General features: G+C 56.9%; 50 protein-coding genes, 3 pseudogenes and 1 CRISPR repeat array. Of the genes and pseudogenes, 24 read left to right on the top strand and 29 right to left on the bottom strand.

The genetic code is table 11. From position 1 onward, the window contains the following. The 15 genes and pseudogenes from EGH23_RS22170 to EGH23_RS22095 form a co-directional block, all read right to left on the bottom strand. The coding region (locus tag EGH23_RS22170; RefSeq protein WP_220582173.1) for a heavy metal translocating P-type ATPase at positions 1 to 1,975 on the bottom strand (1,975 nt) is incomplete at its 3' end. 528 nt (positions 1,976 to 2,503) lie between these two features. Then, positions 2,504 to 3,058 (bottom strand): YbhB/YbcL family Raf kinase inhibitor-like protein, encoded by a 555-nt coding sequence (locus EGH23_RS22165; RefSeq protein ID WP_236045009.1) that lies wholly within the window; start codon positions 3,056 to 3,058, stop codon positions 2,504 to 2,506. A 362-nt stretch (positions 3,059 to 3,420) separates the two neighbouring features. Further along, the gene (locus EGH23_RS22160; protein WP_220582171.1) at positions 3,421 to 3,888 is read right to left on the bottom strand and encodes a PIN domain-containing protein; all 468 of its coding nucleotides are present in this window, start codon (positions 3,886 to 3,888) and stop codon (positions 3,421 to 3,423) included. After that, the gene (locus EGH23_RS22155; protein ID WP_220582170.1) at positions 3,885 to 4,136 is read right to left on the bottom strand and encodes a ribbon-helix-helix protein, CopG family; all 252 of its coding nucleotides are present in this window, start codon (positions 4,134 to 4,136) and stop codon (positions 3,885 to 3,887) included. Before EGH23_RS22155 ends, EGH23_RS22160 begins: the two co-directional genes overlap by 4 nt. Before the next feature lie 352 nt (positions 4,137 to 4,488). After that, positions 4,489 to 5,031, bottom strand: a pseudogene (locus tag EGH23_RS22150) (hypothetical protein); the annotation flags it as partial. A 75-nt stretch (positions 5,032 to 5,106) separates the two neighbouring features. After that, positions 5,107 to 6,021, bottom strand: a complete 915-nt coding sequence (locus EGH23_RS22145) for a DMT family transporter (protein ID WP_220582169.1) — start codon at positions 6,019 to 6,021, stop codon at positions 5,107 to 5,109. Positions 6,022 to 6,236: 215 nt separating this feature from the next. Next, positions 6,237 to 7,151: an alpha/beta hydrolase gene (locus EGH23_RS22140; RefSeq protein WP_220582168.1), complete on the bottom strand. Its 915-nt coding sequence runs from the start codon at positions 7,149 to 7,151 to the stop codon at positions 6,237 to 6,239. Beyond that, the gene (locus tag EGH23_RS22135) at positions 7,148 to 7,630 is read right to left on the bottom strand and encodes an ester cyclase (protein ID WP_220582167.1); all 483 of its coding nucleotides are present in this window, start codon (positions 7,628 to 7,630) and stop codon (positions 7,148 to 7,150) included. Before EGH23_RS22135 ends, EGH23_RS22140 begins: the two co-directional genes overlap by 4 nt. Before the next feature lie 306 nt (positions 7,631 to 7,936). Beyond that, positions 7,937 to 8,392 (bottom strand): hypothetical protein, encoded by a 456-nt coding sequence (locus tag EGH23_RS22130; RefSeq protein ID WP_220582166.1) that lies wholly within the window; start codon positions 8,390 to 8,392, stop codon positions 7,937 to 7,939. A 404-nt stretch (positions 8,393 to 8,796) separates the two neighbouring features. Further along, positions 8,797 to 9,189, bottom strand: coding sequence for a cupin domain-containing protein (locus EGH23_RS22125; RefSeq protein WP_220582165.1), 393 nt, complete (start codon positions 9,187 to 9,189; stop codon positions 8,797 to 8,799). Between the two features lie 686 nt (positions 9,190 to 9,875). Next, positions 9,876 to 10,385 carry a hypothetical protein gene (locus EGH23_RS22120; protein WP_220582164.1) on the bottom strand — a complete coding sequence of 170 codons (510 nt, stop codon included), beginning with the start codon at positions 10,383 to 10,385 and terminating at the stop codon, positions 9,876 to 9,878. Beyond that, the gene (locus EGH23_RS22115; protein WP_220582163.1) at positions 10,385 to 10,888 is read right to left on the bottom strand and encodes a winged helix-turn-helix domain-containing protein; all 504 of its coding nucleotides are present in this window, start codon (positions 10,886 to 10,888) and stop codon (positions 10,385 to 10,387) included. Before EGH23_RS22115 ends, EGH23_RS22120 begins: the two co-directional genes overlap by 1 nt. Positions 10,889 to 11,563: 675 nt before the next feature. Next, positions 11,564 to 12,448, bottom strand: a complete 885-nt coding sequence (locus EGH23_RS22105) for a hypothetical protein (protein ID WP_220582161.1) — start codon at positions 12,446 to 12,448, stop codon at positions 11,564 to 11,566. 141 nt (positions 12,449 to 12,589) lie between these two features. Then, entirely contained in the window at positions 12,590 to 12,799 is a 210-nt protein-coding gene (locus EGH23_RS22100) for a hypothetical protein (protein ID WP_425433264.1), read from the bottom strand. Between the two features lie 364 nt (positions 12,800 to 13,163). Next, positions 13,164 to 13,472 carry a hypothetical protein gene (locus tag EGH23_RS22095; protein WP_220582160.1) on the bottom strand — a complete coding sequence of 103 codons (309 nt, stop codon included), beginning with the start codon at positions 13,470 to 13,472 and terminating at the stop codon, positions 13,164 to 13,166. 578 nt (positions 13,473 to 14,050) lie between these two features. On the opposite strand from EGH23_RS22095, the gene EGH23_RS22090 reads away from it, so the two are divergent. The 4 genes from EGH23_RS22090 (at position 14,051) to EGH23_RS22075 (ending at position 15,633) form a co-directional block, all read left to right on the top strand. Beyond that, entirely contained in the window at positions 14,051 to 14,320 is a 270-nt protein-coding gene (locus tag EGH23_RS22090; protein WP_220582159.1) for a hypothetical protein, read from the top strand. A gap of 295 nt (positions 14,321 to 14,615) precedes the next feature. Beyond that, the gene (locus EGH23_RS22085) at positions 14,616 to 14,942 is read left to right on the top strand and encodes a hypothetical protein (protein WP_220582158.1); all 327 of its coding nucleotides are present in this window, start codon (positions 14,616 to 14,618) and stop codon (positions 14,940 to 14,942) included. A 149-nt stretch (positions 14,943 to 15,091) separates the two neighbouring features. Beyond that, positions 15,092 to 15,385, top strand: a complete 294-nt coding sequence (locus tag EGH23_RS22080) for a hypothetical protein (RefSeq protein ID WP_220582157.1) — start codon at positions 15,092 to 15,094, stop codon at positions 15,383 to 15,385. Continuing rightward, positions 15,382 to 15,633 (top strand): acyl-CoA dehydrogenase N-terminal domain-containing protein, encoded by a 252-nt coding sequence (locus tag EGH23_RS22075; RefSeq protein WP_220582156.1) that lies wholly within the window; start codon positions 15,382 to 15,384, stop codon positions 15,631 to 15,633. Before EGH23_RS22080 ends, EGH23_RS22075 begins: the two co-directional genes overlap by 4 nt. Before the next feature lie 114 nt (positions 15,634 to 15,747). Further along, a CRISPR array of direct repeats spans positions 15,748 to 16,102; the repeat unit is 30 nt; unit sequence GTTACAGACGGACCCTTGGGCGGTTGAAGC. 88 nt (positions 16,103 to 16,190) lie between these two features. Here EGH23_RS22075 and EGH23_RS22070 read toward each other — a convergent pair. Continuing rightward, positions 16,191 to 16,715: a hypothetical protein gene (locus tag EGH23_RS22070; protein WP_220582155.1), complete on the bottom strand. Its 525-nt coding sequence runs from the start codon at positions 16,713 to 16,715 to the stop codon at positions 16,191 to 16,193. Between the two features lie 345 nt (positions 16,716 to 17,060). Next, positions 17,061 to 18,362, bottom strand: coding sequence for a dicarboxylate/amino acid:cation symporter (locus EGH23_RS22065; protein ID WP_220582154.1), 1,302 nt, complete (start codon positions 18,360 to 18,362; stop codon positions 17,061 to 17,063). Positions 18,363 to 18,913: 551 nt separating this feature from the next. Between EGH23_RS22065 and EGH23_RS26600 the strand changes: the two are divergent. After that, positions 18,914 to 19,180 (top strand): annotated as a pseudogene (locus tag EGH23_RS26600) (restriction endonuclease); the annotation flags it as partial. Positions 19,181 to 19,888: 708 nt separating this feature from the next. Here EGH23_RS26600 and EGH23_RS27530 read toward each other — a convergent pair. Further along, entirely contained in the window at positions 19,889 to 20,245 is a 357-nt protein-coding gene (locus EGH23_RS27530) for a DUF7961 domain-containing protein (RefSeq protein ID WP_483867128.1), read from the bottom strand. Positions 20,246 to 20,383: 138 nt separating this feature from the next. Here EGH23_RS27530 and EGH23_RS22060 point away from each other — a divergent pair, with 138 nt between their 5' ends. Further along, positions 20,384 to 20,671 (top strand): amphi-Trp domain-containing protein, encoded by a 288-nt coding sequence (locus tag EGH23_RS22060; protein WP_220582153.1) that lies wholly within the window; start codon positions 20,384 to 20,386, stop codon positions 20,669 to 20,671. Positions 20,672 to 21,400: 729 nt separating this feature from the next. On the opposite strand, the gene EGH23_RS22055 is transcribed toward EGH23_RS22060, so the two are convergent. The 6 genes from EGH23_RS22055 to EGH23_RS22030 form a co-directional block, all read right to left on the bottom strand. Next, positions 21,401 to 22,414, bottom strand: coding sequence for an Acg family FMN-binding oxidoreductase (locus tag EGH23_RS22055; RefSeq protein ID WP_220582152.1), 1,014 nt, complete (start codon positions 22,412 to 22,414; stop codon positions 21,401 to 21,403). A gap of 91 nt (positions 22,415 to 22,505) precedes the next feature. After that, complete coding sequence (locus tag EGH23_RS22050; protein ID WP_220582151.1) at positions 22,506 to 23,375, bottom strand: CPBP family intramembrane glutamic endopeptidase; 870 nt, start codon at positions 23,373 to 23,375, stop codon at positions 22,506 to 22,508. A 58-nt stretch (positions 23,376 to 23,433) separates the two neighbouring features. After that, entirely contained in the window at positions 23,434 to 25,398 is a 1,965-nt protein-coding gene (locus tag EGH23_RS22045) for a serine hydrolase domain-containing protein (RefSeq protein ID WP_220582150.1), read from the bottom strand. Between the two features lie 379 nt (positions 25,399 to 25,777). Continuing rightward, the gene (locus tag EGH23_RS22040) at positions 25,778 to 26,665 is read right to left on the bottom strand and encodes a type II CAAX endopeptidase family protein (RefSeq protein ID WP_220582149.1); all 888 of its coding nucleotides are present in this window, start codon (positions 26,663 to 26,665) and stop codon (positions 25,778 to 25,780) included. A 248-nt stretch (positions 26,666 to 26,913) separates the two neighbouring features. Further along, positions 26,914 to 27,633, bottom strand: coding sequence for a hypothetical protein (locus EGH23_RS22035; protein WP_220582148.1), 720 nt, complete (start codon positions 27,631 to 27,633; stop codon positions 26,914 to 26,916). A 162-nt stretch (positions 27,634 to 27,795) separates the two neighbouring features. Next, entirely contained in the window at positions 27,796 to 27,966 is a 171-nt protein-coding gene (locus EGH23_RS22030) for a hypothetical protein (protein WP_220582147.1), read from the bottom strand. A 72-nt stretch (positions 27,967 to 28,038) separates the two neighbouring features. Between EGH23_RS22030 and EGH23_RS27310 the strand changes: the two genes are divergently transcribed. The 12 genes from EGH23_RS27310 (at position 28,039) to EGH23_RS21970 (ending at position 40,785) form a co-directional block, all read left to right on the top strand. After that, complete coding sequence (locus EGH23_RS27310; protein WP_425433263.1) at positions 28,039 to 28,938, top strand: ArsR/SmtB family transcription factor; 900 nt, start codon at positions 28,039 to 28,041, stop codon at positions 28,936 to 28,938. 211 nt (positions 28,939 to 29,149) lie between these two features. Further along, on the top strand, positions 29,150 to 30,070 hold the full coding sequence (locus EGH23_RS22020) for an ABC transporter ATP-binding protein (protein ID WP_220582145.1): 921 nt from the start codon (positions 29,150 to 29,152) through the stop codon (positions 30,068 to 30,070). Next, entirely contained in the window at positions 30,067 to 30,939 is an 873-nt protein-coding gene (locus EGH23_RS22015) for an ABC transporter permease subunit (RefSeq protein WP_220582144.1), read from the top strand. Before EGH23_RS22020 ends, EGH23_RS22015 begins: the two co-directional genes overlap by 4 nt. A 97-nt stretch (positions 30,940 to 31,036) precedes the next feature. Then, entirely contained in the window at positions 31,037 to 31,906 is an 870-nt protein-coding gene (locus tag EGH23_RS22010) for a CPBP family intramembrane glutamic endopeptidase (protein WP_220582143.1), read from the top strand. A gap of 666 nt (positions 31,907 to 32,572) precedes the next feature. After that, on the top strand, positions 32,573 to 33,487 hold the full coding sequence (locus tag EGH23_RS22005; protein ID WP_220582142.1) for a CPBP family intramembrane glutamic endopeptidase: 915 nt from the start codon (positions 32,573 to 32,575) through the stop codon (positions 33,485 to 33,487). A gap of 684 nt (positions 33,488 to 34,171) precedes the next feature. Next, complete coding sequence (locus EGH23_RS22000; RefSeq protein WP_220582141.1) at positions 34,172 to 35,044, top strand: SDR family NAD(P)-dependent oxidoreductase; 873 nt, start codon at positions 34,172 to 34,174, stop codon at positions 35,042 to 35,044. 90 nt (positions 35,045 to 35,134) lie between these two features. Next, positions 35,135 to 35,638 carry a hypothetical protein gene (locus EGH23_RS21995; RefSeq protein WP_220582140.1) on the top strand — a complete coding sequence of 168 codons (504 nt, stop codon included), beginning with the start codon at positions 35,135 to 35,137 and terminating at the stop codon, positions 35,636 to 35,638. Continuing rightward, positions 35,635 to 37,149 carry a sodium:solute symporter family transporter gene (locus EGH23_RS21990; protein WP_220582139.1) on the top strand — a complete coding sequence of 505 codons (1,515 nt, stop codon included), beginning with the start codon at positions 35,635 to 35,637 and terminating at the stop codon, positions 37,147 to 37,149. Before EGH23_RS21995 ends, EGH23_RS21990 begins: the two co-directional genes overlap by 4 nt. Before the next feature lie 300 nt (positions 37,150 to 37,449). Then, complete coding sequence (locus tag EGH23_RS21985; protein ID WP_220582138.1) at positions 37,450 to 38,619, top strand: thiolase domain-containing protein; 1,170 nt, start codon at positions 37,450 to 37,452, stop codon at positions 38,617 to 38,619. Further along, the gene (locus EGH23_RS21980) at positions 38,616 to 39,011 is read left to right on the top strand and encodes a Zn-ribbon domain-containing OB-fold protein (protein ID WP_220582137.1); all 396 of its coding nucleotides are present in this window, start codon (positions 38,616 to 38,618) and stop codon (positions 39,009 to 39,011) included. The genes EGH23_RS21985 and EGH23_RS21980 overlap by 4 nt, the downstream gene beginning before the upstream one ends. Then, entirely contained in the window at positions 39,008 to 40,030 is a 1,023-nt protein-coding gene (locus EGH23_RS21975; protein WP_220582136.1) for a CoA transferase subunit A, read from the top strand. Before EGH23_RS21980 ends, EGH23_RS21975 begins: the two co-directional genes overlap by 4 nt. Then, entirely contained in the window at positions 40,027 to 40,785 is a 759-nt protein-coding gene (locus EGH23_RS21970; RefSeq protein ID WP_220582135.1) for a CoA-transferase subunit beta, read from the top strand. Before EGH23_RS21975 ends, EGH23_RS21970 begins: the two co-directional genes overlap by 4 nt. On the opposite strand, the gene EGH23_RS21965 is transcribed toward EGH23_RS21970, so the two are convergent. Then, positions 40,786 to 41,559 (bottom strand): helix-turn-helix domain-containing protein, encoded by a 774-nt coding sequence (locus tag EGH23_RS21965; protein WP_220582134.1) that lies wholly within the window; start codon positions 41,557 to 41,559, stop codon positions 40,786 to 40,788. 221 nt (positions 41,560 to 41,780) lie between these two features. Between EGH23_RS21965 and EGH23_RS21960 the strand changes: the two are divergent. Then, positions 41,781 to 41,900 (top strand): annotated as a pseudogene (locus EGH23_RS21960) (IS5/IS1182 family transposase); the annotation flags it as partial. Positions 41,901 to 42,800: 900 nt separating this feature from the next. Then, positions 42,801 to 43,088, top strand: a complete 288-nt coding sequence (locus tag EGH23_RS21955; RefSeq protein WP_220582133.1) for a hypothetical protein — start codon at positions 42,801 to 42,803, stop codon at positions 43,086 to 43,088. 82 nt (positions 43,089 to 43,170) lie between these two features. Here EGH23_RS21955 and EGH23_RS21950 read toward each other — a convergent pair whose 3' ends face one another. After that, positions 43,171 to 43,527 carry a group I truncated hemoglobin gene (locus EGH23_RS21950; RefSeq protein WP_220582132.1) on the bottom strand — a complete coding sequence of 119 codons (357 nt, stop codon included), beginning with the start codon at positions 43,525 to 43,527 and terminating at the stop codon, positions 43,171 to 43,173. A 590-nt stretch (positions 43,528 to 44,117) separates the two neighbouring features. Here EGH23_RS21950 and EGH23_RS21945 point away from each other — a divergent pair. Further along, positions 44,118 to 44,324 (top strand): hypothetical protein, encoded by a 207-nt coding sequence (locus tag EGH23_RS21945; protein ID WP_220582131.1) that lies wholly within the window; start codon positions 44,118 to 44,120, stop codon positions 44,322 to 44,324. Between the two features lie 149 nt (positions 44,325 to 44,473). On the opposite strand, the gene EGH23_RS27305 is transcribed toward EGH23_RS21945, so the two are convergent. The 3 genes from EGH23_RS27305 to EGH23_RS21935 form a co-directional block, all read right to left on the bottom strand. Further along, positions 44,474 to 44,740 carry a DUF7344 domain-containing protein gene (locus EGH23_RS27305; RefSeq protein ID WP_425433265.1) on the bottom strand — a complete coding sequence of 89 codons (267 nt, stop codon included), beginning with the start codon at positions 44,738 to 44,740 and terminating at the stop codon, positions 44,474 to 44,476. 374 nt (positions 44,741 to 45,114) lie between these two features. After that, complete coding sequence (locus EGH23_RS21940) at positions 45,115 to 45,408, bottom strand: helix-turn-helix domain-containing protein (RefSeq protein ID WP_220582130.1); 294 nt, start codon at positions 45,406 to 45,408, stop codon at positions 45,115 to 45,117. Positions 45,409 to 45,642: 234 nt separating this feature from the next. Beyond that, positions 45,643 to 46,155 carry an Lrp/AsnC family transcriptional regulator gene (locus EGH23_RS21935; protein WP_220582129.1) on the bottom strand — a complete coding sequence of 171 codons (513 nt, stop codon included), beginning with the start codon at positions 46,153 to 46,155 and terminating at the stop codon, positions 45,643 to 45,645. Between the two features lie 872 nt (positions 46,156 to 47,027). Between EGH23_RS21935 and EGH23_RS21930 the strand changes: the two genes are divergently transcribed. From EGH23_RS21930 to EGH23_RS21920, 3 genes are all read left to right on the top strand, one after another. Further along, positions 47,028 to 49,274 carry an MEDS domain-containing protein gene (locus tag EGH23_RS21930; protein WP_220582128.1) on the top strand — a complete coding sequence of 749 codons (2,247 nt, stop codon included), beginning with the start codon at positions 47,028 to 47,030 and terminating at the stop codon, positions 49,272 to 49,274. Positions 49,275 to 49,590: 316 nt separating this feature from the next. Beyond that, the gene (locus tag EGH23_RS21925) at positions 49,591 to 49,887 is read left to right on the top strand and encodes a ribbon-helix-helix domain-containing protein (RefSeq protein ID WP_220582127.1); all 297 of its coding nucleotides are present in this window, start codon (positions 49,591 to 49,593) and stop codon (positions 49,885 to 49,887) included. Further along, positions 49,877 to 50,161, top strand: coding sequence for a type II toxin-antitoxin system RelE family toxin (locus tag EGH23_RS21920; protein ID WP_220582126.1), 285 nt, complete (start codon positions 49,877 to 49,879; stop codon positions 50,159 to 50,161). Before EGH23_RS21925 ends, EGH23_RS21920 begins: the two co-directional genes overlap by 11 nt. Positions 50,162 to 51,724: the final 1,563 nt, after the last annotated feature.

Genomic DNA, 51,724 nt, shown 5'->3' with positions numbered 1-51,724 from the left:
CTTCGAGGAGGTCGAGACAGTTGTTGCGTTCACACAGCTGCTCTGCGGTTCGGGTGACAACCCCACCGTCGGTCGTCGCGTGGACGTGTGAAAGGTCGAAGCCGAGATCCTCGAACAGCCCGGGCTTCCCGGCGAAGTGGGGCGTCCCGTCAAGATTCGCCCGGACACCCTTCCCAGTAATGCTCTCGAACTCGTCAATCTCACGTTCGACGACACTGGCTGCGCCCGCCTCTGAGACGATAGCTTCGCCGATGGGGTGCTCGCTGCGCTGTTCGAGTCCGCGGGCACACCGAAGGACATCGTCATCAGTGTTGCCGTTCAGCGGCACGACGTCGGTGACGGTGAGTTCGCCCTTCGTGAGCGTCCCTGTCTTGTCGAAGGCGACGACGTCGACCGCGCCCATCGCTTCGAGGTGGTTCCCGCCTTTGATGAGGACCCCGTTCTTCGCGGCGCTAGTGATGCCCGACACAACTGAAACAGGCGTCGAGATGACGAACGCACACGGACACGCGAGTACGAGCAGCGTTAGTCCGTAGACGACGGCTGTCGACCACGTCGTCCCAAGGATGTATGGACTGCCCACGGTGACGAGGACGGCGAATATGACGACGACCGGCGTGTAGTATGCAGAGAAGCGCTCGACGAACTGCTCGCGCTCGGTCTTGTTGGCTTGGGCGTCCTCGACCATCTCGACGATCCGGGAGAGTGTGTTGTCGCCTGCATTCGAGGTGACCTCCACTTCGAGGTAGCCCTCCTCGTTGATGGTGCCGGCGTACACCTCGTCGCCGTCGGTCTTATCGACGGGCACGCTCTCACCAGTGATCGGTGCTTGGTTTACTGCGCTCTCGCCGTCAACGACCGCACCATCCATCGGAACCTTCTCTCCAGGTTTGACGACCACGATATCACCGACCGCAACCTCGTCGACTGGGATCGTCTCCTCGGTTCCGTTCCGTTTGACGGTCGCCTCGTCCGGAGAGAGATCCATCAGCTCTTGGAGCGAATTGCGTGCACGGTCCATCGAGTAGCGCTCGAGGAGTTCCGCGATACTGAAGAGGAACGCGAGTGTGGCGGCTTCGAAATAGAGCGCCTCCCCGAACGCGAGACTTGCGACGAGCGCCCCGAGAATGGCGATCGACATCAGGAAGTCGATGTCAAGGTTCACATTCCGGGCTGAATAGTATCCGTTCCGGAGGATTTCCTGACCGCCAACGGCGATGGCGATTAGAAACAGTACGTCCGCAACGAGGAGTTCGCTACCAACGAGACTTGCGACCTGGGTATTCCGCTCGAGGAGGACGAACTCGAAGAGGAGACCGAGTGCGACGAAGCCACCACTGATCCACGTTTTGATCGCACGTGCACTCGTCCAGATTCGTTCCTGTGAATCGCGGTCGTCACTGCCTTCGGTGCCGTCGGAAGTAGTGTTTGTAACCTCATAGCCCGCGCTCTCGATGGCGGCGACGATGTCTTCCGCAGTAACGGTCGTCGAATCGTACGTGACCGCGACCTTGCCGGTCGTTGGCTGCGGGTCCGACATCGATACGCCAGCGACCCCCTCGAGCGCGTTCTCGACCTTGCCAGCACACGAGGGACAGTCCATTTCCGGGACGGTGAATTTCGCCGTGACCGCCCCGGAATTGTCGACATCGTATCCTGCTTTCTCTACACGGTCGGCGATGGCATCTGTTGTCGTCTGGTCGCTCTCGTAGGAGACAGTGAGTGTCCCTGTTGTCACCTGCGGGTCAACATCGTTGATGCCGTCGATTTTCTGGACGCTGTTCTCGACTTTCCCAGCACAGGACGGACAATCCATTTCGGGAACCGAGAACTGAGCGACGGTACCATCTTCTATTGCTGTCGTGCTTGCTTCGTCGTACTCGTGATCACGATCATGATCGTGCTCTTCGTCATCGTGGTCGTGTGCACGGGATTCCGCGGCCGCGTCGTGTGAATCCCGACCAGACGAGGTCATTGTGGAACGCTAGATAGCCCATTGTTATTAATCTAGCTGCCAGAAATAGGGGTGTAATTACACCTATATTATTAAAATATAGGCTCTGTATTATTAACACCGCTGTGTTGAGTATATCTCTTTCGTAGCTAGGAGAGTGCTACTTGGAGCAAATCGTGGTCGTACAGAACTACAGGAGTAACGAGTTCATATGACGATCGCTTTTGACCAAGTCGAATCCCGAATGGTGTTACAGTACGGACTGGCTCAACCATCGTTGTACTCTCCACACTCACACAATTTCATAGGAATCCGGGGTTGGGGTCCGAGCGCAAAGTGAATGAGATACTCGTTGCAGAGGGGAGAGAAACCGACTTGGATGGAGCAGTCCTGATTTTTTCGATCAGTCACAGAAACCATTGCCACAGATTCGATTGAAGCAACTGGCATACGGCGTCGAAAATGGAGAGATTGTTCTCGGTGAAAAATAGCAGCATAATTTAAACTAGTAGTTTCTTGACGGAGTATCGGCTGCTGAACTCGTCACGCCTACTCCTGTTCGGTAGTCTCAGCCGAACGAGTGTATGTAACCGTGATTCGACTGCTTGCAAGGACGTTATTCCCGATCGCGTCTCTCGCTGTGTCGTGGGTTGCACCACCCTTCACTCGAAGTTCCTCACTGAGTGCATGCACTTGGAACCGATGTTCGTATACTTTACCGGCTGGCGGACACGGCGGATCGTATCCGGGTGGCTGTCCGGGCCGTCGTCCCTGCCGAGCGCCATCAAGCGAGTCAACGGTTGCTGTTCGAGGAATATCCGCGGGAATCCTATTTTGCGTCGGGACGTTCCAGAGTGTCCAGAGTACTGGCTCATTGATTACGCCACGATCATACTCGACTGCGACAGCTAGTGCAGCCGTCGGCTTGGGGATATTTTCGACGATCAGTGGTGGAGAAACTCCCGCTCCATCACATGTGAATCGGGTTGGTAACTCACTATTAGTAGAGAACGCTGGGCTTGTAGCATTGAAATTCGCTGCCGACTGACCTGACGTACGTGCACAACCTGAGATCCCGGTAAAGAACGCCGCCCCGCCAGTCATTAGGAGTCGACGACGTCGCATAGTCTTGCTGGCTACTGAGTCGTCATTTGTCTTTTGGAGCGGCTATGAACGTACGTACTGGAACGCAGGTTGTCAGCTAACCCACCGCTGAAGCGGTGGGCTTCCGCGCTGCTACTATTGTGATACGCACACCACCGATACTGAACGGCTCTTGGTGTCTCTCCCAAAAGCAGTCCTAGTATACGATATTCGTCACGCCCGTTGTGAACCGGAGTTCAGGTCTGGCCGCTCCGTTCGTGTTATGAACACTCACTCCACGCCTGCACGAATGGGATCGCTCTTGGGTGCAAGACATCAGGTGCGGCACTAAGCTGTGACACTCTCGAAGCCGATAGTCTCTCTTAACCTGAGTTCTCGAGCAGTTCGATGCCCCGTTCTACGACTGCCTCGGTAACGAATAGACTGGTCTCAGCTTGCAGTGCTCGCATGCGTTCGATTGCAGTCGATTTCGAGAGGTCGCCACGCTGAGATCCCAGCACGAGAATGCCGATTGACCCATGCACCTCGATATCACGGTCAGTCGCAGCCTCTCTTGCTGCAAGGTCATCGGTCAGCAGGATAGCCGAGCGGTCAGCTGCGACTGCGAGTGCGGCAGTTTCGCCAGGATCCAAGTCCACTGTGAGGTCGGCTGTGTCTGCGTCGACGAGTTCGTACTCAATGGTACTGAGAGACGGTGGGACCGTTCCGGTCTCGAGTTCATCGAGTACAGTCTCGGGAATCAGGAGGTCGTCGACGACCGAGAGCAACTCAAGTGCGTTGATTTCTGCGAGGTGGATGAGTGGCCCTGTATCAGCGACCGCGACGATCACGCATCAAGTCCCCAGCGGACATCGTCCTCGACGACCGATAGTTCGCGCTCTGCACGCTTGACACGGTCTCGGCCGACTAACTCGATTGCTGTTTTTCGATCGAGCTCATCGTTCACGTATCGCGAGAGAATCAAATCGACCCAGAGGTCTTCGACACCCCGTTCCAGCGCTTGTTCGAGGATCTCGGATTCGGGGACGTTTCGGGCTTCTGCGAGCTCTTGTACCCGCTCGGTGAGATCCGTCGCCATGTCTGTATGACTACGCTGCGGCATCTTAAATATCCGTGGCGCCCGCTCTTGTGAGTTCTTGTCTGTGGCCGCTCCGCTACGGCAGTCAGTGTAGCTGCTCGATATGGCGATGACGGTGGTCCAAAACCGAGACACGTTGCTGCGATATTTGTCACACCCGTTGTGAACCAGGATTTGAGACTGGTCGCTCCGTTCGTGTGACGAACACTCACTACACTCCTGTAAGAATGGGGTCGCTCCCGGTTGCTACAGCTACCGAACAGCAACGCCAGCGGCGGCAGGGCACGTGCCACCGCGTCCAGGAGCGTCGGTTCTCTGCCGATCCCCTTCTCAATTGGTGCTCGTCACAGGGTTAGGTGGAAGACTCCACCACAACGGGCGTGACGCCGCCAGTCGTTGCCTTCCGGTCGCCGTTCTCCAAGAGATCTAAGCCGACGTAGCGTTGCTCGACCAATCCTTCAGCGGCCTCCATGTCCATCACGAGCAACTCGGTCTGTGTCTGGTCCCGGCCGACCTGGCGGGTCTTTGCGACCAGATCATCACCGCCGAGCTCCTGCAGTTTCTCCCAGACACGCTTGACTGTCTGCCGATGCGGCTCCTTGCCCAGCTCGGCAGTCAGAGCAGTCTCCACATCGTCCTTGGTGAAGAAGACGCCACTTCCATCGGTGCGTTCAGTCGCGAACTCGGGCCATCGCTTGACGACACAAATCGCTCGATACGTGTTCTGGCGGTTCGACCGCTCGACGAACATCGTCTTCACTTTGGCCTGCCGGCAGTTCGCGAAGAAATCGAGCGGCGAGGAACTCGGTTCGATACCCTCGGGCAGGGTCTCAGCATCTTCCTGCTGGTCAGGATCCACTTCGAGTTGCTGGGCTTTCGCACTCTTGGCGACCTTGTAGATTCCTTCTGTTGGCTTTTGGTATCACTGAGGCAATTTTAAGGGACACCAATCGTTGTAATTCGTGATCGGTCACCGGAATAGGCTTCGGTACTTGACGAGGTCGGCGCTGATTTCCCGACTCTCTAGTAGCGCAAATCCGGCGACGATGACTCCAAAGCCGACGAGTGTCGGGGACTGGATGCGCTCACCCAGTAGTATCCATCCAATTGCTAGGGCAATGATGGGGGTGAGATAGGTCGTCATATTCGCTTTCAACGGTCCCACCTCGCCCATCAGTGCGAGATACATCACGAGTCCAAACGCTCCAATAAAGACGCTGAGATAGATCACTATCATTACTGCCAGGGGCGTCAGCTGGACGCTGGTAATCGATTCGCCGGTCGCGATTGCAAATCCGATATGGACGGTTCCCCCAAGTACCATTGCCCAACCGGTAAGTGCCGGAATTGGCATCGCAGTCTGGCTCCGTCGGACGAGGACAGCTCCAAGCTCCACAACGATTACGCCGACAAAAAAGAGCATTTTTCCGACAAGTTCCGGATCAAGAAGGCTTGTCGGATCTGGACGGATAACGATGGCGATCCCAACGAAGCCCAGGAAAACGCCGGCGTAATCGCGGCCGCCGAGTCGCTCGGCCGGGAGGAGCGGCCACGCGAGTACGGCGGTAATGATGGGAGCGAGACTGAAGATGATTGCAGCAACCCCGGCGGCGATGAACTGCTGGGCAACGAACCCGATACCCGTCCCGCCGACCAAAAATAATCCCCCCGCGAGTACCGCCGTCACGTCCCGTCGAGAGCGGGGATACCAATACTCAGTCGTTGCGCCGACGTAGATCAACAGGAGAGCGGCAGCCAGGTAGCTCCGGGCCGCTGCGAACAACAACGGCGGGATGAACGATAAGCCGGTCTTCACTGCTGGGAAGGCCGTTCCGAACAGAAGCGTGACGAGGAGAAACAACCCGACAGTCCGGTTGCGAGACATGGATGACTTACTCATTCGGTAGGACAGGCCGAGAAACGGTTCCAGTCTTTCTCCAACTGTGACGTCGACTCACCGATGGTTGGAACGAACTACGAACACGCAGTCTCTCACACTTAGTGACCGTGCTCGACCTGTGGATAGAAGTGTAGAGATGACAGGACTGGCGTTTGGCGGCCTCGTTGAACCAGGCATCCGCTCTGGTCGATACCCCGTTTTCACTCATCATCTGCCAGAAGCGTCTCTGTAAGGAACCGCGATTGTGCGGACGACGCTCTATCGAACGTCTCGCTCGGGTAATACAGCAGCCCGAAATGCCCACCGGGAATCTCTACCCACTCTTTTGGCCCGGCCAGTCGCTCGTACGCGTCGCGTGCCACAGCAGGAGACGACCGGACCATCTCGTCGTCGGGAGACACCACGAATAGGGCCGGACACGATACGTCCGACGCACACAGTCCGGGATACCACTGGGCGGGGTGCTCTGGACGGACGACCGTGACCTCGTTCGTCCAGTTCGTGCCCGTACGGGTACCATAGCCGTTGAACCAGCGAAACGCCGTCTCCGGTGTGAGGGCCGAGGGACGCCGATCCTGATCGTCCCACACGACTGGCATCGGCCCCCGAATCTCGTCCGCAGTCGGTTCAACCGATCCGGAGCGAACCGTCTGCTCGATCGATTCACGGAGGGAGCCATCGGGATCGTTCGGCGGCACCTCCGCTCCGAGCGCTGGGACCTGAACGACCAGTGCTGCCACCCGATCATCAAGGGCGGCCACGACCAGCGAAGCACCACTACTGTAACTATCGCCCCACAGTGCGATCCGAGATGGATCGACCTCGTCGAGTGTGGTCGCATACGAGACTGCGTCGCGGTATCCACGTGCCTGCATCCAGGGATTGATCTGCTGGCGCGGTTCGCCACCGCTTGCACCGAAGCCCCGGTGGTCGTACAATAACACGGCCAGGCCCGCCTCGCGGAACGCTTCGGCATACCTGTCAGCGACCATCTGTTTGGTCGCGGAGAACCCGTGGGCCATGACGACCAGCGGCCACGGTGACGGTGTGTCGGGGGCGTAGAACCAGGCACTCATCTCTGCCCCTTCCGAGTCGAACGTCACGTCACGTCTCATGGCTCCGTTATTGAGGGGGTGGCCTCACCGAGTTCGCCGAGCTGTTCTAAGAGAGCGACGATGTCGTCCATCGCCCATTCCTCAACGAGCTGTCCGTCCTCGATTCTGAAGATGACGATCCCGACGGTTTCGACACGTCTGCCCGTGGCTGGTACGTCCATGACTGGTCCCTCGTGGGTCCCCGAAAATCGGTACCGGATGACGACACGGTTCTCAGTCGCGATCAGGTCCTTGATCTCGTTCGAGAGGTCGGGAAACCCCAGGTGCCAGTCGGTCCATGCTGTTCGCAGGTCCGCAAGCGAGTACTCCGTGTCCGACTGATGGTGCATGACGTAGTCATCGCTCACTAGAGCCGTATCGAACACCGACATATTTCCCTCATTCCAGACAGCCTCGAAATACTCTCGAACGAGTTGCTCGTTTCGCTCCACTATTGAGAGGTCTGATGGAGCGGTGTCCCCTGGTGAGTGCGGACTCATCAGTCATTCCCCGTCCGCGATGTGATGTTCCGATTGATGTGGAAGCGGGTCCCGGGGTCGTATGCGTTGTTACCACCGGGAACCTCCCCACTGGCCTCGACGGTCAGCAGGAACGACCTGTTCCAGTGCCAGAACGTGGTCGCGTCTTCGGGAATATTGTCAACGGCCCCACCAGACGACCAGCAACCGCTCGTCGAGGCGCTCGATAGGGCTTGTTTATTACCCCGAAGTGGGAGGGCGATGACGCCTCTGTCAATACAGCGTCTGTTGACTATAACTCTTGCACCGTTGTCGTGTTGATCGGCGTTAGTCATTTTCTGGTGAGGGGTTTGTCGTCGAAGCAGAAGCTACCGACCGCTGGGCTTGTTCTCGTGTTCGTCTATATTCCTCTGAATTCGTTGTTTCCATATGTGCCTGGCCGAGGACGAACGTCGGCCGGGTTGGTAACGGAACGCCCCCAATCGTCGGGTTCGTTTTTAGCCGAACTAGATCGCCAAGAGAGCGACCATTCAGCTTGGCGTCCGAATCATCGATGAAGAATACCTCTTCTGGCATGATGACGGTATCCTGACCGCTCGGCATGGTAAACGAGAACTGCAGCTCACCCATGCCGAGCACTCGCTTGGCCAGCCACTCCCGGCCCCGTCGCAAGAGGCTGGGTTTCCACGTCCAGAGCGGAAGTTTCGAACTCACCGCGTTGAACCCCTTGAGGAACAGCGGCGCGAAAATCGTCATCGTCCAGACCAGGTGTGGCTCGTCCATCTCGACGCGTAACTCGTTCGGCCCGGGCCAGCTGACGTCGATGGGGGTGAGGCTCGCTTGCTGAATAGCGGGGTTCCAGTACCGCGAGCACGTGGTCTCCAGGGAGAGTCCGTCGCTGTATATCGACCAATCACCATCGGGTGATCGATGCCAAACAGACACGTAGGGCCCAAAGTCACTCTGGGGCCAGACTCGGAGCCCAAGCAGGTCGCCTGCGGCAAACGGAGCCACCATAACCGAGTAGCCGCGGACGTACTCGTGATCAGCCCACGGGGACCTGCCAATCCGGGTCTCGATTTCACTCACCCGATTCGAGAGATTCATTGAGATCTCTATGCTGTCGGTTCGACGTTGTGATTCAGGCGGAACACGTTCTCGGGGTCCCACTAGTTTTTCCAGAGAGTTTACGCGTTCTCTTCCATGTTATTCCGCATGTGATTGATGACTTCCCCGTGTTCGTGTTGAGGACTAAACATCACGACGTCGGTGTCCTCCTCGGCTCGGACAGTATGCCCCGGTGGCCAATAGTACATATCGCCGCCCTTGTCTACTTCTTCGCTGCCGTCGGTGTAGGTGACGGTCAGCTCGCCGCTTATCACGTATCCCCAGTGAGGCGACTGGCAGTGGTCGTTTTCTAGTCCTTTGAGTAGTGCTGTGATATCTGTACCCTGCTTAAGTGAGAAATATTCTGCAGCGAGGTTTCCATAGTCGGATGCATCACCGAAGTCCCGTTGGTGGCGAGCGATAGCGGGTGGGCTGTCGATCTCGGCTGGGATCTCTTCTTTAGCTATCTTCATTGGTTTACTTGTACTCTCAGATACACGATGGGACCATGTGAATTGGTACCATTTTAACGCCAGAGTTATGTTAGGAGTAAACGAGTGAACCACGAAGAAGAAAAGACTTGCTGCTGTATGCGCGCTCTGTATTTAGGAGTTCGTATATCTCAGAATTATAAACAATCGCCCTCCTCGGCACTGTCTAGTTTAGGACCTCCTCAGCTGGGGTTCGGTTGTTGAGACTTCGACACTTGAGAGCGATTGCTCATCAGCTAATGAATCGGTCTCATCGGGCATTCCTTACTCACGACAATCGGACAGGTATCTTCCCTCCCCGGCTACCAAGCGACGGGAAGTAACTTGTCAGGAGACGGCGTGTACCGGTAGAATTCGGAAATCGCCTCACCAACGACGGTTAGTGCCAGTCTTCCTTGCCGGCGGTCGAAATCTCGGTGTTTGAGCGTCGCTGTATATCACGGCGAAATGTAGGCGTCTTTGGCTGACCCACCATCGAGCCAGTCGGCATCTGCGACAGCGACTGTACCGGAGTATTGGCGTCGTCATCGCGAGCGCGATACACTCGGGATGAGAGCTGCGAGAAGGGCTATCTGTTTGCGAGGAGAGAATCCCGCCGTTTACGGCGAGGAGGATGTCACGTTGAATTAGTACCCCTGAAGCGAGTCAGAACGGACGGCAGGAGAACACTACGCAACTACTGACGCGGACCCGTCGAATCCGACAGGGCGTCCCTGCTCCCACTCGACAGCGAAGACTGCATCGTGGAGCGAGGCGAGTTGCTGTTCCACGACATCAAGCGGGTGCGAGTCGATGAACTGCGCCCGTTGATGATCGACAGCCGTTGCCCCATCGTTCACTTGCAGGTGAACTGGTCCGAGGTCGTCGTGCGTATCATCCTGATGCCACCCAACAAGCAGACTGCGCTCTGGCTCGATCCAATTGAACCAGTAGTACTCGTACGGGTCGCTGGTTCGTAATTGAAACCCGATCTCGACCCGCGCATCAGTCACCGGGTACTCGTCATCTCCAAGGAACTGCCGCGGGTTCACGTCGGCGACGACCCGGTACGGCCCAGCTTCGCGGGGTTCAGCACGCCGTCGTCGAACATTCTCGAACGTGCCGTTGAGTCGATTCTGGATGCGGTCGTGGAGCCGCTTGCTCTGCAAGTTTGCCCGATTAGCGAGGAAAATGGCCATTAGGCGAGTGTCGAGGGAGAGCCAGTCCGTGGTGACGAGAGTTCTACAACGTCATCGTACAGTTGGAGGGCGTGCTTCACGAGCCCGAGTTCCGTGTTGATTGCCTCCCATGTGGCGATCACGTTACGACGCTCACGAAGCTCCGCAGCCGAGAAGTTCTCGTCAGCGAGTTGCTTCCGGAACTCGTCGAGCGAACCGACGTCGTACTCTGCAGCCAACTCTTCCTGTTCCTCCTTCAGCTCCGTGAGCTGGCTCTCCAGTTCGTCGCGCGAGTGGGCCTCGATCAGGTCCGTCACTTCGTCGAAGAGCATCCGCACGGGGTTCAGGTCGTACGCTTTCGTCCCATCGACAGTCGTTTCAGTGACCCAGTCGTCACTCTGCAGTCGCCGAAGTTCATCGTCAGCTGTCGCGCGTGAGACGTCTGCCCGGTCTGCAATCTCCTGCACCGGTGTTGGCTCGTCCAGCAGCTCCACGACGTGCCGGACGCGCTCACGCCCGCTCATACTCTCTGTCCACGATCCCGGATTCGAGTCAGCCATTCTACTAGGTCTTGTACTGCCCGGTTCAAATAATTTGTCCTCGATCAAATATTCAAACACCGGTGGCCGAGAATCACCTGACTGCTGTTTTGCCGCGTCTCCTGAGAGAGCACTCCACCGTTTCGCAGTCGATACTGCGAATGGGTCACAGTGGGAGGCCGACACAGGCGAGACCTTGGATTCGCCGGCCGTCGATGCAGATACCGTCTCTATCCCGAGTTGGGGAGATGAACGTATCTACGCGAATACGGGGACGAAGCGATGGCACTTCGACCTAGAGTCTCGCCCATACCAGTCACCTGCTGTCACCGATAGAACGCTTTTCATCGGGGATGCCAGTTCCAACGGTAGACTGTACGCGGTGACTGGCCAGTAACGTCTCCGTCACCGATATCCTTGAAGCGGTGAATCTCCGCCATCCTCTTCTCTTGAAGGGCGTCACACCCGTTGTGAACAGCGAATCGGGAGTGGTCGCTCCGTTCGTGTGATAAACACTCACTCCACTCCTGTAAGAATGGGGTCGCTCCCGGTTACTGCAGCTAGCAAACAGCAGCGTCAGCGGCAGCAGGGCACGTGCCACCGCGTCCATCCACGTCGATTCTATGCTGATCCCCTTCTCAATCGGTGCTCGTCACAGGGTTACCCGGAAGACTCTACCACAACGGGTGTGACGCCGCCTGTGGTTGCTTTTCGGTCACCATTCTCCAACAAGTCCAGGCCGACGTAGCGTTGCTCGACTAAGCTCTCGGCGACCTCCATGTCTATCGCGAGCAACTCCGTCTTCGCCTGGTCCCGGCCGACCTGGCGTGTCTTCTCGACCAGATCGTCACCGCCTATCTCGATCAGTTTCTCCCAGACGCGTTTGACTGTCTGCCGGTGCGGTTCTTTCCCCAGTTCGGCGGTCAGAGCGGTCTCGACATCATCCTTGGTGAAGAACACGCCACTCCCATCGGTGCGTTCGGTCGCGAACTCTGGCCACCGCTTCGCGACGCTAATCGCCCGATACGTGTTCTGGCGATTCGACCGCTCGACGAACATCGTCTTCACTTTGGCCTGCCGGCAGTTCGCAAAGAAGTCTAGCGGTGACGAACTCGGTTCGATACCCTCCGGCAGTGTCTCGGCGTCTTCCTGCTGGTCGGGATCCGCTTCCAGTTGCTGCGCTTTCGCGATGGCGCTCTTGGCGATCTCGTGGGTTTCCTCTTGTTGCTCTTCAACGTCGTCGAGCCGGCTCTCGGCTTCAGCTGACTGCCCAACAGCGGTCGTCGCGATGTCGTGGGTCTGCTCTTGCTGGGCTTCGAGTTCGTCGACCCGATCTTGCAGACTGTCGATGGTCGCGACCAGTCCTTCGAGAACACTCGAAACGGGGGGTGCCGTTTTCCCCTCTAGCTGCCCCACGAGTTCCTGCAGCGTCTCAGTATCAGGCGCATCCTCATCGCCGAGGTCCATCCCAAGCTGGGCGGCCAGCTGGTCGTCGGTGGCTGTACTCTCGGTCTCGCTCTCGTCGGCGTTGGTGTTGCGTGGCATACTGACCACAGGGCCCGTTCCGGAATCGAACCGGAGTGACCGACCACGGGACGGGCTATGATCGAGCGGCGGTCAGCAGCGCGTGGCCGTTGCTCGCGGGAGAGTGGACGCTATCGAGAGCGCCGTCAGGACCGAGCGGCTTCATCCCTCAACCTCCGTGCGGCGCTCGATGACGACGTCGTGCCCGTAGTCGCCCTCCCGATACTGCACGGCGAGATTCTCGACGGCGGCGAACTCGGCGGTCCACTCGGTATAGTGGACGAGGTCCCCGACCTGGTAACGCAGTCGCCACTGCGTCGTCTGTGTGGACGCTGACTCGCTTGCAGTAGTATGGGAGGGGTCTGGGGCCATCAGCGACCACCACCTCTGGTTGGCGAGACAGCGCCAGCTGTGTAGTGGGGCCAGCCTGAGCGAGGACGGTAGAACTGGGTGGGACAGTCCCATCGGATCGGCAAGAAACCTTTTCCAACTGGCCGGCTGATGAGTGAAATGCAGTAACGAGAGCTGTCAGAGGCACTCCTAGTCCCATTTTTACGCCGTTGATGACGACATCGCGGTGCTATCACCGAGTGTGGCTTGCAATACCAACGCATACCTTTACCACACAAGCTAATGTGCATCCCAGCACGGCCCTGGCCGGTTCCTAGCCTCTGACAGCTGCCGTCGGTCAGGGCCACTTTTCGACCGCGCAGCAAACGCCGTCGATGTGTAGCGCTTAGCATTCCGGCTCCCCCGCTGACTGCCAGCTCTGGATACTCGACACATCGACCTGCCGACACTCCGCGACTGGCACACAGAACCGCGCGAGCGCAGTAGTCTGTGTCATCGCGAGGACCAGCTCCTTGCGACGGTGGCGGCCATCGACAGAGGCGAGGCGCTGGCGCGTCTCGGCGGCCAGATCCGCGAGCAAGACGCCAGTGACAGTGTCACTGTCGTCGACGGTGGTGACGAGCAGCCGTGGCGCACTATCGATCTCGGCCAGTTCGACGATTGCGCCGACGGCGGGACACGGCGTCGCTGTCATTAGCCAGCCACCTCCCGACCTGGCGTACTGTGTTGCCACCGACGACTGCTGGCGACGGTGTGGAGCCGTATGCGACAGGGTCGACAAGCGCCGGTCATCTCTGCCCCCTCTCGTTGTCGACAGATTGCTACTGGCCAGCGGCCCATTCCCTTCCTGTAATTGCCGACGGTACCCAAACAGTAATGACAGGTGGCCCACACATGTCGAGTGGGCGCTGGCGGACTGCCATAATCCAATTGTCGTGCGAACTCACCAGCGCCCCACTTGCTCACCGACGTGGTGTGGCGTGGCCGTGGTTGCCCACTACTGGGAACCTCATACCTACTCTCTGGCATCGGGCTGCGCCCACCCGTGTCGGTGTGCTGTCCCGTACGTGGGCGACTCATGAGGCATGTTCTGGCGAGTGCCAGCCAGGGGCTTGCTAGACGCTGGCAGACAGCTATTGTGGCTGGGCTGCTGTGAGCCAGGGCTGGCTGTGGATCTGTGGGTTCGGTTTCACTTCGATAGGGGGGTGTCGTGGGACCACCAGTAGTGCTGGGCCGCGGGCGGGCAGTGTCACATGGGTGGGTGGCGGCCTGGTGGGCGCACAGGTTGTGGCCGGCGTCGAGCAGGGTAGTGTTGGTGCGATCTTCGAGGAGGCCACAGCTGGGGCGCTGGTGCTCGAGCAGGGTGTCGAGGGGCTGGTCGCGGCTGTGGGTGATCGGGTCACGGTCGCGCCCGTTGAGGTTGTGCTTGGGTGGGAGGTCGTCGAGGTCGTCGCCAAGGGTGGAGATGGTCTGGCGGAGATCGCGCTGGACACCCGAGCAGTCGTCGGTCGTCATTCTGGGCCTCCCAGAATAGCTGAGTAGTCCCAACAAGGACGAGCACAGTCGAGATGGAATCGGAGCCAAGAGGCAGGACGTCGGTGCTGTGGCTCAGTATGATGACGCTTGGTAGTCGGCTGACGATACGACACGGTCCGTGGGAAGGTTTCAAGGCTCCCCGTTGCGTGTGCGTTCATGCGGTTCTGGACCGACGCGGCGCCCGTGGTGATGACACGGCGTCGCACTCGGTTTTCGAACGACGCCCGAGGAGCGACGCGTCGGCTGTGCTAGAACGGTGAGATGCGCAAGCACTTAGTGCTTTGCACGGTATTCTGCAACTATGGACCATACCACCTATTGTAGCCCAATAGCCTGCAACAGCAGGAAAGCCGGAGAGAATTTGCCCATCCGTGCAGACGGTTCTGGCATGGGGAAAGAGGAGCGGAAGCGTATGGTTCTCGGGCTCCTCGTAGAGTCTGGTCTTGAACTCCCGCCTGCAGTAATATTCGATAACCTGAAAAAGCGCGGAGCAACGTTTGAGAGGCGTAGTGTCGACAACTACCTTGAAGAACTCCGCAAAGAAGGATTAGTTGAACGTACTGACGAGAGCAAGGGCTACAACAGAGCAACCGAGAAGGGTCGAGATCGATACTACGGAACCAGCTGAAATTTTTCTTATTTGCACAGTATCCCGCAAACACTAAGTGGCCAGGAGCCATGAGCATCGAGTAAGAACGCACGCGTCGCTGGGCGGTTTCGTTCAGGAAATCGCCCCGGTGTCCTAGCACCGAGGCACGTGGGTTCTTGATCAGACCCATGTCGAGAACAGAAGCCAATCCCCAAGAACGTATCGCCCGCGACCGACTGACCCAGCAGCCGTGCTTCGTCGGTGTCGACGGTGACGACGCTGCTCACTACTGGGACAGCTACGAAGCTGCTGTCGTCGTTATCGACGAAGATCTGAACGCTGAGAAATTCGAACTCGCCGAGACGCCCTACCGGACGCTTCGTGACTGGTGCGAGCACACGCAGCAGAAACGTGGCTGGGATGACGGCCCCCACGTTGGCGGCTCACTAGTCGGTGATCTCCTGCGAGGTGTCGAGGCATGAGCTGTACCGTCGACGACCGAAAGCAAGTACGGCGGGCCGCACGAGCGATTCGCGATTCGGTGCCGACCATCGCTGTTGACGTTGTTGCACCAAACGCGAGTCGGCACGACGCGTGGACCCTCGACACCGTGTTGCGTGATCGGGAGAGTGTGCCGCCCGAAGTGCTTCGTGAATTAGTGTTGGCTGGGCTGACGCTGCAGCCGGTGCCGTCCCAAGCCGGGTATCAGCACGTTGTGGCGACGATATAGGTTTAGAAGAACCATTTTCGTCGACCCCGGGGGGTTCAGGGGGTATTGCCGGTCGACGAAAACAACTTTGTGCAGACAGGCTATAGCAGGCCTATGGCCCGTAGATGGGGCATGGTTACAGACGGACCCTTGGGCGGTTGAAGCGACGCCGCGTAAATCGCCCCGAGCGCCAGCGCGAGTTACAGACGGACCCTTGGGCGGTTGAAGCGAACACCGCTCGAACCCGCTGACGGCGTCTCCGGCGTTACAGACGGACCCTTGGGCGGTTGAAGCGCCCGCGGTTCGGAACGACGCTTCGCCACCGTCGATGTTACAGACGGACCCTTGGGCGGTTGAAGCCGCATGAGCGTGCAGATGTAGTCGTCGTCGTTGGTTACAGACGGACCCTTGGGCGGTTGAAGCTGCTGGAAGACGTAGCCGCTACCCTGCCCCGTCGCCGGTTTCAGACGGACCCTCAGGAGGTTGAAGCGTTGGTCTTAGGAACCATAGTCCACAGTTCGACGGGTTTTCACCTGCTTACCCTTGAGCCACGTTACTGACGACGATAGCAGCAGCAGTCAGGTCGTTCGGAGGTGATCCGTACGAGGCTCGTAGACCTCGCCCTGCTGCTTCAGCGTCTCGATCTCGTGCTCAGCCGTGTCCTGGCCAATGCCAACCAGGTGTGCCCGTTTGACAACCGCAGCAATCGGTGCGCCGTCGTCGAATTGCTCCGCCAACGCGTCGACGATCCCACGAATATCCTGGCTGCTATCTCGCTGTGTGGTCGCTGCTGTGGGGAATTCATTGCCAATCACGACTTCCTGTGGCCGTCTGAAATCGACCTCGAGTTCCCCACTAGCAATGGATTCGACCGCTTCGGTTACCTGCTCGTCGTAGACACTCACAACGAAGCCGCTCCCTGAGCCGTCATAGACGGCTTCAACATCGACGACATAGCTGTCGGGAAGCTGCTGCGCGACGTGCTCTTGCATTTGTTCTTCTGCTTTGTCAGCGAGCTCGCTGGCTCGTTGCTCATGTTCGTTACTGGTCTGTATATGGTCCGACGCACTCTCAACCAACTCTTGTGGACGCTCTTCAGACACAGCCCTGGGTACGAAAGGATAGACCGTAGTCTTTAGCAACGGTGGGATCCGGCTTCAACTCACTGCTACTCCCACGGCCCATCAAGCGACGCCTGCAAGAACCAATTTGCGCTAGAAACTCCCGTCGATACTGACGTGGCAGCTTCTCTAACGTCCGTCTGATGATGGTGACCGGCACACCCGACGCATAGATGACCGTAACCTCGAGTAACAACCCAATCAAGAGCATCGGGGCAACTGCCCACGCAACCGCATACGAGTACCGCCTCGCCCACCAAACGAGCTACGCAACGAAGAGAAAGCTGACGAACAGAATAAACAGACGTTCAATCACGGCAGCCGTGCTTAATCATCACCAGGAACGAGGTTAGCAGCGGACAGGTCCCGTGACCAGACGCCGTTCTCGAGGTCGAGTCCGTCATTCCATTTCCCAACAACTGTTGAAACAGCAAGGTCGCCGGTAACGTTATTCATCGTCGCAATCCGCCCAAGAATTGGGTCAACTCCAGCGACGAACCCAACGACCTCCAATGGTAATCCGACCTGTGTAAGGATTACAGTGAGCATGACGATGCCGGCACCCGGGACGCCGGCCGTCCCAATACTGATCAGCACTGTCACAATCAAAACGAAGATCTGTTCAGTGAGTGCGAGTGGCTGTCCGATGACGTTCGCGGCGAACATAACGGTAATTGACTGCCGGATAGCCGCGCCGTCCATGTTCGCTGTTGCTCCGACCGGAAGCGTGAACGAATAGACTCGCTCGGCGATTCGCAGATCTTCATCCGCATTGTTCATCGTGACGGGAAGCGTCCCACTTGAAGAGCGAGTGGCAAACGCAGTGACCATTGCATCTCTCGCACCGTTGAGGAATGCGATCGGGGATACGTCGACGACCAACTTCATCAAAACAATGAGATAGGTGAAACTGATGTGAATAACGACCCCAATAGCGACTGCCAACACCAATTCACCAAGTGAGGTAAACACACCGATGCCTTCGGTGCCGATTCCGGACGCCATCAATGCAAAGACACCGAGCACACCGAATTCGAGAACACCACGAACAATTACGAACATCGCCTCGGCTCCGACCTCAAAGGCCTCAAATATCGAGTCAACACTGTCTGCAAGTGTTTCTTTCTGCGCACGAACGTACGTTAGTGCGATTCCAAAGACGATTACGAAGAAAACCGTCGCCAATAGGTTACCCTCTGCAAGCGCTGTTACAGGGTTATTCGGGACAATACCGAGAATTACATCCATCAACGATGGTGGTTCCTGCGATTGGGCTTCACCAGCGACGAATTCAACTCCCCGTCCTGGCTTGAGTATATTCGCAACTGCGAGACCAATGATCCCTGCGAGGGTGGTTGTCACGGCGTAAAGACCGACTGTTGCACCACCGATTTTTCCAAGCTTCGCTGGCGAAAGCTGTCGAATCCCGGTGAGAAGCGTGAAGACAATAATCGGGATGACCAGCATATTGAGTAGTCGAAGAAAGAGATCTCCCAATGGCCTCACTACGGCCATTTGTTCACCGAAGACGATACCAGCAACTGAACCCAGCACGAAGGCAATGAAGATACGCCAAATAAGTGAAACAGATCGATACTGACGCCACAGACGACTTGCAAATTTAACCATATTGCACGAAAACGGATGGACCCATAAAGACCCGTCAGTTCTAGCAGTATCTACAGCCGTCTATGATGAGACCACCTTTTTCCGGAACACCACTCGAATACAGGATTCTTGATGCACTAGAAGTGATACCGCAGTCTTTGACAAAATCTGCGAACAACTACGCTCGTGCGTCTCTAATTTCAAATGAATAAATTCGATGTCCATGACAGTAACCAGTAATATTGCCCGCCTTCTGGTTGGTTATCTTTAGATAGCGGCATCCCGGCCCTCCTCTGGAACGGGATCGCCACGATTTTATAATATATTCATATAACTGCCCGTGTCCGAGCTAGAAATCGTAATTCTTGGAATTCACCATACTGTTCATGACGTCCTGAAGGGTGCGCCCAGTTCACCAGCGCGCTACAAATACGCCTTGTGACTCCTATACCGACGAACGGCGATAGGATAACCAACGATGCCCAATATAGCCGGCACTTGTTGGTTAGCTTTCGACTGCGTTAATCAATTCAGTCGCTGTACTCGAAATCTGGTCCAACCGGACTCGAACCGTCGCTGATGCCGACGTTGCACGACTGGTCGCCAATAACCGGCATACGACCGTTACTCTTGACGATGATCGACTACTGCTGGCCTTTGACGACGTTGACGAACGCCGATTCGGCCAGACCCAGACCGCGTACAAAGAGTGGGCCGTCGATCGCCTCCAAGCCGACCAGACGACGACGGTCACCTACACTGGCGACAACAACGTCACCTACGACAAAACGTGTGAGCCAAACATCTCCGATATTTCGATGCAGTCCATTGCCCCGGTCTGAGAGGACTCAGTAGTAAAACCGAGATGGCCATTAATAGCTCTGAGCCACTCGCTGATAGCTATTAAGTCTGCCCTGAATCCCTTAGCAACCCCCATCTCAATGCTTTTATCTGAGTTCTCAGTGATAGAACACTATAGGGACTGTACCGGATCGGTTCACCGAGGAGTTTGCAAACCGGGGGGAGACATTTTTCGAGCTCGCAGCAATACTGTGTGCTAACCACGGCCACCAGTACACACTCAATGCACTCACCGAACACGGGGATGTCTTGAAAACCCGAGTCAGCGAACTGGTCGATGCAATGGTCGCGGCCGACGCCGAGTGGGTTCAACAAGACCGACGATGTCTGCAGCATGAAATGACAACTCGGTCCGTTTGATGCACCTCTATTCCGTCTGCCACCCTATGAACTTCTCGAACCCATAGGTAAACCCGAGAAAGACGACAACGAACACGAACCAACGGAATACATCGAAGGTACCAGTAAACGCGAGGACATTGAAAATGTACGATAGCGACGCACCAACAAACGCAGCGATGTAGAGATTTCGTCGGATGGCCATACAAGCCATTCTAACGAGCGTGGATTAATTCTTTTTTAGTGGCTCACACGAATGCGGCTTGTCGGTCGAGTGTGTCTCACGAGTCGATACGAAGGCTCAGCAAGGGCCGATCTGCTTCCGACTGGGGTTTCAGATGAAGGGTTCACACAGCGTGCTGGCCAGATGAATCTCGGAGACTCTCGAGCGTCATGCCTCGGATGGACAGAGACGTTTGTTCATGGGTTTCGAACTGTGTCATAGGACGTTCACCGCTTCCTGATACGCGTACCGAGACGATATAGCTGATTCTCAGCTTTCGTGGAATAGGATGCAAAGACAGGGAGAAATGTGTGGTACCACTCGGGAACGCAACCCAAACTCCTTCGCTGTCGAGTGCCTGCCCGTACAGCCCGACCTTCGTCTTCGGTGGCAACACTTCGACGACGCCAACAGCGGCAGCATCCGAACGCGTCTCGACACGGTCCTCCGGCTGGAATGGATTGGTTGGCGTCTGGGTCATGTCGCCGTGTTCGGCTTAATATCTTGGAGGGCGTTCATCGGGCTCGGGTTTGTTGAAACCCTCAGCAGAAGACATATCGTGACTCGGTGTGCTCAATAGAGGGGTTCACTTATCGGTGCAGGCAGCGTATCGTTCATTATGCCTGAAGAGGTCCTGTTCAAATCGGAAAGTGACCAGAGTCGGGAAGAGATTGCAGCGTACCTTCGGAAAGTCGCGGATAATCTCGACAGCGGAAACGCTATCAGCCTGAAAGCAGGCTCCGAGTCTGTCACACTGAATCCCCCTGCCCGACCAACCTTCGAGGTCAAAGCTGAACGCGAAGGCCCAGCTGGCAACATGACTGAATTGAGTGTCGAGTTCGAACTCGAATGGGACGAGAACGCCGATGGGGAGACCAGCGGCAGTGGCCAGCTGGAAATCGAGTAGTCACTTCGCAGCTCTAACTACGGCTGTTTCACGCGAAATGCTATCTGGACAATAGGGTTTCAACAGAGCCAACAGATTATACGCTGAACAGGCGCAATACCACGCCATTCACGGCGTGGATACGCGCCGTCACTTGGGCGAGAATCCACGTTCGACAACTCTCTGAGTTTCAGAATACCGGCGTTTAAGTGACAGGCAACCATAGCAACGGGTAGGAATCGGTCGGAACGGAGCGGATTCCGAACCGCCCTTCGGAGGCGGCCTGTCCGCCCACGTAACGAGGCAGTATCCAAAAGGGTAGTCGATGAACGTCACATCCTCGAAGGGTGTGCCGACGTGCCGACTGCTCAAAGCAAATATCACGATACCCCTGACTTCATTGACGCCTGCTGGCGTCCCCGTGGCAAAAACAACACCGGGACGCCGTACATGGTCGAGGAGAGGGGTAACGGCCACTTGGCATGGCCAGCAGTCCACTACACCGACGCTGTGGGACTACTCGTGCCCGAAAGGTGTGGTAGTCTGCCGATTGGACTACAAACCTGAAACTCCCACCGCTCGGGATTCCTCCGCGTTTACGCGGAGGAGGATGTCAATTGCAGTTGTCGATGAATTGGCCACAGCCAGCCTGAGACGCCGGTATGGAAGATCGGGCCTACTGATCCGCACTCTGCTTGATTGAAGGGGGCAAATTCCGAGACAGTATCGAGGAGTGCACAGAACCACGCTCTATCGTTCGGTTGAAGATACTACTTCGAGTGGCCACCGTGGGGTGTGCGTTCGCTCTTCCTCGACATACCCTAAACGAAACAGATGTTGAGGAAGCTCCTCTCCAGTACCAGCCCTGGTAGCGAGTTTTGTTCGCATTTCTGGTCGTTCCAGAATCTGACTCATTGGATGGACAGCGACGTCTTCAACACTCGCGAGAAGGGCGAGTCGTTCGAAAACCTGCCCAGTCTTGACTCGTACGGCGGGGGTATCTCCTTGGGTAGCCAACAATGCGATGACAGGGGCGTGTTCGATAAGTTTCGAATTCTTTCGACCTTCTCGTTCACCGAAATCGAAGTGAGAAACGAATGCCTGCCCAATTCGGGCCATGAGCCACGAACTTCCGAGCGCGCCTATCCCAACCCAGTAGCCCAGTTCTTTCCGATACGCTGGATCGTCCATTTGCGCTTCATCCGCATCAGCTTGAAGCTCGCCGATAGAACGCTTTTGTTCGGGCTCGTAGATCAGGTACAGCGTCACGTCGTCCTCTTCGAGTACTCGATGAAACTGTTCTCTTGTTCTCCGAGGGAGTGCTTGATCGTCGAACAACTGGTGACTCGTATATCGCTCTGTGAGCTCGTTGAACAACTCCGGTGGTCGACTGAACGACGGTTCACTATCAGAATCAAGTGTGACCGTCGAGACGAGGTCGTCGTCCTTATCGGTATGATACGTGATTTCGTAGCCGATGTCGAAGTGTTCGGCCGCAATACAGAGATTTTCCAAGGCACAGCCGATGCTGATGAATAGCTCTCGCTTGTTTTGGTCGGCAACTTCGAGCCAGCGTGTCTCGTCGTAGCTGATTTCGATCGCGTCGTCCCGAACCGCGAACCGCCACGGTTGAGAGTTGTGACTTGACGGAGCTAAAATCGCATAGCGGAGCAGGAATTCCGCCTGTTCTCCGAGCGGGGAGTCATCCGGAAACTCGTCCTCAGAGATGTCCCAGACTGATTGTGTCAATTCGTCTGTGTCCATACCGAAGATACGCGTCCTACTATTTCAAATTCGACGCCGGTCGCTTCATTCCTCGGTCACGTGCAGCGACGGTTCCAGCTAGGTCGAGCTGTCAGCGGGCCTCTTGACGACCGGCAGGGTTCCGGGAGGTGTCGTATCCCAACTGTCCACGGGTAGCAACAATAAGCACGATGGCAACGACCCAGACGGAGATGTCGACGGCAATCAGCACCGTCATGAAGCTCTCGCCGGTGATCGCCTCGATCGGAAGCGGGACGAGTGTGCTGTTGGCCGTGTTGATCCCAGCGTGTAGGAAAAGAGCGAGCAAGACGCTCTCGGTTCCGTTGTAGATCCACGTCAGGAGGAACGCAAAGCCCACGATATTGATGACTCGAAGGACGATCCCGGGTATCTCCTCGACGAGCCACGCAAAGCTGTAGATGGTGTTCGGATCAGCGACCAGCTGGGGGAGGTGCCAGAACGCCCAGACCACACCGAGAATGAGCGTGGCCGGGACCGGTGCGTACCGTTCCTCAAGCCTTGGGAGTGCGAACCCCCGCCAGCCCGGTTCCTCGTTCCCCCCACCGATTAGCGCGACGAACACGTACGATCCGAAAACGAGCGAAAGCCGTCCCGGCAGCACGGCAGGATCGACGTTAGTGCCGAGGAGGACGATAGCCACGCTCGCCAGGCCAACAACGAGCAGCGGGAGGAGGAATGCAGCAAGGTACCACCGCGGTGCGACACGCCAACGGACGATCTGTCGGGCCCACGCCCCGACGGACTCGCCGTTGAGCCACGTCGCTACTGCGCCGGCGATGGCGGGCCCGAATCCCCCGACGACGAAACTGAGCGTCCGAATCGGCTCCCCTATCCCGATGACGACAGGGAGCCATCCCACCCAAGAGAAGGCATACGCCAAGAAGAAAAACGTTGCAACGGGGCGAGCGTCTACGATACCGCGAATCCGCTGTTGGCTCATGGGTCGAAACTCCGGCTGTGAATCGGTATTATCGAATTCATGTTGATACTATGGATTTCTACAGGGGTAGGACACGGAGTAGGTACAACTGCCAGGCGACCAGTATTGCGAGGAGCGTTACACCCGTGTAGTGAACTCTGAGTGCCGTACCCCAGTAGCCGTCACGCCAGACGAACCCGGTGGCGACGACCGCACCGACTGTCCCCACGAGTGCGACATAGCGGAGTATCTTCCCGGCTTGGAGAGCAAGTGACGGCGAGGCGATCTCCGCGTTGAGGTTGATCCAGGCGAGCAGGAAGATCACCAACACTACCAGCCACAGGAGACTCACGACGCCGAGGAACCCCCGAGCGAGTCGCTCGCGATCGCTCGGTCCAGCGCGGTCACGCACCTGTCGCCAGAGCGGTGCGCCGAACCACAGCAGAAGTACCGAGACGAACGCCAGCACTCCCGCAGCGAGCACGCTCTGCAGAACAGTCAGAGATTCGTACCACGGGACGCGCTCGTAGGTTGCCGGCCCAAAGGTTCCGCGGAACAAATGCGCCGCTCTGCCGTCCTCGTCGAACTGGAAGACGAGGAGTTCGTCGCCGCCGACTGCCTCGTAGACGCCGGGCCGGCGTTCGACCCACCGGCGTGTCCCTTCGCCGAGTCGACTGGTCGTGAGATAACCGTCGTCGGTCGTCCCGACTGTGTAGGTCCGGGTCGTCACGCCGAGAATCCGCTGCCAAGAGGTTTCCGAGATCGTCAGCGATCGATAGTCGCCAGTCAATGCTTCGGCTCTGCCGGCAGCCCCTGCCGGGGGATTCACGAGCGGTGCGTCCGAGCGCGGGTAGTAACGGTCGGTGAATGCCTCGAGGAGCTCGAAGCGAGCGGGGGCGCCCCCGGGAGCGTTGTAGACGACGAACACGCCAACGTCGCGTTCGGGGAAAAGCGCAAGTAGACTCTTGAAGCGGGGGGTATCACCCCAGTGGCCGACGATCCGCTCGTCGTTGCGGTCCATCTCGATGAACCCGTAGGCCATCCCGTTGAGTTCGGGGACGTCTCGCGATTTCGTGATGTGACGACGATGCATATCCTCGACGGACTCGGCCTCAAGGATGCGTGCGGAGCCGTACATCCCTTCGTTCAGGTGGGCAAGCATGAACCGACCCATGTCCGTGCCCGTGGTCCGGAACGACCCGCCCTCGGGTGGCAGCGTCCAGATTAGAGGCGAATGTGCCCGGTAGTCTCCGTTCTGGTACGTGTATCCAATAGCCCGTCGTGGTTCGAGCCTGGCAGGGAGGGGCTGGGCGTACGTGGTATCGCCCATCTCGAGCGGAGTGAAAATCCGTCCGCCGATGTACTCGGCGAACGACGTATCGTACTGTTCGACGAGAACATGCCCGGCGAGTGCTGTTCCGTAGTTAGAGTAAGCGACGAACTTCCCCGGCGGTCGGACACGAGCCGGTCGGTGTTCCGCGAGGGTCTCCTCCGTGGGTCGGATTTTCCCGGGCTCGTCGACTATCATCCCGTCCAGCGTGTCCTCGAAACCCGCCGAGTGGGTGCCAAGATGTTCGAGGGTGACGGGTTCGGGATAGGTATCCGGGACCGTGACGGCGGAGTCGATCAGGTAGTCGTTGATGTCCCGGTCGAGTTCCAGCCGTCCGTCTTCGACACCCTGCATCACCGCTGTCCAGGTCACGAGCTTGCCGGTTGAACCGATGCTGAAGATGGTCTCGTTGGCGACGACCGGCCGACCGGACTCGAGATCGGCGTAGCCGTAGCCCTTCGCGAGGAAGACCGCATCGTCTTTGACGACGACGACAGTTGCACCCGGGACGTGGTGTCGCTCCAGCTGGTCGGCCATCGTCTCATCGAGCCAGCGTTCGAGCTCGTCCCGGTCGGACAGCTCGCTCGATTCGATTTGTTCGTCCCGGTCGGTCAAGCGAACGGAATGTGTAGCGCCTGTCGCGATGGCTGGTGCGCTTACGAGTATGGCAACGAGCACCAGCACGACGACGGTATGAATGGGCGTGTGTTTCATGCGCGGAACCTCGTGACAGGCGTGTCTGATCGGGATACCTGTCTGGGGAACGGTCGGGAAGAGTGAGACAGGAAGGCTCAGTATGGGTCGATCTGCTTCCGACTAGGGTTTCAGATGAAGGGTTCACGCAGCGTGCTAACCGGATGAATCTCGGGGACTCTCGAGCGTCATGCCCCGGATGAATAGGGTTGTTTGTTCGGGGGTTTCGAACTGTGTCATAGGACGTTCACCGCTTCCTGATACGCGTACCGAGACGATATAGCTGATTCTCAGCTTTCGTGGAATAAGATGCAAAGATAGTGAGGAATATGTGGTACTAAAACGAATGGTGACCCGGCGAAACTACAGGATACGGTCTTGGTCGCAATCCGAACCTGAGCTATGGGTTAGACGAAAGCGGCGGGTGAGGCACTTCGTCGGCTGCGGTCATGGTTTTTGCTCCCCAAATCGCGACTATCGCCCCTGCGAGCACGAACCAGAGCCCGTAGTAGAGGGGGTCGGGAACCACGATGATTTCGGCGGTGAAATTTACCCATCCGTGTAGGATGATAATACCGAGGATGCTTCGTTCAGTGTTGTTGTAGATCCATGTGAACGCAAACGAGAGCGCGACAATCCCGACCATGAAGAGCCAGAAGCCCGTGGTCGCGAACCCGACCGCATCGTGTTGGAACGAGCCCTCGATAAAGAACAGGGGGAGGTGCCAGAGGGCCCAGACGATACCAAGGATTAAACTCGCGCTCAACGCCGACCACTTCAGTTGCAGCCGGTCGAGCGCGTATCCTCGCCATCCCAACTCTTCGAGGATCGGCGGCAGGGTCGCGAAGAACAATGCTGGGAGGATAGCAAGAGGATTCACGCCGAATTCAGTAACGCCCTCGCCCCATGCCGGCCCGGTTCCGCCGAGGAGTAAATCCGCGACACCAGCGAGCACACTGATACCTAGGGGTACCAGCAGGATTACCACGAGCCATCGGAGTCCAACGCGCCGGGGATTGACGACGCGATTCCAGAAGTCACTCCGTCCGCGTTCGTCGTAGACGAGGTAGACGAACCCGATACCGGCCACGCCGGGAACGGCAAGGCCGATAAGGAGTAATACGAGCCCGACGGCGCTGTCGAACCGCACGCCCAGAGCGATGGCCGGCAGCCAGAAGAGCCACGTTCCTCCTACCGCAACGGCGAGATACACCCACCAACGTCCGATACCGTCGGATGTATTCTCGATATCACCCTTTTGACGTACGCGTGAGGTCGACTCATCCATATCAATGTGTACGTGTGATGATGAGGTAACCTTGCAGGCTGGTTCTCGGCGGACAAGACAAACGAATCAGTAGCTGCTACACACTTCCGCTACACTAGACCATCGGACCGGTTCGTAGCCCGCTAACTGTCCCAACCGACATGAGCAATGTGTCCAGTAGCACGTGTCTAGCAGTTATCCGATCAACTCCCTCGTCACGCCGTGGCATCTCGTAGCGGTCTGGTTCGTCCATAGTCCTCGTGAACCACCTATCGGGCTGCTTCGCGAGAATCACGATCTCGCTCGGTGTCTTCCTGCAGAGGTTGTGTACGCCCGAACACGATGCCGATTAGGAGAAATGCGACCGGAGCGACGACAGCGTATCCGATGACGCCGATGTTCCGGACCTGCATATCCGCGAGCGGCACACCGATTAGGCCCGCGAGACTCAGCATCCCACTCGCGAGGAGGAGGATCCAAACCCATCTCTCTAGCCTACTCTCTCCTCTGAACACGGGTACAGCAAAGAGGATTGAGAGGGCAAAGAACCAGTCCCACGCGAGGATGTCCAACGCGTACACTATCGATGGCCACTCGAACGAGATGACCAACGGAACCCACGATAGTCCAGTCGCTTCCAGTCGAGGACCCACAGTGAGACCGACGAAGTGGACGCTGGTCGTAATCGTCGCTAACACGATCATGAAGACGAGCGCGATTAGGCTATATACCTTGACTGCAGGGCGTGCATATGCGTGAACCGTGACCATAATAACGACGTACAATGCCGCTAACGGAATGATGAGCAGCCTCATGATCGTGATGTATGGATCTCCGATCGGGTCCTGAGGCGACTCTAGCGAGAGAAATCCGAGAGCGGTAACGAATGCGTATACCACTCCGAGGACGAATACGCTCCAGGCGGCGGCTCTCCCGATTGTGCGATGCTGGGGTGTGAAACCTGGATGAGTACTCAAGCTACTGTTCATCAGTCTATCATGGCTTCGTCGTACCATAACGGTTGTTCGGACGGAACAGTTGCGTCTCTCTTGAGCGATACACGGGCTGTAGAAGGCGGTGAGCTACTGAATGGTTCACTGGTCGGGTGATACACTCCCCGTGGACGACGAAGCCGGCCAGCAGTCCCCGTCTCAGTCGTCGCTCGCGCTGTAGTTTCCGGAAAGCGTCCGGAACGAGGCGAACGAGTGGTCGGGCTGTTCGACTCGCGTCACGATGGTCCCGTCGAGGACGACTGTCAGCGTCTGGTAGTCGCCGGGAAGTGAGAGGAGTCCGTCGAACTCGGGCCGCGGTGTACAGTACATTGCCCTTAACACGAGCAAGAACTTGCCAGAGGCAAGCGTCCTTTTCCACTTGGAGTGTATAACAGAAGAGATATGACTCCAAATCAGAGCGATCAAATCGATTCGAGAGTCGTCGATGCTATTAGCTCGCTTGGAAACTCCCAACGGCTGCGGATTTTACTTGCCCTAGGTGAAGTGGTGCGAGAACATCACGAACCGCGGCATACAATGACGTTCACGGAACTACATGATGCAGTTGATATAGATAGTTCGTCGCAATTCTCGTATCATCTGGATCAACTCGTCGGGCAGTTCGTCACTGAAACTCCGGACGGATACCGCTTGACAGATAGTGGAACAAGGATTGTTCGTGTTATCCACTCCGGAGTGTACGAGAGTACGTCAGCGTTAGAGGACACAGAGATTGCTGGCGCTTGTTTGTTCTGCGACGAAACGTCTCTACTGGCAACTCTTGACGCTGACCTGTTTCGTATTCGATGTACGTCGTGTGACGCGATTCTCATCACCGTTTCCTCTCCCCAAAGCCAAACGCGTAACCGGACCCCCACAGAGATTTACGAGAGTTTCGGCTACCGCATCTGGAGTATGTATATTCAGCTCCGAGGAGGTGTGTGTCCGGAGTGCTTCGGACCTGTCGATACAGAAGTCAGCCAGTACGAACACGGTGAAACCGTACAGTACATTCACAATAGCTCGTGTCGTGAATGTCAACATTTGGTCAGCATGCCAATCGAACTACCGGTCGCGTTTCATCCCGTAGTTCTCTATCTGTTCTGGAAACACGGAATCTCGGTACTCGATCTTCCCCTGTGGGAGCTGTACGAGTATACTACATCCGACGTGTTTGTCACAAATATCGTCTCTGTGGAGCCATTCGTAGCCGACTTTACGATTGCCTTGGAAGACGAGATTCTGTCCCTCAGAATGGACGATACTGCAACGGTCACACTCAACTCGTGTAATCAGGACTAATCCTCTTCTCGTAACTGCCATCAGCCTATTTTCCCCTAGATCGGCATCAGCTCGCGTTGATTCTCGCCGTCTGTCTCAAACTTCTTTGAGTTGTACCGTTGACAATATGTCAATAAAACAACTATACTTATCCCTATAGCGATGTTGAGAGCAGCTATGGGTAATTCAGTACAGTCAACAGGCGATAACAAATCCGCTTCGAGGGGCTTCAATGGCCGCAATTGAAATCAACAGTCTCACCAAACGGTTCGGCGATGTCGTTGCCGTTAATGATTTTACACTTCAGGTCAACAAAGGAGAGATATTCGGGTTTCTCGGCCCGAACGGCGCGGGTAAATCGACTACCATTGACATCTTACTCGACTTTATTCGACCAACCGATGGGACCGTGACAGTACTCGGCTATGATGCCCAGACTGAGGGAGAGGCGGTCCGGCGACGCACGGGAGTGCTTCCGGACGCCTATCACGTCTACGACCGACTTACCGGTCGGCAACATCTGGAGTTCGTCTTGGAGATTAAAGACGCGGATGAGGACGTAAACGCGCTCCTCGAACGGGTTCGCATCACCGATGCCGCCGACCGGAAAGCGGGCGGGTACTCGAAGGGGATGCGGCAGCGGCTGGTCCTCGCTATGGCGCTCGTCGGTGATCCAGATCTGCTCGTCCTTGACGAACCATCTACCGGATTGGATCCGAACGGTGCCCGCGAGATGCGGGAGATCATCAGAGAAGAGAACGACCGAGGAACGACGGTGTTCTTCTCCAGCCACGTGATGGAGCAGGTTGAGGCAGTTTGCGACCGCGTAGCGATCATCAATCGCGGTCAGCTCGTCGCCGTCGATACCATCGATGGTCTCCGCGACGCGACCGAAACAGGTGAAGTTCTGTACGTGTCTGTCTCCAAACTCGACGAGTCTACCGTCGAGCGAGTCGCCAAACTTGACGGTGTTGGGAGTGCGTCGATTGACGACGCCCGGCTCCGGGTTATCGTGGACGGTGCCTCGAAGTTCGCCGTCCTGCGTGCAATCGACGCCGACGTCACGTCGGTTCAGGACTTCTCAGTCGTCGAGTCCTCGCTCGAAGATCTGTTCGTTCGTTACACCGATGACGAACAAGAGGTCAGGGAATGACGTGGCTGGCGATTGCGAAGAAGGACTTCCGAGACGCCGTCCAGTCACGGGCGCTCTGGGCGCTCGTGGCAGTGTTCGTCCTGTTATCTCTCGTTTCGACGTATGCGTACGTTGAGGTTCCCGAGATGTTCGGTGAATCGGCAGGGGCGACGTTCGCTGGTCTCGTCTTCTTCACAGTCGGTCTCACCGGACTGTTTGTCCCCCTTGCGGCGGTCGTGGTCTGTTACAAGTCCCTCGCGGGCGAACGCGAACTCGGTAGTATCAAGCTGTTACTCTCGTTACCGACCAATCGGCTGAACGTCTTCACCGGGAAGGTCGTCGGTCGGGCAGCCGTCCTTATGTTCGGTCTCGGTGTTGGCCTCCTCGTTGGGGTCGGATTTGGCTCCGTATTGCTCGGGACACTTGACCCAGTTGCGACGCTAGTATTCATTCTCGTAACACTCGGCTTTGCTGCGGTTTACGCGGGAATCATGGTGGGGCTTTCGGCGACGACTGGGTCTACCTCACGTGCAACTACAGTTGCACTCGGGTTCTTCGTCGTCTTTGAACTATTCTGGGATGTCGTACCGATGGCGTTCGTCTACGTCGTCAACGGGTTCAGCCTCCCGTCTACGATGCCCGAGTGGGTCTTTCTCATCGGTCAGGTGCCACCGTCTTCGGCGTATCTCTCGACGGTCGTCGCTCTCCTACCTAGGATTGCAGAAGCGGCCGGTGCAGCGCCCACCCAGACGGACGTCGGAGTGGAAGTGGCTGTACTTGACCCGGATCCGTTCTACCTGAGCCCGGAAGTGGGAATCGTGGTTCTCGCACTCTGGCTCGTCATTCCGTTCCTCATCGGGTACTACCGGTTCAACATTGCAGATCTGTAGCGCCAACTGTCCAAACACGATGATGACCAATGAATACACGGAGATTTCCCGCCCAACAAGGAAGGCGATTTCTCGCATTGGCGGCGTCTAAATAGCCATGGCATCACTAATCACCAAACGAATCGAACAGTACCGAATTACGTCGTTCTTCGTGCTGACGTACACGCTTTCGTGGACGCTCGATGCCATCCCGAAACTCCTCGAGATGAATCCATCGTGGGGAAGATGGTTCATCGAAGGATTCCTCAGCCCGCTTTCACCGGGAGTTGCTGCTGCAATTGTCCTGTGGGCGAGTGGCGAGAGTGTCAGGAAGTGGCTCAGCGACGTCTTTACCTGGCGCGTCCATCCGAAATGGTATGCCGCCGCGATCCTGATCCCGTTTGCCATCACGTACGCGGCCGGAGTCGCCTCGTGGGCGCTCGGCGGTCCAATCGACTGGGCGGCCTTCGACTTCGACCCGATTACAATCGTCATCGGAATCATTCTCGGGACGTTCATCGGCGGTGGTCAGGAGGAGTTCGGGTGGCGAGGGTTCGCTCAACCCGAACTGCAAGAGCGGTATGGCGGGTTGTCCGCGGCCCTCATCATCGGTGTATTCTGGGGGCTATGGCATCTACCTCAGTTTATTCCCGGTGGGTTCCGCACAGACTGGCCGCTTGAACTCATCGTTGCCTACTTCGTCGGGATTATCGCGTTTTCCGTACTCCTAGGATGGGTGTTCAACGGATCGAACGGGAGCGTACTGTTGGCCATGCTGATGCACGGAACCGACAACGCGACAACCGGACAGGTACCACTTGACCTGGACATCGTCTTTGTCGGTGAGGTCATCAACTGGAGCACGCTCGTTACGCTAAACGGATCACACGCGGTTATCACGTGGGCGGTTGTACTGCTCGTCGTCATAGCGACCGGCGTTCACCTCTACGATTACCGAGTCAGTCCGGACTGGAACACCGAGCCGTAAGCCGATCACTAATCAGGAGAACATCACTGTACGAAGACACCACTCGCCTCATCGGAAATGGATTGCTCGTCGTGAATAGGGTTTCAACAGAGCCCTGATCCTCAGTTCTCGTGGAACGGGAACGTCCATCTCCGGCATTTGTCCCGTACGTCTCGACCACCGTGGTTGCAGAGAAAGCAGGATGGCGTCCACCCCAACGACTTGTGGCGTCTACAGGACGTTGATCGGAGACTCCCGTGGTCACGCCGGGGCCCCAAGGGCCCCCACGCATGAACTCCTGAAACGCCTCGGTCTGCATCGCCTGGAGCGTGACGCCAAAATGTCCACAGTCCCATTCCAGTCGGTTTCCTTCGGGACTCCCCCATCGGCCGAGTGTCTCTCGTGTTGTCGGATACTGCGTCATCTCGTCGACGAGCCCGCCGACAGGGAAGATCCGCTTCGGGTTTCAGTCGGCGACAAACGTCACGTGAGCATTCCGAACGACCACGAACCGGTTTCGCGGGAGTAGCCGGCGTTTGCGTTTCCTCGTCAAATATCTTTGAGTTGCTCGACTGACAACGTGTAATATTATCGATGTCTTTTTCCCATGACACGCTGGTGTTCAAGCGTGAACACCGCTGTTACGACAAACAAACGTTCGAGCGCACACATTCCAAATGAGTTACAATGACAGATGCTTTTCATGAGTCGGTCGTCCGGTCGTGGATTGACCGGCACCGCCTCGTGTCCTTCCTAGTGATTACGTATGCCTTCACCTGGGTCATCCAAGGAGCGCTCCTTGCCAGCGGCCTAGAAGCGTCGTGGACACAATCGATCCTCATCGGGTTCGGCGGGTTCGGCCCGCCCGTCGGCGCCGCAGTGGTCATCTGGGCTAGCGGCGGCGACCTCCGGAAATGGATCGGCCAGTTCTTCCATTGGCAAATCGGCGCCAAGTGGTGGCTGCTCGCGCTCGGATTGCCGTTCGTCATCTTGGTCATGGGGAGTATCTTGTTCGTCGGACTCGGCGGTCCAGTCGATCTGAGTTCGTTCCCTTTCCCGGGTATCTACCTCTTCGTGCTGGTCTGGGGAACCATCTGGGGCGGCGGCCAAGAGGATCTGGGTTGGCGCGGATTCTTGTTGCCGTTCCTCCAAGAGAGGCACAGCGCGCTCGTCTCCAGCGTCTTTGTCGGCGTCGCGTGGGCCGGCTGGCACCTCCCGCTGTTCCTCAACGCAACCACGACCCACGGCGCCTGGCCGCTCTCACAACAACTACTCTGGGTGGTCTCGATCCTGTCCGGGTCGATCCTCTGGACGTGGATGTACAACAGTACCGGCGGGAGCGTGCTCGCCGTCGCGGTATTCCACGCCGGTATTAACGGAATGGGCGTCTTCCATCCCGCCGATACCGAGGCGATAGCTCCCGGCGGGGTGCCGGATCCAGTGTTGAGCCTTCTCGCCGAAGTGACCGGCGCGGTCCCGATGGTGGCGCTCGCGCTCCTCCTCGTTGTCGTCTACGGAGCAGACAGACTGTCGAACCACGAGCCCCCCGGCCTGGAAGTTGTTGGTATCGACCACGGAAATACGTCGACTGAGAGCAGGTAATGCGGCCTCGTGCTAAATACTCCTGCCTGAGCAGGATACGAGGAGACTATCGATAGAATGCGTTTATTGTAGGGTCAATTCGCAGAGTTACTCCACCTGCTATCTTACAATCTATGGCTACCGACTCTATACACGCTCTATATCTCGCACGGCCGTTAAACACCCTATCGAACTGGCAGAACTCTCTGTGGTCAGTACGTACACCTAACTAATGGCTGTGTCACGCGAAATCCTGTCCAAAGAATAGGAGATCAATAGAACCCATATCTCAAATCGAGGAGGCAACTACCCACTCTACTTCGTTTTGGCTTCTTGGACTTCGCTGATTCGTATAACGCGTTTTGGGAACTCCAATAGCAGTGATCTGTGAACAGCATCTATCACAGACTCTTCGGTCAGTTATAGACTGCTGGCTGGAAGACGATACCGTCAATTTCGAAGCGGGCCCCGCTCTCGTCGCCTTCGTTGACAGTACTTTCCCAGCCGTGACCGATGACGATCTCTTTTTGACGATATTCAACCCAAACCCAGTTTTCTCGGGGTCCATCGTATTAACTCAGTACCTCAGACCGTATACCGGTCCTCAACCGGCTCTGTCCGATGACTATCAAAACTGCACGCGGGCAGCGGTGATTACATATCAACCTTCCGTTTGAACCGGTTACCGTTCGTCTCTCTAGTTGCATGAGTAGGGAAACCGACACTCGCGATAGTATCGATCCACCCGAGATTACCGCCGAGTCGATTCACCACCTCGACGATCCACGGTTTGCTAGCGAAAACGTGGCGATCGTGACCGGCGCGGCTTCGGGAATCGGCCGTGCGACGGCGCTCGTCTTGGCGGCAAACGGCTTGACGACGATTGCGACCGACGTTGACGAAGACGGACTCCACGAAACGGCGGACAAAGCGGACGACCTTGCGGTCGAAGGTATCCTCAAGACGGTCGCCTGTGACCTAACTGACGATGCCGAGATCGAAGCGCTCGTCGAGACGGCCGCCAATTCGGGACAGCTCCGGTACGTCGTAAACATCGCTGGCAGCCAGCATATCTCGCCGATCGAATCGTTCCCGATGGAGACGTTCGATCTTCTCTACCAGGTGATGCTCCGTGCGCCGATGTATCTCACGAAACTGGCGCTTCCCCGGATCCGAGAGGCCGACGACGGCGTCGGTGCGATCGCCAATATGGCGTCCGTCCACGGTCACTATGTGACTCGCGATAAGGTCGCCTACAACACGATGAAGTTCGGTCTTCGGGGGCTGACCAAATCGACTGCGGCCGAAGGTGATGGGGATATCCGTGCGTTCTCGGTCAGTACGGGCTACGTTAAGACACCGCTCGTCCTAAATCAAATCGCGGATACGGCCGAAGAGCGTGGTATTACCGAGCGAGAGGTCGTTGAAGACGTAATGCTCGGGCAGGCACGGGCCTCAGAAATGATGGAGCCGGTTGAGGCTGGCAACCTGTTCGCGTTCGGTCTTTCACGTCACGGCAAGCACCTCAACGGTGATGACCTGCTGTGGGACGGTGGCTTCGTGAATACATACGAGTGATATACACATGAAACACACAATACGGATCCGACAGGTCGAGTTAGAACGTGAAAACCGGCACCGCGAACCGACCGTCGAGAGGGCAGAGACGTGTTAGACGGTAAGGTCGACGTCGAGGGAATAACCTCGGAGCTGATGCTCACAAGCGGTGTCCTGTGGACGACTGTGCTCGTGCTCGGGCTGATTGGCCGCTGGTTCAGCGCCTTGCTCGTCTCGGCGTTTCTCTTCGTACCGTGGTTCGTCATCGGTGCGAGTTCCAACGGGACAATTTCGACGAAGTTGCTCGTCTATCCTCTTGGCATCTGGACAGGTCTCCAACTATCGGCGTTCGCCCTAACTGAGTACTATTCGAACGCATTCGCAGGCACCTCTCCGGAGTTTCTGATTACCGGTATGCATCCATCTTTCGCCGCAGCCTACTGGCTATACTGGGTCGGCGGATTCATGACAGTCACACTTGCCTACGGAATTTACTTCCGGAAACACTTCCTGCCAGATGAAGAGTGGAACCGATTCCTTGAGGAAGTCGAACAGGTGAACACGGGGAGCCAGACACAGGATGTCGACGAGTCCGTGGAGGTACCTAATCAATGAGCAACGTGCTCGTTCCCGGTTTCGTCGCGGTGTTTATCCTCTCGGTGTTCGCTGTCGGCCTGTATAGCCAGCGCCTGATCGACTCCTCGGATGAGTTTTACGGTGCGACGAAAATGTTCGGTGCAGCGGTCATCACCCTCGCGAGCATGTCTGGAATCATGAGCGCCTTCGGGTTTATCGGCGGTCCGGGGCTCGTCTATCAGATGGGCACGTCTTCGCTGTGGATGACCTTCGCCAGCGGTCTCGGGTTCGCAATGGCCTACTGGATCGTCGGCAAGCGCGTTCGCGGGATGGCCGACGTTGCCAATATTGGCACGCTCGGGGACATTGCCGACGAGCGATTTAACAGCGGCGCGATTCGAGGAATACTCGCGGTAATCCTCTTTATCGCGTGTTGGGCCTACCTCGCCTCGCAAGTCGCTGGCGGCGGCTACGTCCTCTCGGTGATCCTCGGAATCTCGATGGAGACCGCTGTCTGGCTTGTGTTCGGGCTGATAATCGTCTACGTTGCCGTCGGCGGGATGGCATCGGCCCAACTTGCAGGGGCGTACACAGGTGCGGTGATGCTCATAGGCGTCGTCGGTGTCATTGTCGGGTTTTTCCAGATTGCCGGTGGGATGGAAAACACGACCATGACCGTTATCGAGGCCGGCGAACTCACGGGTGAAGACGTGACAAAGGCCTTCACTCCGCAGATGCTCGATGGCTGGGGGCTTGCTGAAGGCTCCGCTCCCGGTTTACTGCTGATCTGGCCAATTGTCTTCAGTATCGGCGTCATGGGTCAGCCTCAGGTTCTACAGCGGATGTTCTCGATCGACAATCCAAAGGGACTGCGAACCGTCGGTCTCGTTAGTGGTGTCACCTATGCGGTCGGGAGTCTCCTCTGGTTACTCATTGGCATCATTGCGCTCTATTTGGTCGCCTCCGGAACGGTCGAACCGCTTGCGGATCCTGACATGGCTGCCTTCGAGTTCGTCGAACGGTTGCACATTGCCCTGCAAATGATTATCTACGCGGGGCTGGTCGCTGCGATTATGTCCACCGCCGCGTTCTTCCTGTCAGTCGCCTCGGGCGCGATCGCCCGTGACTTCGTGCGGGCAATGGGCTGGGATCTCTCCGAACAGCGGGAAACGTGGCTGGGTCGGGCCGCGGTCCTCGTTGTCGGCGTCGGAGCGGTGATATTCGGATTGTACGGTGGCCACCTTGTCGCGATCCTTGGCACCTTCGGCTGGGGAACGTTCGTTAGTGGGACGATCCCCGCGGTGGTCGTCGGCCTGCTTTGGAAGGGTGCAAGCCGAGAGGGCGTTACTGCCGGCCTTGCCTCCTCACTCCTGCTCAACATCACGCTGCTGACTGCGACACAGCTCGGATACTCGTTCCCGATCGGGATGGACTTTTACTTCATCGCGATCGCGGTTTCGATCTCCGTGACAATTTTCGTCTCGTACCTGACTGACGGAGCGAGCGGTGAAAACGTTCCGGAGCACGTCAAACCCATCTTCAAACTCTAACGGAGGTGAGAGATATGGAACTCTGGCTCGTTGGCTTCGTCGCAATGGTGGTAATTAACCTGATCGTGCTCTTCTTGAAGATATAGGCGGTTCCTCGCTGACCGCCCCCCTCGCTGTCACCAAGCACGGCTGTGCCCTGTTTTCGAGAGATTCTATGACGGCTGTCTAACCAATGATTACAATGATTGTCCGAGCCGTTCCGACTACTCCGTTTTCTAGTCCGTCGTTAGTGCCTACGGTTCCGGGTTGGTATACATATCAACCCGCCGGTTTTCGCCGCTAGAGTCCCTTTCTCCAGTAATGGCAGAGATACTGATAGCTGGTGTCGGTACGACCACGTTTGGTGACCATGCCGGCCGAACCGGCCGGGAACTGTTCGCCGAGGCGCGCTCGAGCGCACTCGCGGAAAGCGCCGTATCGAGTTCGGACATCGATGCCCTCTACTACGGCAACTATATGGGCGAAACCGCAGAGAGACAGAGTCATCAAGCTCCACTGATGGCCTCCGGAATCGGGACGACAGGTCTTGAGGCGACACGCGTCGAGAACGCGTGTGCCTCTGGTGGCTACGCCGTCGCCGACGGTGTCCGGGCAATCGAGAGCGGCGCGGCCGATGTCGTCCTCGTTGGCGGGCTCGAACGAATGACAAACCTCGAGACCGCGGAGACGACGGCAGCACTCGCTCGGGCCGCAGACGAACTCCACGAGGGGCGTCCCGGCCTGACGTTCCCCGGAGCGTACGCATTACTTGCGGATGCCTACATGGAACGGTTCGGCGGCACGCGCGAAGACCTCGCACACATTGCCGTGAAAAACCACGAGAACGCGGCGACCAACCCGAACGCGCAGTTCCACAACGAAATCAGCGTTGCAGACGTCCTCGAGACACCACAGGTCGCCGATCCGCTCGGCTTACTCGATGCCTGTCCGATTTCTGACGGGGCTGCGGCGGCTGTCCTCATCTCGGGCGAGTATGCGGCCGAACATAACCTCAGCCCCGCGGTCGCGATTACCGGCTCCGGACGCGGGACAGACTCGCTCTCCCTGCAAGAACGTGAGGACTTGACGAGGACGAAAGCGGCCGAATCGGCCGCGCAGGCCGCCTACAGCGGCGCCGATGTGACCGCTGACGACGTGGACGTTGCCGAGGTCCACGACTGCTTTACGATCGCTGAAGTCCTCGCACTCGAGGCACTGGGATTTTACCAGCCCGGCGAAGCAATCACGGCAGCCCGCGATGGGGAAACGGCCCACGACGGGCAGCTGCCGACTAACCTCTCCGGTGGGTTGAAAGCGAAGGGTCATCCAGTCGGTGCGACGGGCGTCGGCCAGCTCGTCGAGCTGACCAAACTGCTCGCTGGAACTCACCCGAACGCCAACGCGGTTCCCGGTGCGGAGGTCGGTGTGACCCACAACGCAGGTGGGACGGTCGCAACAGCCGCCGTCCACGTCTTGGAGGTGGCGAGATGAGCGTCGAGATAGCTCGCGAGGCCGGCTACGACGCTTGGCTGGATGCACTTGAGGCCAGCGAGGGTTACTACCTCCATTGCGACGGACAGGCACTCGTCCCGCCGGCTATGACGGGGGAAGCAGCCGACCTCGAGCGCGAACCGCTCCCGGAAACTGGGACGGTGGAGTCGAAAACGGTTATCCGTGTTCCCCACCCCGATTTCGGAGCGGACGCTCCCTACGTGATTGCGCTTGTCGAGTTCGGCCCCGTGACGCTGACGGGACGGGTCACCGGATCCGACCCCAAAGCCGTCGAGACTGGCCTCGAAGTCGAGGCGACGGTGCTTGAAGCGGAGACGAGCGGCAAGCGGTTCGTCGCGTTTTGTCCCGTGGGCGAGGTGAGTGATCAATGAACGTCATCGACGAAGGCGATGGCGAACTCGTTGGCTGGGAACACCCCGACGATGTCAGAAAATGGAACCGCGAAAAGCGCTCACGTGCATTCGAGGACAAACGGATGTCCGCGAGCGAAGCGGTCGAGCGGTTCGTTGACAACGGTGACCTCCTCGCTAGCGGCGGCTTCGGCCACGTTCGAATCTCGACGCCGATCCTCCACGAAATCGTCAGGCAAGACATTGAGGACCTGACACTCTCGGGGAAGACGACCGTCTTCGACGCCGACCTGCTGATCGCAGCGGGTGCGGTCTCGAAGGTCGAAGCCGCCTACTGTTTCGCTCACGAAACTCGTGGACTCGCCCCTGCAGGTCGCCGGCGAGTCGAAGAGGGCGATGTCGAAGTCGTCGCCGAAGCGAGCAACGCAACCCTTCAGTGGCGGTTTCTTGCCGCGAAAATGGGCGTCCCCTTCGTCCCCGCTCGAATTCTCGCGGGGACGGAGACCTTCGAGAAGAGTGCGGCGAAGATTGTCGAAGCACCCTGGACCGGCGACCCAATCACACTCGTGCCCGCCTGTTACCCCGATACCGTCTGCATCCACGTTTCGAAAGCCGACGAGTACGGCAACGCTGTCATCGACGGCATCAGCGTTGAGGACCCGGAACTTGCAGGAGCAGCGAAACGCCTGATTATTACTGCCGAGGAAATCGTCGACAGCGACGAACTCCGGGATCGGCCCAAAGACGTCGAGATTCCCTACTTCCTCGTCGATGCGGTCGTCGAAGCGCCCTACGGGAGTCACCCTGGTGAGATGCCTTACCAATACTACTTCGACGAAGACCACCTCGAAGAGTGGATGGACCTCACGACGACTGAAGAAGGCCTCGAGGAGTACCTCGAGCGCTACGTTACCGGAACTGAGGACTTCGAAGAGTATCTCGAGGCTGTCGGTGGCGAGGAGCGACTTGCCGACCTCGAAGCGATCGAGAACTACGACCGCCCGGACGTGGGCGGCCTCGAAGGAGGTGAATGGGAATGAGCGAGGAGTATACGTCGACCGAACTTCTGACGACCGTCGCTGCAAGCCTCATCGAAGACGAGAGTACGCTCATCGTCGGGACGGGGATGCCGATGCTTGCGGCAATGCTCGCACAGCGAACGCACGCGCCCGACGCGACCATGATCTACGAGGCCGGTGGCATTGGCCCAGAGGCGCCCGAGCTGCCGATTTCGGTCGGCGACGAGCGGACCTTTCATAGAGGCGTAAAAGCCGCCGGGATGCACGATGTCATGTCTTTCATGAGCGCCGGCTTCGTCGACTACGGCTTTCTCGGGGCCGCACAAATCGACCGCCGGGGTAACCTCAACTCGACGGTCATCGGCGACTGGGAGTGTCCGACCGTCAGGTTCCCGGGCAGCGGCGGCGCAAACGACATCGGGTCGCTCGCCAACGAAACGATTGTCACGATGCACCAAGACGAGACGAGTTTCGTGGAAGAGCTTGACTTTCGCACCACACCGGGCTACCTCGAGGGGCCGGGCGCACGCGAAGAGGCTGGACTACCTGCCGAAACCGGGCCGAGACACGTCATCACCCAGTATGGCGTCTACGGCTTCGATGAGAACCGGGAGCTGACACTCGAGTTTTTACATCCGGATGTAGAAGAGACGACGATCAATGAGGAGAGCAGCTTCCAGATTCATGTCGGCGAGTACGACCGGAGTCCGGAACCGAGCGCGGAACAGTTGCGTCTCCTGCGCGACGAAATCGACCCACGCGGCGTCATTCGCTGATTATTCCTGGGGGTGATCGGCGGTTTCTGGCTCCCACTGCGGAGTCGATGTCTCGTCCTGTAACTGCATCTGGGCTTCGACATCGTTCATCACGCGGACGACTTGACGAAGTACCTTTCGCTGACTACGGCGGAGGTTCTTGGAGGCTCCCATCTTCGAGATGTCGAATTCCTCGGCAACGTCGTCGAGCGTTGCTCCCCGTGGCGTCGAGAAGTATCCTTTCTTGACTGAGGCCTCGAGCGTCTCGCGTTCTGTATCTGTGAGGTCCTGGAGCGCCCGAAGCATCGCACCGAGAGATTCGACGTTTTGGAGGATATCGAAGAAATCGTCGATATGGATCGAGTCGTCGCCCCTGACCGTAAACTCGTTCGAGGCGTCGAGTTCGGAAAGGGCATCTTCAGCCGCCCGCTCTCGATCGAAGCCAACGTTCCAGATTTCACTACCGTTTCGGACCACGAACGGACCAGTCACATAGCCGTCGTTCTCCCGAATTGCCCGCATAGCGTCTGTTTCGTCTATCTGCGACCGGATGAGCGCCGTGTTCTGTTTCCGAGAGAGGAGATCGTATCCCCGAAGCATTTCGTAGTCGTCGAGGGTTTCTAATGCGCAGTGTAACTCTTTGGGAGACTCTCCGATTGCGAGCAATCGCGTCTCGAGCGTGCGGTCGGCTTGATTGAACTCCCAGTGTTGGGTATGGAAGGCGACGTCGTGTTTGCGACTGGTCCTGATGTACGGGCAATCGTACTGGACCATATCAAGCTTTATCGCCTTCATTTTGCCGAATTCTTGAATCCCAGTCGTATAGGACTTTCTAAACCCTGTGACCTGAACTATCCGTCTTTAACTAGGAGACGAATCACCTGACAGCGGCGGCTTATTGGGTACGTTCGAATCTTCAACAAGCCAGATGAACGGGTTGGCACCGTCAAGAACAGCTTGGTTCGGCTCTGTTGAAATCATCAGGGAGTTACAGGTACGTCCGGTAGTCTGACCGGATGGAAACCCTCCCGAAATCGCGGTTGCTCTGGTTCGTTAAGCAAACAATGCACTTGGCACGCCGAGCTGTCGCTCGTTACTCTTCGAAGTTCTCGAAACGACAGTACACACTTCACCGGCTCTGTTGAAATCTTTCAAAGTTGACATTGAGCAGAGCGACTCTTCCAATCAGCTGGGACGGATCCGCTACGAAACTGGCCCCTCGGCAAACCGCAAGACAGCGAGAGGGTTTCAACAAAGCCACTTCACCAGCACATCGTCCTCTTCTGTCTCAAGACCAAGTGCAGGCCGTCTGCGTTGATGCGCTCCCTAATAGACGTAGCAGATCGTCCCAGCGACTCTGTGGACGAGCGTAGAGAGTAGTAGACAATACGGGCGAAAAATTGGCGGCCCACTCGCAGGTACGAGAATCCACAATCGCAGTCCACGCAAACGAGACCAACGGGAGCATTACACTAATCGGAGACAGACGACATCGGACACTGTCACTCGAAGTACAAGAACTGCTGGAAGAGCGAAACGAGGCAGTCGAAGCTGCCAAAGAGCGGGCTGGGTAAACCACGTCCTCGACAACAGAACCTGTCAAATGTGCCAGCGAACTGTAGTCGAGGAGAGCGCCTACCCCAGCACCACACTTTTTGGCCCAGCGCCGGACGTTCCCAGTCCCAGTGTCTGGACCCAATCTCCTACAATGTGCGATGTGTGGTTGGACCGGAGAACAGCCCAATCTCGATACTACAACCGACGGCGCCGCCTGTCCTGCATGCGGCGAGACGCTAATCGACGAGTAGCGTCGTACCACCCTGTCGCTGTGTGCTCGCTGGCCGGTAAGTAGTTCCGCCCGAAGACAGCGTGTATCCTTCCGGAGCTGTGGTTCGTTGAAGCGCCGGTTCTATTGAAACCCTCAAAATCTGATACAAGTAGCTTGGTGAATACAGTCTGTAGCGATACCAATCGGGATGAGATGAACAATGGAAGCACCACAAAGCACATCCCGATAGATGACCGTTTTCACTCCAATGGCCCTGATAGCGTCGTTCCGTGAGGAACCATCCCTCCGTCGGCCGGGAATGGCCCTGCTCGGCCTGCTGACCATGGTCGTGATCGGTGAACGGCTACTCACACTCGCAGTTGAGGGTGTTCGCCAAGGATCGACGGAGTTCCCGGTGTGGCTCCCTGAGCTTGGTTCAATTGGTGAGACGATTGTATTCTATAGCCTGCTGTTCGATGTCCTGAAATTCATTGCAATCCCGGCGGTACTCCTGTGGCTCGCCTACCAGTACGGTCGTTACTCGGCCGGCATCTAAGCACACCTAACTAGCAGCTGTTTCACGCGAGATACTGTCTGAAGAACAGAGGGTCAACAGAGACTCTTCACCTACTGCGAGTCTAACACTGTATAACAGCGTCCTCGTACTGCGTGAGTGCATCAAGCACGGCCTGCCGATCCGACTCCGCAATATCGAATTCGACCATCGTCTCCGCAAGCAACTCAGCGATGACCGCGAAGTGTTTGGGGTGAATATCCAGATGGCGATGAGCCTCGTTCATCTCCCCACCGGAATACGTCACAGGTCCACCCATAATCGAACTCAAAAACTGTGTCTGGTGGGCCCGCTGCTGTTGCATATCAGTCTCCTCGAAAAAGTGCGCGACGCGGTCATCATCGAGCACACGGTCGTAAAACGAGTCCACAACCGCCGCGATTGCGTCTTCACCGCCGAGTCGTTCGTAGAGTGTCGTCATCCAACTACACCGCGAACTGGGCGACACATAGGGGAACTGTGGATTCCCAACCGGTCGGCAATGGAGAAAGCGTTAAATGCCGATGCGCTGGCGAGGGACGAGTCTTGCAGTCGGCGGTCACATGATAGCACACAGCGCCTGGAACTGCGTTGTCTGGCCAGCACAGAGAACCCTCTTTCGTATGGCTGGGGAGACTGACAGAGGCCGACTGGTGCTCCACGATGACGAATAGAGAGCGTTATAAACGACGCCCCGAGAATCTCGCGTAGGTCGTCGGCTGACGTTCTCTCCCCATCCCCCTTGTCGCCGGCGGCCAGTTTTCCAAATCGCTACCGCTCCAGGCGAACAACCCTTAGGGAGCAATCACTGTCGCTCACAAGATCTGATTAGGAGTGTAACAGAGCAATACATCCCAGTCCGGGCCGACGGTGGAGAACCAATGCAGTAAGCTGTCGGCTGGGAAATTGGCGACGACCTTCTTATTGTTGTTGTGCATGACAGCGGCAGTAACAGTTACTCAGGAGGAGTGCTAACTGAGGACCTGTGAGGATATGAGTTGACATTAAGTGGACTAATCTGTATTTAGGACTATGGCCAGCGGCCTTGAATATCAACGCGGGCTTCTGGCAGACACCATTCAAGAGGCCGTTATACAAGGTGTGTTGGATCCAGCAGAAGCCCAACTGTTGAAACAACGCTTACAAGATATTGATTCACTCACAGAAGCCGACGACTTGTGGACCCATATCGAGGAGGAGTATGATATTCTCGAATCTGACAGGTGGAGCGACGATTGATAACAGTCTCAGAGACCCTCTCACCGCAGTCAGTCTATTGACGGTCTCTCTCAATAAGCCGGCTCTGTAGCCAGCGAGAAACGCCCGCCCCGCCTGCTGCCTGCGTCTGAACGCCATCCACCACTATATCCACCCCTCTGGAGATCTTCTTAGTTTTGGTATATTAGCTTAACTAAACTCTCTATTTCGTTAAATCTCTTACCTCTTCTGACTATGTTTCTATTCTTCTGCCAGTCAATATATCCACACTCATCTAACTTTGGAAGGTGCGAATGATGGAGCTGTATCTGTAGTCTCTCTAATTCTACCTCTCCTCTATGAATATCCTCAGGAATTGCGATTGCTTCTTCAGGGTTATTTTCAAGTAGAGCGACCAGTAGACGACGCCGATACTGGTTTTGGAGACACGCCAACATGGTGTCCCAATCAGGTTGAGAAGCCATCACACACTACGTGTACAAATAGGGCATTACGCGCGCTGCCTGCATGCTAAAGGCAGCAACACTCACCTACACGAACTCCCTGTGAGGATATGACTTACAGTTGGGGTTAATTTGTCTTCAGGAGAGACGACAACTGGGAGCGGGGAAGCCTCTACCAAAGGAGCACCCCCGATCCGTTCACGAGTAGGATTCCCCGTTTCCCAAATGCGGAATCCCAGCATACGAAATAGGCTCTGTGTATCTCCTCAACTAACCGACTAGGGAGCAACTTCGTCACTCGCAATCTCCGAGGCAACGCTCGAATAGCGATCACCCTCACGTCCGTTCAAGTGAGTCACCAACACCGGTCAGCGCTCGGTGTCCTCGTCGATACATTCGAGCAGTGGTCGAATCTCCCCGAAATCCGGTCCTTTGACGACCTCCTGCGTGTCCATATCCCACTCGATGAAGCCGTAATCGACGAGTTTCGGAAGGTGATTATGATACATTGCCGTCCGTATCTGATGCTTGGTTTGCAGCGCCCCTGCATCCACAGTCTCGTCCGCGTGAACAGCAGCGTCCTGTGAAGTTTCGTCGAGAAGTGCGACCAACAGGTGTCTCCGATGTTCGTTCGCTAACGCATCGAAAGTTGTGTCGTTCATTATGTCGAGGGGGGCCCAAGCGAAAACCGGCCAGACAAACTGACCGGTTTCACTCCCTCTGTATAAGCGAGGTATTGGCCCCAGAAAACGGTGTTGTGAACGCTACCAGACCAATACGGGATTCCACAAGATATGGACTCAAGACTGTGTGTCTGTGATTATCGAATGTGGAATGTCCTAATCAAATACATGTATTCTGTGGATTCCCGAACTCCCATCAACCCTGCGTGAGGTCTATGACTCTTCTTCAGCGCCGGCCTCCGCGTGCGCGTCCATCTCTTCTGCTCCCTGCAAGAAGAAGTGATTGAAGGGTTGGACGTGTCGCCGTCGCATCATCTCCGAGCTCTCGATTTCGACGCCGATGTCGTGGATCGCGTCGGTGATCCTGGTAATATCGCTCGTGCTCGTCCCGACGACGTCGACGTGGATATTGCGCCGCCCAGTGAGCATCTCACGAACGTCGATGACACCCTGGATCGCCCTGATGTCCGCCGAGTACTGTTTGAGTTCCGTGGGTGGTGCGGAGATGACAAACGTCACTTGCAAAGGGAGGTTGGCGGCCTCGTAATCGATCTCGGGATGGTATCCTTTGATGATACCATCTTCTTCGAGTTGCTTGATTCGGTTCCGGACGGTACTGGCCGAGACGCCAGCCGTGTCGCCGATTTCTTGTGCTGTCTTGTTGCGGGCATCTTGCTGGAGCAAGTAGAGGATGCTCCGGTCCACATCGTCTAGATCTCGACCCATGGGATGGAGTACGGCGTGGAAGTACTAACATATTCCCTGCCGCACGATGAGCCTGTGTTTCATCACCTTCGGTGCAGGACGCAACGTATTCGGAAGGTCAGAAGATTGGATGCATGCATTGTATCGTCTCAGAGAACAGGAACAATCCGAAATACTATAGACCAGTAGTGATCACTCTCCCAGCAATTGCTTCGACAACGGCGAGGGCTTGGGCCTCACCCGGATCCAGCGTTTCCAAGAGAAACTCTTCGAGTTCTTGACCGAGAAGATGATCGACAACAGGGATTAAGCCCTCTAGTGCTCCAAGCGCGTATTCAGATAGTGATGTGTTTCGGCACCCTCCTCGAGTTCCGTCTGAACAGCTGGGACAGTACCCAGTCGAGGCAAACCCATTAACTGATCGACGTGATCCACCTGGGCAAAGTTCCATAGCACAGTAGTATCGAGAAATCGCGCAAGCGTGCTTTGCCGACACCGCACCCGCGAACCTCGCCGAACCCAGTCCCACTGTGCTACTCGCCGAGTCCCTTACGTTGGCGTTCAGTTGCGCACCCGTCCCAGCGGTCACATGGCTGATACGCTGATCGCGGCAGTCCCAGCATCTCACAGCACCGAGACGGGCGAAAACTACTCACTAGACGAAAGCCGGTCCGACGATGGGAAGTCAGTGTAGTGAGCTGTCGGCTGGGAAACTGGTGACGACCAGCCATGTGCACGACAGCGACAGAAACAGCATCTCATAGTTCCCTACAGTCAATACGATGGATGCAGCGAATCGGCGCGTCGACATAATGTCAGCTGGCAAAACTACTAAGGCGAAAGACTCTCCCTACTAGAGACAGTGAGGCTTCACGCCAACAGCAACGCACGTTATGATCGAGCAGAAATTTCCTTTCAGTAGTTCGTCAGCCCCACTAACAATAGAGAACTGGGATACAGCCCTCCAATCGGGCCCGGCGCCCGAGAGAGCCACCGAGGGACACACCGAGCATCAGTGCAATGATCACATCGCGCAGCTTTACGAGACGGAGTCCGAGCGATTTGCCGCCGCAGTACCGTTCGTGCGTCACGGACTCGACCAGGACGAGCGCGTCATGTACGTCCTCGATGAAAGTAGTGAATCGACGGTCAGGACGGCGCTCAGTGATGCAGGCGTCGACGTCGCTGCCGCACTCGACTCGGGGGCGTTCTCGTTTCACACTGCGCAGGACACGTACCTGCAAAACGGGTCATTCACGGCTGACGACATGGTCGAGTTCTATGCCGACACCGTTGTGGCCGCTACTAACGAATACGACGCGCTCCGAATCGTTGCCGAGACAGCGTGGCTTCGAGACGACGCCACGACAATCGAGCAGTTCATGGAATACGAGGCAAAAATAAACACTCTCTTCGCCGACGAGGATTGCCTCGCGCTCTGTCAATACGACCGTGATGCGTTTCGGCCTGCAATCATCCGCAATATCATCGAAACCCATCCCCACCTCATTTACGACGGTGCACTCTGTCACAACTTCTACTATACGCCGCCCGAGGAATTTCTGGGAGGTGACAGTCCAGCCCGAGAAGTCGACCGGATGCTTGGAACGCTCCGGGAGCGCACCGCGGCGGTCACCGAACTGCAGCGGCGTGACCGATTCCTGCAAAACCTCCACGACGTTATGGCCGACCAGAGTCGCTCCTTCGAAGAGCGAATACATGTCGTCCTTGAGCTCGGGCGCGACCAATTCGACTTCGAGATAGGTGGACTGAATCGCGTCGATCCCGATGCGGACCGATTCGAGGTCGAATACCTCGTCGGTGACCACGAACACTTCGAGCCCGGTGCCGAATTCAAATTATCAGACACGTATTGCCAAGCAGCGGCCGATATCGAAGCAGCCGCGATGGTATCGAACCCGGCTGAGGCAGGGCTCAATGACATTCCTGTCTTCGATGAGTTTGGCATCCAGGGTTATCTGGGCACGTACATTCCCGTGACCGGCGACACGGACCGGACGCTTGGCTTCCTCCCCGCTGAAGGTGAGCCGGTGACGGTCTCCGAATCCGACCGGACGTATCTCAAGCTGATGGGGCAGTGGATTGGCTACGAACTCAATCGCCGCCAGCGTGAGCGAGAACTGCAAGAACGCAAGGACCACCTCAGTGCCATCATCGAGACGACACCCGAGTGCATCAAGACCGTTGCAGCCGATGGGACCTTACGCCAGATGAACCCCGCCGGCTTAGACATGGTCGAAGCGGAGTCTGGGTCGGACGTGATTGGGAAGTGCGTCTACGATTTGATTGCCCCGGAACACCGCGAGACGTTCCGTGAGTTCAACGAAAAGATTTGTCAGGGGGAGCGAGGGACCTTAGAATTCGATATTATCAGTCTGGAGGGGACGCGCCGACATATGAAAACACACGCAGCACCTCTCTCTCGTCCCGACGGGACAATTTCCCAAGTAGCACTAACATATGATATCACTGATCGGAAAGAGCGTGAAGAGCGCCTCGAGGAGAAAAACAACCGTCTCCAATCGTTCGCAAGCATGCTTGCCCACGAACTCCGGAATCCAGTCACAATCGGGCAGATATATAGCCAGCAACTGCCAGCGGAAACGGATTCGGAAGCTGTCGAGTATGTCACGGAGGCGTTCGACCGCATCGAAGACATGGTCGACGTCATGTTGGTGCTCGCACAAGGACAGAAAGCAATTGATGAGGGAGCGCCGGTTGACCTCGCGGATATCGCACGTGACGCATGGAGCGGTGTAGAAGACGACCAAGCCAACCTAAACGCCGAGGTCGACGCGACGATACAGGCCGACGAGACCTACATCCGGCATTTTTTCCAGAATCTTCTCGAGAACGCAGTCGAGCACGGTGGGAGTGATGTCACGGTAACAGTCGGTGACATCTATGACGGATTCTATGTTGCCGACGACGGCACTGGGATCCCGCGGGAAAACCGAGACAAAATCTTCGACGAGGGGTATACGACGACTGCTGCCAACGGCGGAACCGGGCTTGGACTGGCGTTCGTCGAGCGACTCGCTGCGGTGTACGAGTGGGACTGTTATGTCACCGAAAGCAAAGATGGCGGGGCCCGATTCGAGTTCCGAAATCTCGATTGAAACGGTCAGAGCGACCGCTATCCTAGGAATGCGAATAGTGTAGAAGCGAACCACCGTCGACCGGCCTATATCGTGTGGCCTTCGTACAGTGGTCCCGGAGACCGGTTGTGCACCATTTGACCGACGCCGAGCCTTGCTCTATATTCTGGCAATTACTGGTTTAGCGGTCATTATTCAGCAGAGGTCGGTTGGTTCTAGCTCCGATATAGAGTATATAGACAGGAACAGTATCTAACCAACAGTTCTCTAATCAACAGACTTCGTTGGTTAGCTTCGTCCGAACACTTAGGGATATGCGTGCGTAAAGTACCTGTATATGTCCGATGCTGATACAGCGAACACTGATGACGGGCCAGAGATGGTCCAGATCAATCTGCGATTGAGTAAGGCGTTCCTCGAGGATATCGATGCGACGTGGGAAGAAGAGGGGTTCAATTCCCGCAGTGAGTTCCTTCGCTATGCAGCTCGCGACGCAGTGAAACACCCTGCGTTCTCTCGGGAAGGCTGGAAGCAGATAGCGGCGAGCGAACACGATCTTCGGTCCGGTGATGCAGAGCTAGTGTCGCGGGAGGACGTCGTCGAGATGATGGACCGGGACGAGGATGACGAGTAGCACCGATTGGGTCTGGAAATTCACGCCACGCGCTGCCACTCAGTTCAATGGACTCGATCCACACGTGCAGGACCGGCTCGTCTCAAAGCTCGACGACGTCGTCGACTCTGAGTGGCGCGACCCGGACGATTTCCTCGAACCACTGACTGGCGGTCCCTTCTCAAAACTTCGAGTTGGACAGTACCGACTCGCCTGTATTCTCGACCGCGATGAGTTGCTCCTCGAAGTGCATCGGATTGAACACCGAAGTGGTGCCTACACAGCAGACGACTGAAGTCGGTAGTCATAGCCCGTTTAGACAAAGGTATCCAGCCATCGCTGACACCGACACACACCAGAACGCACCCATCGGCCACCGAGGTGCCTCGGACGTCGACGGATACACCGCGCGTCGCAGCGACCGTCTGTGTGCTTGTCGGTGCGGGAGATCGATACAACCACCGACAGCGACGCCTAGTTCGACACCCGACCCAACGGAGCTGGCCGATGAATACCGGCTAGCACACCTTCCTCGCGAGCACGACCGTCGTCGTTGTGAAGGCCTGCGTTGCCGGCGCCGCACTCGCGACACTCGTCGCGCCCAGTCCCGCTGTGTTACTCGGCGAGTCCCTCGCGTTTCCGTTCAGTTGCGCACCCGTCGCAGCGATCGCGTGGATGGTACGCTGATCGCGACAGCCCCAGCATCGCATTTCCCAGCACCGAAACGGGCGAGAACTACTAAAGAGACGAGCGCCGGTCCCCGTTGGGGAGCCAGTGCAGTAAGCTGTCGGCTAGAAAACTAGCGACGACTCGCTTCTGGTTACTCTTATCGCCCACAACAGCGCCAGAAACAGCCACTCAGTAGGAATGCGTACTATTCAGTCTACCTTGACGATATGGTCGTGTTCTAACCACTCGTCAATATGCGTGTCACAGAAGGCGACGTCATGATTTACGTTGCTATCGTAACAACGGTTAGTCGCAGTTTCAACGCATGATGGATCAAAACAGGGGATCTGTGCACTCCCGTCTGCCAGCGTGACCGGTTCGTTTTGTAGGTTACTATTATTTGCCATCTCTGATTGTCCGCTGTTTGTCTTTTGGTGCTTTGTGCTGTATCTCAGATATGGGTGACAGGAGTGGATAAGCGTTCACCGTTATCTATCACACTCACTTAGCTTCGAGCAGTAGGAGACCTGAACTGACCAACGAGGGGCGACTTCCTCACTTGCAATCTCCAAAGCAGTACCCAGATAGCGATCAGCCCCACGTCCCATCAAGCGACGCCTGCAAGGACCAATTTGTATGACTGGTCGCCCACACCCAAGATTGTAGCAGTAGTTCCCGTAGAGACACAGATGGTGGCATCAGACGCAAATGACCGTCTTACTGATGCGCCACCCAGCGCCAAGCTCGTCTACAAAACACTGGAATACGAGGGAGAATTAACCCAGAGTCAACTCGTCGATGAAACGCGACTCTCAGTGCGTACTGTTCGATATGCTCTGACAGAACTCCAAGACCGAGACGTAGTTCGCGAAGAGATCTATTTCGCCGATGCCCGCAAACGTCTCTACTCGCTCACGTCAGCCGACGAGTCGTCTGAATCCACAGATAGAGCGCGACAAGAAACGTCTCTACGATCGTTTGCTATCGACCCCTGTAGTTGCAACAACAGCTGGGACAGCCGCAAGACCCGGTGATGGGCAGCAATACGAAAACGAGTGCTGGTCACCACTCCTCTCGTGGTGGCAGTTCAGTCCCACAGTACCGACAGAACCGCATCGGCGCACGCGGCGTTTCCCGCCCGGTATCATATGAAAACTCACGGCCACACTCCGCACATGCTGTCTTTGGC

It is taken from the genome of Haloarcula nitratireducens (assembly GCF_019599505.1).
Note: the sequence above shows the minus strand (reverse complement) of the source record. Positions and strands in the feature narration are given on the sequence as shown.

Coding starts and splice junctions, on each gene's coding strand:
- EGH23_RS22060 (WP_220582153.1), top strand. CDS start 20,384: ATGCCTGAAGAGGTCCTGTTCAAATCGGAAAGTGACCAGAGTCGGGAA.
- EGH23_RS22035 (WP_220582148.1), bottom strand. CDS start 27,633: ATGAACAGTAGCTTGAGTACTCATCCAGGTTTCACACCCCAGCATCGC.
- EGH23_RS21935 (WP_220582129.1), bottom strand. CDS start 46,155: ATGGGTCGAGATCTAGACGATGTGGACCGGAGCATCCTCTACTTGCTC.
- EGH23_RS21930 (WP_220582128.1), top strand. CDS start 47,028: ATGATCGAGCAGAAATTTCCTTTCAGTAGTTCGTCAGCCCCACTAACA.
- EGH23_RS22015 (WP_220582144.1), top strand. CDS start 30,067: ATGACGTGGCTGGCGATTGCGAAGAAGGACTTCCGAGACGCCGTCCAG.
- EGH23_RS22030 (WP_220582147.1), bottom strand. CDS start 27,966: ATGTACTGTACACCGCGGCCCGAGTTCGACGGACTCCTCTCACTTCCC.
- EGH23_RS22120 (WP_220582164.1), bottom strand. CDS start 10,385: ATGGCCATTTTCCTCGCTAATCGGGCAAACTTGCAGAGCAAGCGGCTC.
- EGH23_RS22050 (WP_220582151.1), bottom strand. CDS start 23,375: ATGAGCCAACAGCGGATTCGCGGTATCGTAGACGCTCGCCCCGTTGCA.
- EGH23_RS22020 (WP_220582145.1), top strand. CDS start 29,150: ATGGCCGCAATTGAAATCAACAGTCTCACCAAACGGTTCGGCGATGTC.
- EGH23_RS22000 (WP_220582141.1), top strand. CDS start 34,172: ATGAGTAGGGAAACCGACACTCGCGATAGTATCGATCCACCCGAGATT.
- EGH23_RS22045 (WP_220582150.1), bottom strand. CDS start 25,398: ATGAAACACACGCCCATTCATACCGTCGTCGTGCTGGTGCTCGTTGCC.
- EGH23_RS22065 (WP_220582154.1), bottom strand. CDS start 18,362: ATGGTTAAATTTGCAAGTCGTCTGTGGCGTCAGTATCGATCTGTTTCA.
- EGH23_RS21945 (WP_220582131.1), top strand. CDS start 44,118: ATGGCCAGCGGCCTTGAATATCAACGCGGGCTTCTGGCAGACACCATT.
- EGH23_RS22115 (WP_220582163.1), bottom strand. CDS start 10,888: ATGAGCGGGCGTGAGCGCGTCCGGCACGTCGTGGAGCTGCTGGACGAG.
- EGH23_RS22005 (WP_220582142.1), top strand. CDS start 32,573: ATGACAGATGCTTTTCATGAGTCGGTCGTCCGGTCGTGGATTGACCGG.
- EGH23_RS22145 (WP_220582169.1), bottom strand. CDS start 6,021: ATGTCTCGCAACCGGACTGTCGGGTTGTTTCTCCTCGTCACGCTTCTG.
- EGH23_RS22135 (WP_220582167.1), bottom strand. CDS start 7,630: ATGAGTCCGCACTCACCAGGGGACACCGCTCCATCAGACCTCTCAATA.
- EGH23_RS21920 (WP_220582126.1), top strand. CDS start 49,877: ATGACGAGTAGCACCGATTGGGTCTGGAAATTCACGCCACGCGCTGCC.
- EGH23_RS22075 (WP_220582156.1), top strand. CDS start 15,382: ATGAGCTGTACCGTCGACGACCGAAAGCAAGTACGGCGGGCCGCACGA.
- EGH23_RS22040 (WP_220582149.1), bottom strand. CDS start 26,665: ATGGATGAGTCGACCTCACGCGTACGTCAAAAGGGTGATATCGAGAAT.
- EGH23_RS22105 (WP_220582161.1), bottom strand. CDS start 12,448: ATGCCACGCAACACCAACGCCGACGAGAGCGAGACCGAGAGTACAGCC.
- EGH23_RS22010 (WP_220582143.1), top strand. CDS start 31,037: ATGGCATCACTAATCACCAAACGAATCGAACAGTACCGAATTACGTCG.
- EGH23_RS21985 (WP_220582138.1), top strand. CDS start 37,450: ATGGCAGAGATACTGATAGCTGGTGTCGGTACGACCACGTTTGGTGAC.
- EGH23_RS22165 (WP_236045009.1), bottom strand. CDS start 3,058: ATGACTGGCGGGGCGGCGTTCTTTACCGGGATCTCAGGTTGTGCACGT.
- EGH23_RS22080 (WP_220582157.1), top strand. CDS start 15,092: ATGTCGAGAACAGAAGCCAATCCCCAAGAACGTATCGCCCGCGACCGA.
- EGH23_RS21925 (WP_220582127.1), top strand. CDS start 49,591: ATGTCCGATGCTGATACAGCGAACACTGATGACGGGCCAGAGATGGTC.
- EGH23_RS21975 (WP_220582136.1), top strand. CDS start 39,008: ATGAACGTCATCGACGAAGGCGATGGCGAACTCGTTGGCTGGGAACAC.
- EGH23_RS22095 (WP_220582160.1), bottom strand. CDS start 13,472: ATGACAGCGACGCCGTGTCCCGCCGTCGGCGCAATCGTCGAACTGGCC.
- EGH23_RS22100 (WP_425433264.1), bottom strand. CDS start 12,799: ATGGCCCCAGACCCCTCCCATACTACTGCAAGCGAGTCAGCGTCCACA.
- EGH23_RS22085 (WP_220582158.1), top strand. CDS start 14,616: ATGGACCATACCACCTATTGTAGCCCAATAGCCTGCAACAGCAGGAAA.
- EGH23_RS21980 (WP_220582137.1), top strand. CDS start 38,616: ATGAGCGTCGAGATAGCTCGCGAGGCCGGCTACGACGCTTGGCTGGAT.
- EGH23_RS22055 (WP_220582152.1), bottom strand. CDS start 22,414: ATGGACACAGACGAATTGACACAATCAGTCTGGGACATCTCTGAGGAC.
- EGH23_RS21950 (WP_220582132.1), bottom strand. CDS start 43,527: ATGACGACACTCTACGAACGACTCGGCGGTGAAGACGCAATCGCGGCG.
- EGH23_RS27310 (WP_425433263.1), top strand. CDS start 28,039: ATGACTCCAAATCAGAGCGATCAAATCGATTCGAGAGTCGTCGATGCT.
- EGH23_RS21970 (WP_220582135.1), top strand. CDS start 40,027: ATGAGCGAGGAGTATACGTCGACCGAACTTCTGACGACCGTCGCTGCA.
- EGH23_RS22130 (WP_220582166.1), bottom strand. CDS start 8,392: ATGGACGAGCCACACCTGGTCTGGACGATGACGATTTTCGCGCCGCTG.
- EGH23_RS21940 (WP_220582130.1), bottom strand. CDS start 45,408: ATGAACGACACAACTTTCGATGCGTTAGCGAACGAACATCGGAGACAC.
- EGH23_RS22155 (WP_220582170.1), bottom strand. CDS start 4,136: ATGGCGACGGATCTCACCGAGCGGGTACAAGAGCTCGCAGAAGCCCGA.
- EGH23_RS21955 (WP_220582133.1), top strand. CDS start 42,801: ATGGCCCTGATAGCGTCGTTCCGTGAGGAACCATCCCTCCGTCGGCCG.
- EGH23_RS27305 (WP_425433265.1), bottom strand. CDS start 44,740: ATGTTGGCGTGTCTCCAAAACCAGTATCGGCGTCGTCTACTGGTCGCT.
- EGH23_RS21965 (WP_220582134.1), bottom strand. CDS start 41,559: ATGAAGGCGATAAAGCTTGATATGGTCCAGTACGATTGCCCGTACATC.
- EGH23_RS22140 (WP_220582168.1), bottom strand. CDS start 7,151: ATGAGACGTGACGTGACGTTCGACTCGGAAGGGGCAGAGATGAGTGCC.
- EGH23_RS27530 (WP_483867128.1), bottom strand. CDS start 20,245: ATGACCCAGACGCCAACCAATCCATTCCAGCCGGAGGACCGTGTCGAG.
- EGH23_RS22125 (WP_220582165.1), bottom strand. CDS start 9,189: ATGAAGATAGCTAAAGAAGAGATCCCAGCCGAGATCGACAGCCCACCC.
- EGH23_RS21990 (WP_220582139.1), top strand. CDS start 35,635: ATGAGCAACGTGCTCGTTCCCGGTTTCGTCGCGGTGTTTATCCTCTCG.